The sequence below is a fragment of the Porcipelethomonas ammoniilytica genome (assembly GCF_025567485.1).
In the GTDB taxonomy this organism is placed as follows: Bacteria; Bacillota; Clostridia; order Oscillospirales; family Ruminococcaceae; genus Porcipelethomonas; species Porcipelethomonas ammoniilytica.
In genome coordinates this window covers 1-52,954 of the sequence record NZ_JAOQKH010000012.1, presented here as the reverse complement: position 1 = coordinate 52,954, position 52,954 = coordinate 1, and the positions used below count along the sequence as shown (strand labels likewise).

General features: G+C 40.4%; 49 protein-coding genes and 2 tRNA genes. 21 read left to right on the top strand and 30 right to left on the bottom strand.

All coding sequences use genetic code 11. The features are described 5' to 3' along the window. Positions 1–478 precede the first annotated feature (478 nt). The 29 genes from OCV67_RS09740 to rpsL form a co-directional block, all read right to left on the bottom strand. Positions 479–554: transfer RNA gene (locus OCV67_RS09740), tRNA-Lys, on the bottom strand. Positions 555–688: 134 nt separating this feature from the next. After that, positions 689–2,110: an LCP family protein gene (locus OCV67_RS09735; RefSeq protein WP_147643791.1), complete on the bottom strand. Its 1,422-nt coding sequence runs from the start codon at positions 2,108–2,110 to the stop codon at positions 689–691. Positions 2,111–2,348: 238 nt separating this feature from the next. Continuing rightward, a complete protein-coding gene (gene hpf, locus OCV67_RS09730) occupies positions 2,349–2,876 on the bottom strand; it encodes a ribosome hibernation-promoting factor, HPF/YfiA family (RefSeq protein ID WP_147643790.1) in 528 nt (175 codons plus the stop codon). Positions 2,877–3,047: 171 nt separating this feature from the next. Next, positions 3,048–3,710 (bottom strand): HAD family hydrolase, encoded by a 663-nt coding sequence (locus OCV67_RS09725; protein ID WP_147643789.1) that lies wholly within the window; start codon positions 3,708–3,710, stop codon positions 3,048–3,050. 63 nt (positions 3,711–3,773) lie between these two features. Next, positions 3,774–6,392: a valine--tRNA ligase gene (locus tag OCV67_RS09720; protein WP_147643797.1), complete on the bottom strand. Its 2,619-nt coding sequence runs from the start codon at positions 6,390–6,392 to the stop codon at positions 3,774–3,776. Between the two features lie 218 nt (positions 6,393–6,610). Beyond that, on the bottom strand, positions 6,611–7,120 hold the full coding sequence (locus tag OCV67_RS09715) for a DNA-3-methyladenine glycosylase (RefSeq protein ID WP_147643788.1): 510 nt from the start codon (positions 7,118–7,120) through the stop codon (positions 6,611–6,613). Then, positions 7,117–8,868 carry an Rqc2 family fibronectin-binding protein gene (locus tag OCV67_RS09710; RefSeq protein ID WP_147643787.1) on the bottom strand — a complete coding sequence of 584 codons (1,752 nt, stop codon included), beginning with the start codon at positions 8,866–8,868 and terminating at the stop codon, positions 7,117–7,119. Before OCV67_RS09710 ends, OCV67_RS09715 begins: the two co-directional genes overlap by 4 nt. Beyond that, positions 8,868–9,707: a putative RNA methyltransferase gene (locus OCV67_RS09705; protein WP_147643786.1), complete on the bottom strand. Its 840-nt coding sequence runs from the start codon at positions 9,705–9,707 to the stop codon at positions 8,868–8,870. Before OCV67_RS09705 ends, OCV67_RS09710 begins: the two co-directional genes overlap by 1 nt. Continuing rightward, positions 9,697–11,154, bottom strand: coding sequence for a Nif3-like dinuclear metal center hexameric protein (locus OCV67_RS09700; protein ID WP_147643785.1), 1,458 nt, complete (start codon positions 11,152–11,154; stop codon positions 9,697–9,699). Before OCV67_RS09700 ends, OCV67_RS09705 begins: the two co-directional genes overlap by 11 nt. Positions 11,155–11,205: 51 nt before the next feature. Further along, positions 11,206–11,412, bottom strand: a complete 207-nt coding sequence (locus tag OCV67_RS09695) for a DUF1858 domain-containing protein (protein ID WP_147643784.1) — start codon at positions 11,410–11,412, stop codon at positions 11,206–11,208. Positions 11,413–11,529: 117 nt separating this feature from the next. After that, the gene (locus tag OCV67_RS09690) at positions 11,530–11,808 is read right to left on the bottom strand and encodes a zinc-ribbon domain containing protein (RefSeq protein ID WP_147643783.1); all 279 of its coding nucleotides are present in this window, start codon (positions 11,806–11,808) and stop codon (positions 11,530–11,532) included. A 427-nt stretch (positions 11,809–12,235) separates the two neighbouring features. Next, entirely contained in the window at positions 12,236–12,793 is a 558-nt protein-coding gene (locus OCV67_RS09685) for a FumA C-terminus/TtdB family hydratase beta subunit (protein ID WP_147643782.1), read from the bottom strand. 66 nt (positions 12,794–12,859) lie between these two features. Further along, positions 12,860–13,945, bottom strand: a complete 1,086-nt coding sequence (ftsZ, locus tag OCV67_RS09680) for a cell division protein FtsZ (RefSeq protein ID WP_147643781.1) — start codon at positions 13,943–13,945, stop codon at positions 12,860–12,862. Between the two features lie 150 nt (positions 13,946–14,095). Next, entirely contained in the window at positions 14,096–15,100 is a 1,005-nt protein-coding gene (locus tag OCV67_RS09675; RefSeq protein ID WP_147643780.1) for a cell division protein FtsQ/DivIB, read from the bottom strand. Between the two features lie 13 nt (positions 15,101–15,113). Continuing rightward, a complete protein-coding gene (gene murA, locus OCV67_RS09670) occupies positions 15,114–16,373 on the bottom strand; it encodes a UDP-N-acetylglucosamine 1-carboxyvinyltransferase (protein WP_147643779.1) in 1,260 nt (419 codons plus the stop codon). Between the two features lie 55 nt (positions 16,374–16,428). Further along, on the bottom strand, positions 16,429–17,556 hold the full coding sequence (gene murG / locus OCV67_RS09665; protein WP_147643778.1) for an undecaprenyldiphospho-muramoylpentapeptide beta-N-acetylglucosaminyltransferase: 1,128 nt from the start codon (positions 17,554–17,556) through the stop codon (positions 16,429–16,431). Between the two features lie 39 nt (positions 17,557–17,595). Further along, complete coding sequence (gene ftsW / locus OCV67_RS09660; RefSeq protein WP_262644500.1) at positions 17,596–18,816, bottom strand: putative lipid II flippase FtsW; 1,221 nt, start codon at positions 18,814–18,816, stop codon at positions 17,596–17,598. A 29-nt stretch (positions 18,817–18,845) separates the two neighbouring features. After that, on the bottom strand, positions 18,846–19,889 hold the full coding sequence (gene mraY, locus OCV67_RS09655) for a phospho-N-acetylmuramoyl-pentapeptide-transferase (protein ID WP_147643777.1): 1,044 nt from the start codon (positions 19,887–19,889) through the stop codon (positions 18,846–18,848). 16 nt (positions 19,890–19,905) lie between these two features. Then, entirely contained in the window at positions 19,906–21,261 is a 1,356-nt protein-coding gene (locus OCV67_RS09650; protein ID WP_147643776.1) for a UDP-N-acetylmuramoyl-tripeptide--D-alanyl-D-alanine ligase, read from the bottom strand. After that, positions 21,261–22,697, bottom strand: a complete 1,437-nt coding sequence (locus tag OCV67_RS09645) for a UDP-N-acetylmuramoyl-L-alanyl-D-glutamate--2,6-diaminopimelate ligase (RefSeq protein WP_147643775.1) — start codon at positions 22,695–22,697, stop codon at positions 21,261–21,263. The genes OCV67_RS09650 and OCV67_RS09645 overlap by 1 nt, the downstream gene beginning before the upstream one ends. 65 nt (positions 22,698–22,762) lie before the next feature. Further along, positions 22,763–25,138: a penicillin-binding transpeptidase domain-containing protein gene (locus tag OCV67_RS09640; protein WP_178085082.1), complete on the bottom strand. Its 2,376-nt coding sequence runs from the start codon at positions 25,136–25,138 to the stop codon at positions 22,763–22,765. Positions 25,139–25,488: 350 nt separating this feature from the next. Beyond that, complete coding sequence (locus OCV67_RS09635) at positions 25,489–26,010, bottom strand: hypothetical protein (RefSeq protein WP_147643773.1); 522 nt, start codon at positions 26,008–26,010, stop codon at positions 25,489–25,491. A gap of 10 nt (positions 26,011–26,020) precedes the next feature. Beyond that, positions 26,021–26,944: a 16S rRNA (cytosine(1402)-N(4))-methyltransferase RsmH gene (rsmH, locus tag OCV67_RS09630; RefSeq protein WP_147643772.1), complete on the bottom strand. Its 924-nt coding sequence runs from the start codon at positions 26,942–26,944 to the stop codon at positions 26,021–26,023. A 9-nt stretch (positions 26,945–26,953) separates the two neighbouring features. Next, positions 26,954–27,391 (bottom strand): division/cell wall cluster transcriptional repressor MraZ, encoded by a 438-nt coding sequence (gene mraZ / locus OCV67_RS09625; RefSeq protein WP_262644499.1) that lies wholly within the window; start codon positions 27,389–27,391, stop codon positions 26,954–26,956. A 244-nt stretch (positions 27,392–27,635) separates the two neighbouring features. Then, positions 27,636–28,262 carry an ECF transporter S component gene (locus OCV67_RS09620; RefSeq protein WP_147643771.1) on the bottom strand — a complete coding sequence of 209 codons (627 nt, stop codon included), beginning with the start codon at positions 28,260–28,262 and terminating at the stop codon, positions 27,636–27,638. Positions 28,263–28,374: 112 nt separating this feature from the next. Continuing rightward, on the bottom strand, positions 28,375–29,574 hold the full coding sequence (tuf, locus tag OCV67_RS09615) for an elongation factor Tu (protein ID WP_147643770.1): 1,200 nt from the start codon (positions 29,572–29,574) through the stop codon (positions 28,375–28,377). 106 nt (positions 29,575–29,680) lie between these two features. After that, a complete protein-coding gene (gene fusA / locus OCV67_RS09610) occupies positions 29,681–31,762 on the bottom strand; it encodes an elongation factor G (RefSeq protein ID WP_147643769.1) in 2,082 nt (693 codons plus the stop codon). A gap of 31 nt (positions 31,763–31,793) precedes the next feature. Then, positions 31,794–32,264, bottom strand: coding sequence for a 30S ribosomal protein S7 (gene rpsG, locus OCV67_RS09605; RefSeq protein WP_147643768.1), 471 nt, complete (start codon positions 32,262–32,264; stop codon positions 31,794–31,796). Between the two features lie 130 nt (positions 32,265–32,394). Beyond that, positions 32,395–32,811 (bottom strand): 30S ribosomal protein S12, encoded by a 417-nt coding sequence (gene rpsL, locus OCV67_RS09600; protein ID WP_147643767.1) that lies wholly within the window; start codon positions 32,809–32,811, stop codon positions 32,395–32,397. A 207-nt stretch (positions 32,812–33,018) separates the two neighbouring features. Here rpsL and OCV67_RS09595 point away from each other — a divergent pair. The 13 genes from OCV67_RS09595 to OCV67_RS09535 all read left to right on the top strand — a co-directional run bounded on the left by OCV67_RS09595 (position 33,019) and on the right by OCV67_RS09535 (position 46,131). Continuing rightward, a tRNA-Arg gene (locus OCV67_RS09595) sits at positions 33,019–33,095 on the top strand. A 348-nt stretch (positions 33,096–33,443) separates the two neighbouring features. Further along, positions 33,444–34,541, top strand: a complete 1,098-nt coding sequence (locus OCV67_RS09590; protein ID WP_147643766.1) for a DUF6329 domain-containing protein — start codon at positions 33,444–33,446, stop codon at positions 34,539–34,541. Positions 34,542–34,549: 8 nt separating this feature from the next. After that, entirely contained in the window at positions 34,550–34,843 is a 294-nt protein-coding gene (locus OCV67_RS09585) for a DUF4314 domain-containing protein (protein WP_147643765.1), read from the top strand. Between the two features lie 62 nt (positions 34,844–34,905). Continuing rightward, positions 34,906–36,210, top strand: a complete 1,305-nt coding sequence (dcm, locus tag OCV67_RS09580) for a DNA (cytosine-5-)-methyltransferase (protein ID WP_147643764.1) — start codon at positions 34,906–34,908, stop codon at positions 36,208–36,210. Next, positions 36,194–36,955 carry a phage antirepressor gene (locus tag OCV67_RS09575; RefSeq protein WP_147643763.1) on the top strand — a complete coding sequence of 254 codons (762 nt, stop codon included), beginning with the start codon at positions 36,194–36,196 and terminating at the stop codon, positions 36,953–36,955. Before dcm ends, OCV67_RS09575 begins: the two co-directional genes overlap by 17 nt. Further along, on the top strand, positions 36,945–37,121 hold the full coding sequence (locus OCV67_RS09570; RefSeq protein ID WP_262644496.1) for a DUF3789 domain-containing protein: 177 nt from the start codon (positions 36,945–36,947) through the stop codon (positions 37,119–37,121). Before OCV67_RS09575 ends, OCV67_RS09570 begins: the two co-directional genes overlap by 11 nt. Before the next feature lie 105 nt (positions 37,122–37,226). Further along, positions 37,227–38,051 (top strand): DNA adenine methylase, encoded by an 825-nt coding sequence (locus OCV67_RS09565; RefSeq protein ID WP_147643793.1) that lies wholly within the window; start codon positions 37,227–37,229, stop codon positions 38,049–38,051. Beyond that, positions 38,048–38,290 carry a hypothetical protein gene (locus OCV67_RS09560; RefSeq protein WP_147643762.1) on the top strand — a complete coding sequence of 81 codons (243 nt, stop codon included), beginning with the start codon at positions 38,048–38,050 and terminating at the stop codon, positions 38,288–38,290. The genes OCV67_RS09565 and OCV67_RS09560 overlap by 4 nt, the downstream gene beginning before the upstream one ends. 132 nt (positions 38,291–38,422) lie before the next feature. Further along, the gene (locus OCV67_RS09555) at positions 38,423–39,193 is read left to right on the top strand and encodes a transglutaminase-like domain-containing protein (RefSeq protein ID WP_178085081.1); all 771 of its coding nucleotides are present in this window, start codon (positions 38,423–38,425) and stop codon (positions 39,191–39,193) included. Positions 39,194–39,244: 51 nt separating this feature from the next. After that, positions 39,245–43,579 (top strand): MSCRAMM family protein, encoded by a 4,335-nt coding sequence (locus OCV67_RS09550; protein WP_147643760.1) that lies wholly within the window; start codon positions 39,245–39,247, stop codon positions 43,577–43,579. Continuing rightward, positions 43,569–44,330, top strand: coding sequence for a class B sortase (locus tag OCV67_RS09545; protein WP_147643759.1), 762 nt, complete (start codon positions 43,569–43,571; stop codon positions 44,328–44,330). Before OCV67_RS09550 ends, OCV67_RS09545 begins: the two co-directional genes overlap by 11 nt. An 11-nt stretch (positions 44,331–44,341) precedes the next feature. After that, positions 44,342–44,671 (top strand): DUF3852 domain-containing protein, encoded by a 330-nt coding sequence (locus OCV67_RS09540; protein ID WP_147643758.1) that lies wholly within the window; start codon positions 44,342–44,344, stop codon positions 44,669–44,671. Positions 44,672–44,721: 50 nt separating this feature from the next. After that, on the top strand, positions 44,722–46,131 hold the full coding sequence (locus tag OCV67_RS09535; RefSeq protein WP_147643757.1) for a DUF3991 and toprim domain-containing protein: 1,410 nt from the start codon (positions 44,722–44,724) through the stop codon (positions 46,129–46,131). Here the strand turns inward: OCV67_RS09535 and OCV67_RS09530 are convergent, their stop codons facing one another. Then, complete coding sequence (locus OCV67_RS09530; protein ID WP_147643756.1) at positions 46,132–46,473, bottom strand: phenylpyruvate tautomerase MIF-related protein; 342 nt, start codon at positions 46,471–46,473, stop codon at positions 46,132–46,134. A gap of 73 nt (positions 46,474–46,546) precedes the next feature. Here OCV67_RS09530 and OCV67_RS09525 point away from each other — a divergent pair, with 73 nt between their 5' ends. The 8 genes from OCV67_RS09525 (at position 46,547) to OCV67_RS09490 (ending at position 52,867) form a co-directional block, all read left to right on the top strand. Then, positions 46,547–48,325: a type IV secretory system conjugative DNA transfer family protein gene (locus OCV67_RS09525; protein WP_147643755.1), complete on the top strand. Its 1,779-nt coding sequence runs from the start codon at positions 46,547–46,549 to the stop codon at positions 48,323–48,325. 7 nt (positions 48,326–48,332) lie between these two features. Beyond that, positions 48,333–48,593: a helix-turn-helix domain-containing protein gene (locus OCV67_RS09520; RefSeq protein WP_262644495.1), complete on the top strand. Its 261-nt coding sequence runs from the start codon at positions 48,333–48,335 to the stop codon at positions 48,591–48,593. Between the two features lie 3 nt (positions 48,594–48,596). Continuing rightward, positions 48,597–48,767 (top strand): hypothetical protein, encoded by a 171-nt coding sequence (locus tag OCV67_RS09515; protein WP_178085080.1) that lies wholly within the window; start codon positions 48,597–48,599, stop codon positions 48,765–48,767. After that, positions 48,760–49,665 carry a conjugal transfer protein TrbL family protein gene (locus tag OCV67_RS09510; RefSeq protein WP_147643754.1) on the top strand — a complete coding sequence of 302 codons (906 nt, stop codon included), beginning with the start codon at positions 48,760–48,762 and terminating at the stop codon, positions 49,663–49,665. The genes OCV67_RS09515 and OCV67_RS09510 overlap by 8 nt, the downstream gene beginning before the upstream one ends. Before the next feature lie 11 nt (positions 49,666–49,676). Further along, complete coding sequence (locus OCV67_RS09505; protein WP_147643753.1) at positions 49,677–49,937, top strand: hypothetical protein; 261 nt, start codon at positions 49,677–49,679, stop codon at positions 49,935–49,937. 3 nt (positions 49,938–49,940) lie between these two features. Further along, positions 49,941–50,510: a hypothetical protein gene (locus tag OCV67_RS09500; RefSeq protein WP_147643752.1), complete on the top strand. Its 570-nt coding sequence runs from the start codon at positions 49,941–49,943 to the stop codon at positions 50,508–50,510. Next, positions 50,503–52,329 (top strand): VirB4 family type IV secretion system protein, encoded by a 1,827-nt coding sequence (locus OCV67_RS09495; RefSeq protein ID WP_147643751.1) that lies wholly within the window; start codon positions 50,503–50,505, stop codon positions 52,327–52,329. Before OCV67_RS09500 ends, OCV67_RS09495 begins: the two co-directional genes overlap by 8 nt. A gap of 70 nt (positions 52,330–52,399) precedes the next feature. After that, positions 52,400–52,867, top strand: a complete 468-nt coding sequence (locus tag OCV67_RS09490) for a TspO/MBR family protein (protein WP_147643750.1) — start codon at positions 52,400–52,402, stop codon at positions 52,865–52,867. Positions 52,868–52,954: the final 87 nt, after the last annotated feature.

Here is a 52,954-nt window from a genome sequence, read left to right as displayed (position 1 = left end):
CTGAAAATATGTCCAAAAAAATTTTTTTGACAAGGTAAAAAATAAAGAACCGAGATTAAAAATCCCGATTCTTTCAAATTCCCAAAATTGGCATTAAAAAATTTTTTTAAATAATACTTGACAAAATATTTCCTTTATGTTAAAATACAAAACAGAAAAAGCACCCCCACAGAATATGAACCGTTTGGCGACGGAACATGTTCCTTAATCAAACAGATACTCAAACTATCTGATTGACTTAGTGAGAATGCTATTTTAGCACACGTACATGTGTGCTTGAAATAGATCTTAAGCCTGTCAGATTCGCATGAACTCTGATGGGCTTATTGCTTTTTCAAAGAAAATTAAATAATAAATTACAGGCAATGATTTAACTGTAATTAACAAGTACATCAATCATCAATTGCCTGCGGAGATAAACTCCGTTATCAATGCAATATAAATGCAACGGCAAGTTGATGATTTTAGCACTCTTGTATGGTGAGATATGAGAGATTCGAACTCTCGACCCTACGCTTAAAAGGCGTATGCTCTGCCAACTGAGCTAATATCTCAACAACGATATTAATTATATCACATAAAACTCTACTTGTCAACACTTTTTTGAAATTTTTTTCTAAAAAATATTATTTTTATTATTTAACAATTATACTCTCCGAAAAATATACTTTTCGGAGAGGATAAAATCTTATTCATTATATAATTCTTTTTTTATTATATCAATATTAGCGTCATAATCTATTTCAAGGACCGATTGACCGTCAATATCTGATCCCCAATAAGTATCCTCCGCCGGTATTCTGATCTGCTCTATATCATAACCAACTAATAAAAGCGGTAATCTAAGAGAAAGTAAGTACATGCTTCCTTTACTCATATTAGTTGTCATAGAAGGAAGAGCTTCTCCGGCAAAAGAACTTAATTTCAGCGGATTCAGAGTCGCAGCATTTTTTAAAATACCGCTTAATACTTTTCTTTGCCGTTCTGTTCTTTCAAAATCAGCATTTCCGACTTTTCTAAGTCTTGAATAACACAGAGCCTGTTTACCATTCAATTTATAGGTTCCGCCGCCGTTAAGATAATCATTTTCATCCGGCTGTCCAAACATAGAAACGCCCTCTTTACTGTCCAGCAAAACATTTATAGCATCTGCCTCGCTGTCATTCACTTCAATTTCAACACCGCCTACTGCATCCACAATATTAGCAAACGATATAAAGTTTACCGTTACATAATCGTCAATTTCAATATAAAAATTATCTTCTATTGTATCCATCAAAAGCTCAGGCCCGCCGTAGGAATAAGCAGCATTAAGCTTGCAACCGCCATATCCAGGAACCTGAACATATGTATCCCTCATTAACGAAACCATGTTTATTTTGTTAGTTTTACTGTTAATGGAAAGAAGAATCATTGAATCTGAACGTCCCCTGTCCTCTCCTCTGGAATCAGTGCCAATCAGAAGAATATTTCTAACATTTGAAGAACTCATTAAAGAATTACCGGAACTTATTCTCTCCCCATCATCAACAATATTTACTTTATTAATAAGAGTCATAACAATAATCGAATACAAAATAAATAAAATAAGAAACAAGCCGATAATCGACATCAAGATCTTTGTAAGACATCCTCCCCGTCTTTTTGTTTTTTTAACTTTTACGGCTTTTTGACGCTGGGCATTATTAGCACGAACCTGCTGATTATTTCTGGTTGTATTATTCCGCTTTTGTACAGGTGGTTTTTGTCTGTTGGAATTCACATTACTGTTTTGATGACCTGAATTACGCCGATAATTAGAACGTGGCTGTCCACTGTGCTGCTGAGTATTCTGCCTATTTATCTGATTAGAACGCGGCCCTTGAGATCGTTGTCCCTGCGGACGCTGTCCTTGCGGATACTGTCCCTGTGAATACTGCCCCTGCGGATACTGTCCCTGTGAATACTGTCCCTGTGAATACTGCCCCTGCGGACGCTGTCCCTGTGGATATTGTCTTTGATAATTCGGATTATTGACATTTCTGTTATTTTGCTGTGCCTCCAGTGGCACTCTGAAAGCAAGTGTATCCTTTGCGTAAGAATCCTTGTCCTCTCTGTTTTTTCCGGACATTTTGCTACCTCCAATTTAACTTCAACCAATAAACGGCATTATTATAAAACCAATAATAATTACTGCCGCAAGTATAAGTACTGCTGCTCTGAAAACTATACTTTTATTATTTTTCATTTTATCGCCTCCAGAAATCATAATTATACTTTTTTTATTTTAACATATAAATCGTTAAAAATCAACAAGAATTTTACGGAATTAAAATAAAAAGCGCCGGTTAAAACCGACGCCTTGCTTTTTATTCAGTTGTAGGTTCAAGCACTGCATAATTACCGTCATCACGTTTATACACAACATTTGTACCGCCTGTTTTAGCATTACAAAACATAAAGAAAGAATGCCCCAACATATTCATCTGCAAAATGGCCTCATCTACATCCATAGGACGCATAACAAAAGATTTATGCTTTATTACTTCATAATCAACCTGTTCTTCAACAGTATCAGAATATGCTTCTTTAAAAGCAGTATCCTTAAGACGTTTTTCTATTTTAGTTTTATTTTTTCTGATCTGCCTGATAATAATATCAATAACACTGTCAAGTGCAATATTCTTATCAGCTGCCTGTCTCTCGGAACGGTAAATCATATTATTATATTTAACTGTAAGCTCCAGAATAATCTGGTTCTTATATTCTGACATAGTAATTTTTGCTTCTGCCTCATCTCCAAAAAATTTACTGAGTTTTGAATTTAATTTATTTTCCGCATATTCAGGAAAATTTTGCGGAACCTGCATTTTTTTTGCTGTAATAGTTACTTTCACGATATATTCCTCCTTAGCCAATTTACATTGGTTATTTTGTAAATTTATTATAGCATAAATTTTATACTAATGCAAGTCCTTTTTAAACAAAATGCATAATTTTTTTTATTTTCATTTGTTTTTATTATACATTACTAATACATTTCTTATTTTTATAACATAATTTTCACTTTAATTAATATCTGAATTTTCCAGTAAATCAATTACTGAATCAAGTCTATCCAATTTTTTATATAAAAGCTTTGAGGTTTCATGATCCGGCAGAGTCAAATCAGGAATCATAACAGGTCTGCACCCTGCACGGTAAGCGGACAAAATTCCGTTAGGAGAATCCTCAAGCGCCAGACACTCTGACGGATCAAGGTTCAGCAGTTCAGAAGCTTTAAGATAAATATCCGGTGCTGGCTTACCGTTTTTCACCATCGGTCCACAAACCATAATATCAAAATATCCCAGCACTGCTACAGATCTCAGATAATTTTCCGCACGAAGTTTATCAGTAGCAGTAGCAACTGCAATTTTATATTCATGCTTTTTCAGATACTCCAGAAGCTTATCAAGTCCAGGCTTTTTGTCAACGCCATTTTCTTCTATGTACTTATTCATAAGCTCTATACGGCGTTTACGTACTGCATAGTAATCAAAATTCTCACCGAAAATTCCTTGTAATTTCGGTATAGCGTATTTCGCTGCAAGACTGCGAATGCTCAGTACATGTTCCCTTTTCATATCGAAACCAAACTCATTCGCAGACTTTATCCAGAATTTCAAAAGCAGCTTTTCTGTGTCGAGCATGAGTCCGTCCATATCAAAAATGACACCTTTTATTTTCATTTTAATCATCACTTCTTTTTTTATAATAAATAACCCGAGATAATTCTCTCGGGTTATTATCTTTTATTTTAATCCTGCCATTGATTGCTCAATCTTAGCCATTTTTTCTTCTGCCTTGGCAAGCTTTGCCTTTTCAGCTTCAATCAGCTTTTCCGGAGCTTTTGCGAGAAATCCCTGATTATTCAGCTTACCACTTAAGAAATCTATATCCTTCTGTACTTTCGCCTTTTCTTTTTCAAGACGTGCAATTTCTTTTTCCTTATCAACAAGCTGGTCAAGAGGAATAAACAATCTTGCACAGTCTGTTACAGCGGTTACTGCATCTTCAATTTCATACTTGTCTGCCACTTCAATTTCAGAAGCGGAAGCCAATTTTTCAAAGAATAGCCCACAGCTGCTAAACAATTCTCCATATTGAGTTTCAATAAATATTTTTGCCTTTACTGACGGAGGAACATTCATTTCTGTTCTTCTTGCTCGTACTGCCTTAATAGCGTCAATAACCTTGGAGAAATCTTCTTCTTCCTTTGTAAATGAATATTTTTCTTCATATACAGGGAATGAAGACACCATAATTGAACCGCTTTCATTGGTAAGAACCTGCCATATTTCCTCGGTAATGTATGGCATAAACGGATGCAGAAGCTTCAGCATTCCCTGCATTACCCATACTAGTACTGCCTGAGCAGTTTCCTTAGTTTCTCCGCCCTCAGCAATTCTAGGCTTTGTAAGTTCAATATACCAGTCACAGTAAATGTCCCAGATAAAGTCATAGATTTTGGAAGCCGCAACACCTAATTCAAATTTTTCCAGATTTTCGTTAACTTCTTTTGTAAGAGTATTGAATTTGCTGACGATCCATTTATCCTCAAGAGTCAGATTTTCAGGAAGTCCCTTAATTTCAAAGTCCTCTGGGAGATTCATCATAATAAAACGTGAAGCATTCCAGAGCTTATTAGCAAAATTTCTTGCCGCTTTTACCTTATCATCGGAATAACGCATATCATTACCCGGAGAATTACCGTTTGCCAGCATAAATCTCAGAGCGTCTGCACCGTATTTGTCGATAACCTCCAACGGATCAATACCGTTGCCAAGAGATTTTGACATTTTTCTTCCCTGCTCATCTCTTACAAGACCATGTATCAGAACAGTATTAAACGGTACTTCACCCATATGCTCAATACCGCTGAACATCATTCTAACGACCCAGAAGAAAATAATATCATAACCTGTAACAAGAGTATTTGTAGGATAGAAATATTTCAGATCATCAGTTTTATCAGGCCAGCCAAGAGTTGAGAAAGGCCACAAAGCTGATGAGAACCATGTATCCAGAGTATCCGGATCCTGACGCATTTCTTTACCGCATTTCGGGCATACAGCCTTATTTTCCTTTGTAACGACCATTTCGCCGCATGCATCACAATAGAATGCGGGTATCTGATGACCCCACCAAAGCTGTCTTGAGATACACCAATCTTTGATATTTTCAAGCCAGTGGAAATAAATCTTATCAAAACGTTCCGGAACAAACTTTGTTTCACCGTTTTTAACTGCGTCAATAGCCGGTTTTGCAAGAGATTCCATTTTAACAAACCACTGCTTTGAAACTCTAGGTTCAACAGTTGTTCCGCAGCGATAGCATGTACCTACATTATGACTGTAATCTTCAATTTTTACCAATGCTCCCTCAGATTCAAGATCAGCAACAATTGCTTTCCTTGCCTCATATCTGTCCATTCCGGCATACTTAGGATAATCATCGGTAATTTTTGCGTCATCTGTCATAACATTTATAACAGGAAGGCTATGACGAAGTCCTACTTCAAAGTCGTTAGGGTCATGGGCAGGAGTTATTTTAACAACACCCGTACCAAAATCCATTTCAACATAATCATCAGCCACAATAGGAATTTCCCTGTGAACGATCGGCAGAATAACAGTCTTTCCTACTAAATCCTTGTAACGTTCGTCCTCAGGATTAACTGCAACGGCAGTATCGCCCAGAAGCGTTTCAGGACGTGTTGTAGCAAGCTCCAGATATTCGTCGCTGTCCTTGATCTTATATCTAAGATGCCAGAAATGACCTGCCTGATCCTCGTACTCAACTTCGGCGTCTGAAATTGAAGTAAGGCAGTGAGGACACCAGTTAATGATTCTTTCACCTCTATAAATAAGACCTTTTTCAAAAAGCTTTACAAAAACTTCCTTTACAGCCTTATTACAGCCTTCGTCCATAGTAAAGCGTTCTCTGGACCAGTCGCATGAAGAACCCAGCTTTTTAAGCTGTTCAACGATTCTTCCCCCATACTGTTTTTTCCATTCCCAAGCACGTTCCATAAAACCATCACGGCCAATGTCCTCTTTGGTCACGCCGTCTTTCTTCATTGCCTCTACAATTTTAGCTTCAGTAGCAATTGAAGCGTGGTCAGTACCCGGCAGCCACAGCGCAGAATATCCTGACATTCTTTTATATCTTATAAGTATATCCTGCAATGTTTCATCAAGAGCATGTCCCATATGCAGCTGACCTGTTATATTCGGCGGCGGTATAACAATAGTATACGGCTTTTTGTTTTCATCAATTTCAGCTTTGAAACAGCCGCTGTCATTCCAGTACTTATAAATTCTGTCTTCAAAATCCTTTGGATTATAGGACTTTGCCAGTTCTTTACTCATCATAACATCTCCGTTCATATTTTATAAAAATAGCCAAAGCAGAAAAAACAAAATACTGCTTCGGCTGTTGATCTCATTTAAGGCACAAATCCGCACAACATCAAAAGCCTATGAGAAACTCACGACTTTATAGACTATATATTCATTTTTATAAAAATGAATTCCCATAAATTTACACCTTTCATCATGATTCATTTATAATTATACTTTATTCCGTTCTATTTGTCAAGAATAAATCTCCATGGCTTTGACGCCCATTCCTCACCGGCATAGTCGATACCCACTCTTTTATCTGTTCTTATTTTCGGTTTCAGACCATCGTCCTCAATCCAGATCCTTTCATTATCTGTAAAGGATTCACCGTTAAAGCTTTTATCAACTACCAGTCTTTTAGTAAGTCTTGCCGGACCTTCAAAGCCCTCGCATGCTCTTATAAGAACTCCCTGAGGCTGTTCCTTTTCACCGGTAATAACATTCATAAGCCAGTGGATACCGTAACATAAATACACATAAATTATTCCGCTTTCACGGTAAAGCAGTTCTGTTCTGGGTGTTCTTCCCTTTGACGCATGACACGCCTTATCCTCAATACCCCGATAAGCTTCTGTTTCTGTTATTCTCAGGCGTACTAAATCGCCGTTTTCGAACTTTCTCACAATCACTTTCCCCACTAAATCAGGCGCTACATCAAGACAATCTCTATGGAAAAATTCGGTATTGAGTTTCATTTTTTCAGCCTTTCTTCAAGCTCCTTATCAGGAGTTACATACAGAGTTTTATTATTTGTAAATATCACCATACCCGGCTTTGCGCCAACAGGCTTCTTTACAAATTTCACAAGACAGTAATCAACCGGAACCTGTGAGGAATCCTTTGCCTTACTGTTAACCGCCGCAATTATCGCCGCCTCTTCAATAGTACTGTCCGGAGGAGTTTCGCCGTTTGTTACTATGATCGCATGTGAACCGGGTATATTGTGAGTATGCAGCCATATATCGGTTTTGGCGGCAGTTTTCAAAGTAAGCTTATCATTTTGCTTATTGTTCCTGCCCAAAAGAATAGTATAACCATCACTTGACAAATATTCAGACGGAGGATTGCTTTTAGGAGGTTTACCTTTTAGTCTTACTGCACGTATATATCCCTGCTCTGCAAGCTCCAGACGCAGCTCATTGACTTCATTTTCAGTATTCGCTCTTGTAAGGGAATCAAAAACGCTGTCAATGTATTTAAGCTCTTCTTCACCCAAAGCAATCTGTTCTGCAAGCTTTTTTTCAGCAGTCAATGACTTTCGGTATTCAGAATAATATTTCTGTGCATTCTGTGAAGGAGTAAGCCTCGAATCAAGCTTGATTTCGATCTGCGGACAAGATTCGTCATAAAAGTTTTCTAATACTGCCTTTTTATCACCTTTTTGCAATCTATATATATTAGCGGACAAAAGATCTCCTTTAAGCTTCATGTCCTCCTTTTTCTCACAGTCTTTCAGTTCATTTTTCTGATTTGCAATACGCTTAGTAATTCGTTCTGTAGTATTCATCAAAAGTCTGAAAAGATCGTTGGCACGCTGTTTCAGTCTTGCAGTCCTGTCACGCTGTGCATAAAAATAATCCAGCAGCTCACATGCTGAACTATGTTCCCTTGTAATCATAAGATTGCCGTACTGATTAAGCCTGATAAAAGAAAAATCTTTAAGCAAACCTTCTTTATTGGTTACAGAAGTGAAACAACAATTATTTCCAATCAGTGCTTTTTTTGACATCATTATTAGAAAAACAAGTCTGTCAATTTCATCACTGCTCATTTCAGTGCCATTTAGTTCTCTGCCTTTTCCGGCATAATACGCCCATTCCCTAGCAAGAACCGGAGAAATACCCTCAAACGCACTTATCAGCGCCTTTGACAGCTCCGCATTTTTCAGATTGCTGACAGTACTGCGAATAGTTTTCTCATCCGATTCTACAAATGATATTCTATCATCTCTGGGAGGAAATTCATAAGACATTCCCGGAAGAACTATCCTTTCTCTTGACATATCTCCATCCACACGCTTGATACTGTCAATAATTTTCCCTTGATTATTTATAACAATTAAATTTGAGTACTTACCCATGATTTCACATGCCAGGGTAACAGTTACAATATCTCCAAGTTCATTAATGCATTCAAAATCCAGATAAATAATTCGTTCCAGACCGTCTTGACGTATTGCTGTCAGTTTTCCGCTTCCCAGATGCTTTCTGAGAAGCATGCAGAACATAGGAGGAGTCATTGGATTATCAACGCTCATCTGTGTTATATGGATTCTTGCACTGCTTGCTGACGCAGAGATCAAAAGTTTAAATCCGCCCTGTCTTGTGCGCATAGATATAATAATTTCTTCACGGGAAGGCTGATAAATCTTGTCAATTCTTCCTCCGATCAGAACATTCAATTCCCGTTTTACTGCATATAAAAATGCACCGTCAAGCGCCATTACACATCTCCTTTTCTATAAATAAGTATTTCAAATTCTGTATTAGTCTTTAAAAATTTTAATTCAGAAAGCTTTTTGCGATCTTCTGTTCGTGTATTATAAAAATACGGCGTCATTGCAAACAAGCTTAAAATATCTTCATTGGATTCAAGTTCAATTTCTTTTTGCACATTATATCTTTTCAAGAATTTAAATCCCTCAATATACTCTGACTTAGGATTATTTTCATATGGTTTTTCGTATACAATGCTTTTCAGTTCCCACAAATGTTTTCTTCCGGGAATTATCATTATCATATATCCTACGTCATTGATAACACGAACAAATTCATCACAACAAAATGGTGCAAAAACATTCAGTAAAATATCGCATGATGAATCCGAAACGGGAATGTGAAAAATACTTCCCACAGCATACTCAATATCATGACATCTTTTAGCCGCCTTATCAACTGCATATTTGGAAATATCAATTCCGGCAGTCTTCACAGTTATTCCCTTGCCACGGAGATAATTATATATTCCCGAGGTATAATAGCCCTCGCCGCATCCCGCATCTAATATGACATCATTTTCAGATATAACCTCATTAACCGAATCACACAATTTTTCAAGCAAATGACCATAGTAACCCTTATTCAGAAAATCACTTCTGGATTTAACCATGAGCTTGTTATCACCTGGGTTTTTAGCGTTCATTCTGTCAGATGTCAGCAAATTTACATATCCGCTTTTAGCGGCGTCAAAAGAATGATTATTGATACATTTATAGCTTTTTCCATTGATCATCAAAGCGTTACCGCATACGGGACAAGCAAACAAACTTTTTTTACAACACATATTTTACCGGATCCTTATTAACTTCTGACATAACAAATTCAATATTGGAAAAATCAGCCGCAAGCATCTTACAAAGCCTTATCATACCAATATTTTCAGTATGGAAATGACCGCAATCAAACACAGAAATGCCTCTTTGCTTTGCAAGCAGCCACTGATCATGCTTAACCTCCGAGGTTATATATGCATCTGCACCTTGATTCAAAGCCGCTTCAATCAAATTGCCACCGCTGCCTGTACAGAATGCTGCTTTTTTTATAGGTTTTCCTCCATCGGTATATCTTACTACCGTACAACCAAGGACATTTTTTAACTTCTTAGCAAGCTCATCAACTTGATATTCCTGAGAAGCTACACCTATTGTACCAAAACCGTAAGATTTATTTCTTTGTCCTGTAATTTCAAGAATTCCCTCAGATTTTTCAAATCCTACAAGGTTCATAAGAATATCACTCATTCCGCCCTCTGCTACGTCATAAGGCGTATGAATACAAATTGCGGAAATTCCGCTTTTCAAAAGCTTACATGACGGTTCATTCTCAGAAAGACTGTATAACGGTTTGAAAATAACCGGATGATGAGCAATTATCAGTTCAGCGCCAATTTCAGCTGCTTCGTCAGCTACTTCATTTGTAATATCCAGCGTTACAAGTACTTTGCTTACTTTTTTATTCATACTGCCAGTAAGTAGTCCTGAATTATCCCATTTCTCCTGAGTAGAAAACGGTGCAAAAGAATCTATGTACGTATATATTTCAGAAACCAAGTTCATTTTACCCTCCATCATTATGGTCAGACGCTCCGCAATTCTTTGATATTCTTGACTGTCCTCAGTTTTTCCGGCTTTTGACAATCCCATTGCTATATTATTTATCTTAGATAATTGATTTTGACAATATTTCATTCCGGCGTCAGTTTCGATATTTATCCTACCCGCTATTTCAGTCACTTTTCCAATATTAAATTTATATCCAGAATAAAACGCACGAATAGCAGTGTATATAAAACGATCCTGAATCACTGCTTTTTCTTCAGCAATTTCAAACCCATTATTATAAAGCCATTTTCTCAGGTATCCTGCACGTGTCATAGGCTGAAGTACAAGATTCACTCCACTTTTAAGCCATTGAGTGCCAGATATGATTTCAGCAATTGTCTCGCCGCCCATACCGGCAATTACTACATCACTTACATTTTCACTTGGAATATTTTTCAATCCGTCTGATTTTAATAATCTAATTTTATCTTCAATATGATATTTTATAATAGTTTGCTGTGCAAATTTCAAAGGTCCTTCATTTATATCAGACGCTATTGCATAATCGCATATATTATTTTCAATAAGATATGCAGGAAGATATGCATGATCTGTACCCACATCACATACAATGCCATTTCCGGAAACCATATCTGCGCAAACTTTCAGTCTGTTATCAATCGTAATCATTTTAATTCACCATAGTAAACAACAGCGGACATTAAAAGTCCGCCGCTATTTTTATTTACTTGCAAAATATTCATTAAGCTTTTTAACTAGCTCGTCAGCGTCTGTACCGTGTACCTCGCACGCCTCTGCAATAGTTTCGCCTCTTGATGCCGGACAGCCTAAGCAATGCATTCCCATTTCAAGAAAAAAAGGTGCTGCGTCAAAATCCTGATCAAGAATATCACCGATAATTGTGTTTTTATTTACTTCATAAGCCATTTTATTTCCCTCCGTTTTTCATTTGCTTTAATATTATTATATAATCATTAAAACTTATACATAAAAATTAAAAATAAAAGTGCAACCATACGGCTGCACTCATTTAAGAATCTTAATTTAAGCTTCTTCTTTCATCTTTGCAAAACATTCGCTGCAATAAACCGCACGGTCTTCTCTTGGTCTGAATGGAACCTTTGCTTCACCGCCGCATGATGCGCAAGTAGCAGTAAACATTTCTCTTTCTGACCTGGAAGCATTTTTTCTTGCGTCTCTGCAAGACTTGCATCTCTGAGGTTCATTTACAAAACCTTTTTCCGCATAAAATTCCTGTTCACCAGCTGTAAATACGAATTCTTCTCCGCATTCCTTACAAACCAATGTCTTATCTTCGTACATTTTTTTTACCTCGCTTTAGTATTTTGGACCCCGGACGGACTCACACCGACACCTTTGTTAAACAACGCTCTGGAATTAAGCTACCTGGTCATCTCTTAAATAGAATTAGATACTGCTTGTTTAACAAATTTAAAGTGCGGAATTTCCAACAAATAAACGTCAAAACAATTTGCAATGCAATAAAACAATCCGGAGTTTCACATATAAAGCTAAAGTAAAAGAAATCAGCAGTAAGGTGACACAAACGATTATTTCTTAAAAACAGTTTCATTCTATAATAAATTTCAAGATTAATCAAAATTTATATTACATTAATCATAAACTATATTTATGATTTTGTCAAGTGATTTTTCAAAAAAAATAATTATCTTCTAGAAAACAGCAATACAACCATATTTTACACTTTATTTTTGTTAATTATTACAAATTATTTTTCTTCAAACTGCTTTCTTCCCTGAGAAAAAATATCTCCTCCGCTGCAATCATTTGCAACTATCAGCGGAAAATTCTCAACATAAAGCTTTTTGACAGATTCACAGCCCAAGTCCTCAAAAGCTATTACCTCACATTTTTTTATACAATGTGCCGCCAAAGCGCCTGCGCCGCCAACAGCACATAAATATACAGAACCATTTCTTACAACAGCATCTCTTACTTCTTTGCTGCGCTCACCCTTGCCGATCATTCCACCAAGTCCCAAATCAAGCAGAAGAGGAGCAAATTTATCCATTCTTCCGGACGTTGTAGGACCGCATGAACCGATAGGCTTACCCTTCGGGGCAGGAGTCGGACCGGCATAGTATATTACGGCGTTTTCCAGTTCAAAAGGAAGTTTTTGTCCGTTTTCAATTAACGCTTTAATTCGTTTATGCGCTGCGTCTCTGGAGGTATAAACAGTTCCCGTAAGCAGTATTTTATCTCCGGATTTTAATTCTGAAGCATATTTTTTCAGTTGTGAAGCATTTATTTTTCGTGGCTCTGACATTTTTAATTCTCCCATAATTTTTTAATATTTATGCAAAACAAAGCAGCCTGAAACGGCTGCAATTTTTTATTTTTCAAGCATTCTGAGAATTTCATCAAGATCGTCTTCAGTCGTATCCTTTTTATCGCCCGGATTGTCAATAAGCGGGTTATCAATCGGAATTACTTCTTCATCTTCACTTGCTGTCGCAACATCATCGCCGTATCCAGCTGCGATTACAGTAATTGTCATTTCATCATTCAAATCTTCCTTAAATGCTGTACCAAAAATAAACTCAACATCTTCAGCAGCTGTATCTGTAATCATCTTTGTAGCTGTATCAACATCAGACGCCATAATATCTTCGGACATAGTAATATTAATAAGAAGACGTCTTGCGCCGGAAATAGATGTTTCAAGCAGCGGACTGGAAATAACTGCCTTTGCAGCTTCTGCCGCTTTGTCCTTTCCTGAACCATGACCAATTGCCATATGCGCATATCCTGCGCCCTTCATAATCGTGGATACATCGGCAAAGTCAAGATTTATGTATCCATCCTCAGTAATTAAATCAGAAATACTCTTTACACCAGTTTTAAGAATATCGTCAGCCAAAGAGAAAGATTCCATCATTGTAGGCTGTTTTTCAAGTCCGTCAAGAAGCTTTTCATTAGGAATAACAATAAGAGAATCAACATATTTCTTCAGTTCCTCAATACCTCTTTCAGCCTGAAGCATTTTCTGTTCTCTTTCAAAAGCAAAAGGCTTTGTAACAACAGCAACTGTCAGAAGTCCCATTTCCTGAGCAATTTCCGCAACAACAGGAGCCGCACCAGTACCTGTACCGCCGCCCATTCCAGCAGTAATAAACACCATATCTGCGCCTTTAAGCGACTGCTGAATTTCATCTCTGTTTTCTTCTGCTGAACGTTCACCGACTTCCGGTCTATTGCCGGCGCCTCTGCCCTTTGTAAGTTTTGTACCAATCTGAATTTTTGTAGTTGCCTTAGATCTATTAAGTGCTTTCGCGTCAGTATTTACGGCAATATACTCAATATCTTTAACGCCGGCATCGACCATACAATTCAAAGCGTTTCCGCCGCCGCCTCCTACGCCAATTACCTTAATGCTAACCTGCGGATCAAAAGCGTCCTCAAAATTGAAGTCTGTCATTTACAATTCCTCCTAAATTTATTTCCATCCCTGATATTTCAGTCATAATTTCTAATATTAACAATACATATTATTATATTAACATACTTTATGGGATTTTTCAAGACCTATTTTAAATTTTTTTATTCAAAAATTCATCAATATTTCAATCTATTCGACATAATCTTCCGGTGGATAATAATCCTCGTTATTATCTGCATATCCGCCGTTTTCCTCATATTCGTAATCTTCCTGATAAATATCATTATTTTCGTCATTATATGAGTTTTCATAACCATCTTCATAATCGTCCTGTGAAGATTCTTCAGTACTTTCAGGGGTACTTTCGTCCTCTATCGGAATTTTAGTCATACTGTTTCCGGACGAAGTATTTTTGTCGCTGGCTGTATCGCTTCTGAATGAAATCTGATTACTTCCAATCATTTCCATAGTGCCCTTTTTATCATCACCCAAGTCATTAAATACTGTTTCTGCCAATTTTAATTTATAAGTGACATCGTTAGAATTCCCCAATTCAAAGTTTATCCTGTTATCATAGTTGACTTTTATATCATATTTGTCAGTCATATCAATACTTACAATTTTATTATCATTTTCCGCTATATAATTAAAAATTTCAAAGTAAATTTCTGTTTTCTGTTCATCACTGGATTCAATATATGTTCCAAGAATTTCAGATGACGGCTCAAAACCAGTTACTGTTATAAGATCACTCTGGTTGCTGTCTGCTTTTTCCAGTATTTTACCTTTTTGGGAAACAATAATATACTTATCGCCAAGCTGTATATTTGCAGCTGCAACGCATTTGGTTACATTTATTTCAAGAGTATCGGGATATTTTTTATCAATATTTACGTCTTCAATATAAATCATACTGTTAAGTATATTGTCTGCTGCTTTTTTTGAGTCCAGTCTGACCATATTGTCGCCATTACCGATTCCGGAAATTCTGATTATTTCTTCACTTGAATAATCAACATCTCCTTTTACATCTATTTTATTAATATTAAAAAACAGCGTTACAGAAAGAAGTATTCCTATTCCCAAAACCAGAATAATAACCAAAAAGCAATACAGAGGCACATTTCTCCGTCTTCTTCTGGCTCGCTTGCTGTTTTGATTTCTCTTCACATTAGTTTTAACAACGTCCCTCATTTAACATTCCTTTTCAAGCTCTTGTAATTTTTCCTCCCATAGAGGTCAATACTTTTTCTATATTTTCATATCCTCTGTCAATATGCTCTACATCAGTAATTTCCGTTATACCCTCCGCTCCAAGACCTGCAACCGCCATTGCAGCTCCTCCCCGGAGATCGGTTGCGGAAACCTTTGCACCGTAAATTTTTTTCACACCGGTAATAATTGCCGCTTTCCCAATAACCTTTATATCGGCGCCCATTTTCACAAGGGAATCAACATGACGGTAACGGTTTTCAAAAATTGTTTCCTCAAAAATACTTATGCCGTTTGCTTTACACAATGACGCCATAATAATAGCCTGTGCATCAGTCGGAAATCCAGGATGAGGCAAAGTAATTATTTTTCCCACAGATTTTAACGGCTTTTTAGCATTAACATATATACACCCGTCATATACATAGATATTGCAGCCCATCTGTTCAAATACGCACATAAAGCTGTCGCATAATGCGGGGTCAATACCGTGAATACTAATTTCACCATTAGTTGAAGCCGCAGCGGAAATATATGTAGCCGCCGCTATTCTGTCCGGCATTATATAATGAGTACAGCCAAAAAGTTCGTTTACTCCCTCGATAACAATGGTACTGTTTCCTGCACCTTTTATTTTTCCGCCGCATTTATTAAGAAATGCGGCAAGATCCATAATTTCAGGTTCTCTTGCAGCGTTCATAATAATTGTTTCGCCCTTTGCCATTACAGCCGCCAAAATTATATTTTCAGTTGTACCTACAGAAGGATATTTCAATATAATTTTTGTTCCTTTGAGTCCATGCTCAGCTGTACATTCAATAGTGCCATACTCATCATTTACCTTAGCGCCCATTTTCTTCATAGCGCTCAGGTGCATATCTATAGGACGGGGACCAAGCTCGCAGCCTCCCGGAAATGACAATCCGCATTTGCCGCACCTGCCCAGCAACGCTCCCATATAAATGATCGACGAACGCATTTCACGCATTAATTCGTCAGGAATTTCAGTTTTGTTTATTCCGTCAGGTTTTATTGTCAAGGTATTTCCTTCAAAACGGCATGTGCATCCAAGATGCGTAAGTATTCTGCACGACGCATAAGTATCTGTAAGGCAAGGACAATTTTTAAGAACCGTCTCCCCCTTGCACATAAGCGATGCCGCAATAATAGGAAGAGAACTGTTTTTAGCCCCCTGAACTTTAATTTCACCGCTGAGAGCATTGCCGCCCTCAATAATAAGTCTCTGACTTTTCATTTGCATCACCACCTGAAAGTATTTACTCTATAGTATGCTTTCAGGTGTAAAAATGCTACTTTGTCTTACTTATCAGCTCTTTTATTACTTTATATATCCTGTCGTTTGTATCCTTCACAGCAAGCTTTACGGCATTATCTGACATATCGCTTAGCTTTTCCCTGTGCTCATACAAGTCCTTGACAGTTTTGATCATAAGTTCGTTTGTAACGTCCTTTTGCTCTATTACTATTGCAGCCCCGGCTTTACCCAAAACATTTGCATTATGAAACTGATGATTGCCTGTAACTATCGGCGAAGGAATCAGAATTGAAGCCTTGCCAGCCGCCTCCAGTTCTGCAAGAGTCGACGCTCCCGAACGGCATATTACAAGATCGGCAGCAGCCAGACATGTATCCATATCATTTATATACTCACTGATTCTCAGTCGTTGATTTTTCATGGATATTCCGCTTTCGATCATAATTTTGGGAAATATTTCCCTGCCCATTTTTCCGTACCCATGAATATGATTAATTTTAAGATTATTTGACGTATGCCATTTTATTACTTCTGCCATTGTCTCGTTTATACACCCTGCACCCAGACTGCCTCCGAAAGACAAAATACAAAGTTCATTGTCAAAACCAAGTTCAGCTCTGGCTTCAAGCTTTGATTTAGAAGCAATACCGGCTCTTACCGGCAGTCCGGTAATTGTATAGTCAACATCCTTATCAAGGTAATCAAGCGCTTCCTTTACAGTAAGCATCACCTTGTCAACTTCCTTTGCCAAAAGCTTATTAGTAACGCCCGGAAAGGCGTTTTGCTCATGAATTGCCGTCGAAACGCCCATTCTTGCAGCTTTTTTTATAACAGGTCCGCTTACATATCCTCCCGTACCTATTGCAATATCCGGTTTGAATTCATTTATAATTTTTTTAGCTTTTGACCCTGCTGACGCAAGATAATATAACGCCTGACAGTTGCGTTTAACATTTTTCAAAGTAATTTTTCTCTGAAAGCCTGCAACTTTCATAGATGCAAAATTATAGCCCGCTTCCGGAATAAGTCTTGCTTCCATTCCGTTTGGCGTTCCGACAAATAAAAATTCCGTATCCGGATAATGCTCTTTTATTACAGAAGCAATGGCAAGAGCCGGATTAATATGCCCGGCAGTTCCGCCGCCGGCTAATAATACTCTCATATAGTCATTATACTAAAAGTATAATCTCCTTTCATTTTATTATGTTTCAATTGACGATTGTCTGGAAACATTAAGAATTATCCCCATTTCTGCCAACTGCATTATCAACGCAGTACCGCCATAGCTGAAGAACGGCAAACTGATACCGGTATTAGGGATTAAATTGCTTACAACGGCAATATTCAGAAAAGCTTGTATGCCTATCTGAACAGTTATACCAATTGTAATAAGCATTCCGAATCGGTCTTTTGCCTTTGAAGCAATATAAAATCCTCTGATAATCAGCAGTGCAAAAAGAAGAATTATTGTAACTGCTCCGATAAAGCCAAGTTCCTCGCATACAATTGAAAAAACGAAGTCGTTCTGACTTTCAGGAAGATACATAAATTTCTGTCTTGAGCCTCCCAGTCCCAGACCGAAAAGTCCTCCCGAACCGATAGCTACAAGTGACTGACATGTCTGCCACGTACCGCCCTTTTCATCGGAAAACGGATCAAGCCATGACTGAAAACGAGTCTGAAAATAAGTAAATCCGTCCTCGCCCTGAGTTTTCATATATACTATTAAAGCCAATGCTCCGACGCCCAATAGACAAAGAATAAAAATATGCTTCCATCTTACTCCTCCGACAAACATCAGGCACACTCCGATAGCACATATCAAAATCGTACATGACAGATGCGGCTGAAGCATAAGAAGTACGACAACAATACTAAGTAAAATACCAAAAGGTAAAATACCCACAGAAAATTTCTGCATTTTATTATAATTCTTCACAATAAGATACGAAAACAGAATTATAATTGAAAATTTCATAAGTTCCGACGGCTGAAAATTTATCGGTCCGATAACAATCCATCTGGTTGCGCCGCCTTCTGTAACTCCGTTTACCAATACTGCAATCAAAAGTATGACGCAGCCTACATAGCTTGTTATAGCAATTTTCGGATTGGCAAAATGACGATAATCAAAAAAGGAGAAAAAGAACATGCAGAATATTCCTATAGCTGCCATTGTGATCTGTTTGGTAGCATAGCTAGTTCCGTTTGTACCGCCGGACTCATTAAGCGCTTTCGCATAGCTTGCTGAAAACATCATAATAATCCCTATAACAAGCAGCGTCATTACAATAAGGAAAAATGTAAGATCCATTACCCCTCTTGAAAAAAGAGAATGTACCTGTTTTTTTTGTCTGTTCCTGCCGGAAGCAGACGCATGACGTTCAATTGAGCCGGCGCCGGCACCGTAATTTCCAGCCAATTTTCTTCCTCCTTTGAATTGGTAAAAAACTAAATAACAGTAAGCACACCTAATGCAGAAACAATAATTGCCGCAATTGAAAACATAATTACAATTTTATACTCACTGAAACCGCACATTTCAAAATGATGATGAATAGGAGACATTTTAAATATTCTTTTGCCTTTTCCCTTTTCACCGGTTTTTTTATAATGCTGTCTTGCAGTAATTTTAAAATATGTTACCTGTATAACAACCGATAATGCTTCAAGAATGTATACAAGTCCCACAAGAACCATAAGCAGATGCTTATGGGTTGTCAGACCAATCGCCACAAACGCTCCACCCAGATACATTGAACCTGTATCACCCATAAAGCATTTTGCAGGATGAAGATTCCAGATCAGAAATCCCAGACAGCCTCCTGCAATCGCTATAGCATAAATTGAAATCTCGTAGGATTTCATTATACCACATACAGCTGAAAATGCAAGCATTGTAACAAAAGTTACCGAACCGCACAGTCCGTCTACGCCGTCTGTAAGATTTACTGCATTTGAAACATAGATCATAAACAGTATCATTATTGGATAATAAAAAATTCCTAAATCAAGCTGGAAGAAAATCAGATCCAGTTTAGTAGATTTATCGCCTAACGCATAAAGTACCGCTAGAAATGCTGCGGACAGAATAAACTGAAAAATCATTTTCTGTTTAGGATTAAGTCCAAGATTCTGTTTTTTTACAGCTTTTATATAGTCGTCAAGAAAACCTATACCGGAAAACAAAACCGAAAATAATATGCACGCAAGCAGTCTTATTGCATTATAAGATGCTGTTTTCTCAGTTATATCCACCATATTTCTGGAACGATAAAGCAAATATCCAATTATAACCGCAATTATGCTGCTGATTATGAACATAAATCCGCCCATGATAGGCGTCCCCTGCTTGGATTTATGCCACTTCGGACCAATTTCAAGAATTGTCTGTCCGAAATGAATTTTTTTCAGAAACGGTATAAGCACTATACCCGTCAATGCTGCAATTGCACATGAAATAAGCGCAGTACCGATCGTTATCCAATATGACATATAAACTCTCCTCCGGTTATCCAAATATTTCGTCTATCACTTCTTCAAGCTTCATACCTCTGCTTGCCTTAAACAGGATTATATCGCCGCTTTGTAAATCTTCCTTAATTTTTTCAGCCATTAAATCCTTGGAATCCTTATGGAACGCACAGCTTGCAAGTCCATGCTCCGAAGCTTCCGCAGCAATATACATTGCATTTTCCCCATAGCAGTACAACCTGTCGGGATGACATTGTGCAGCATATTCTCCAACAAGTCTATGTAATTTTTCCGACATATCTCCAAGTTCGAGCATATCTCCCAGTACGGCGATTTTTCTTCCTTTGCATTTCATATCCGCAAGCACATTCAACGTCGCTTTCATAGAATCCGGACTGGCATTGTAACAATCGATTATTACCGTTTTATCTCCCTTTTTAACAATGTTCTGACGCATTCCGTCAGACTTGTATTTTTTCAGTGCAGAAACTATTTCATTTTCATTAAGTCCGCTGAGAATTCCAACACAGAATGCTGCTGAAGCATTTAAAACGTTATGCTTTCCTGCACATGGAATTTCAATTTCAGTATTAACTCCATTATATACAAGGGTAAATCTTGTTATACCATTTTCCTCAATAATATTTTTTGCTCTGAAGTCGCATTTATCACCGATACCGTACAAATAAACAGAACGTGAACTTTTAAGTTCTTCTTTTAAAGGAGCAAGATATCTGTCATCGCCATTAACGATCAGAGGTGCGTCCGACTTCATTCCGCTTAATATTTCAAGCTTTGCCTTTAAAATCCCCTCTTGGGATTTAAGGTTCTCAATATGGGAAAATCCTATATTTGTTATAACTCCTATTGTTGGCACAGCTGTATTTGAAAGTCGTTCAATCTCACCAAAATCTGACATACCCATTTCAATAACAGCAGCCTGATAGGACGAATCAAGATTAAACAACGTTTTAGGTAAACCGATTTCATTATTTAAATTACCTTGTGTCTTTAACGTTTTATATTTTTCCGATAAAACAAGAGCTATCATTTCCTTTGTCGTAGTCTTACCCACACTTCCGGTAATTCCCACAAGTATCGGATTAAATTTACTGCGATAATATTTAGCTAATTTAAGCAATGCAGTTCTTGTATTTTTTACCACAATACAAGGGCAGCCGTCAACAGGATATTCAGACACAGCTGCCGCAGCTCCATTTTCTATTGCCTGCTTAATAAATGCATGACCGTCAAATCTTTCACCCTTTATAGCTATAAACAAGCATCCGGCAGGAAGATTTCTCGTATCGGTAGAAATCTCCGTAATTACCTTTTCTTCAGGACATTCTGCATTCAAACAATGTGCAATTTCAGATAATAATAATTTTTCCATTAGTCTATCAGCTTCAGACCCTCTGAAACTATCTCTCTTTCATCAAAATGTATATGTTCATTTCCGGGAAGCACCTGATAATCTTCGTGTCCCTTACCCGCAAGAACTATAATATCACCTTTTTCAGCTATTTTAAGGGAATGATGAATAGCTTTCGTTCTGTCAACCACCACATCAAAGGGAATTTCACTGTCTTTAAGACCGGCAAGAATATCGTCAATAATGGCTTCCGGAATCTCGTCTCTTGGATTATCAGACGTAATTATAAGTCTGTCTGCAAACTTTGCAGCCGCCTTTGCCATAAGCGGACGCTTTTTGGCGTCTCGGTTTCCTCCGCACCCAAACAGACAGATAAGCCTTCCTTCGGTATATTCCCTTACGCTTTTAAGTATATTTTCAACTGCGTCGGGAGTATGGGCATAATCACAAATCACAGTAAAATCCCTGCCTGTAGGAATAATTTCACATCTTCCCTTTACTCCATTATATTCGGAAACTGCGTTTAAAATATCTTCGATCGGCAAACCGGCTTTCAGACAAACAGAAATTGCCGCCGTTACATTTGATACATTGAACATTCCCGTCATTTTCATATTAACAAGCTGTGATTTTCCGTTATAACAGTACCAGAAGCTTGTTCCGTCCGATTTAATTTTAATTGCATCTGCATAATAATCAGCTTCGGAACTGATTCCGTATCTTTCTTTTTTGCAGCTAATCTCACTGAAAATTCTTCTGCCGTATTCATCGTCTGTATTGATCAGAGCATAATCACATTCATCAAACATCATTCTTTTTGCCTGATAATAATTCTCCATCGTTTTATGATAATCCAAATGATCCTGAGTGAGATTTGTAAAAATTCCCATATCAAAATGTGTAGGTCCTATTCTATGCTGAACCAATCCGAAAGAGGAAACCTCCATAACTGCATATTTACATCCTGCCTTTACCATCTTATCCAAAAGACACATATAATCAAAAGCCATTGGAGTCGTATTATCAGTATGAACAGTTTCATCTCCTATTTCATTGCATATAGTACCGATAAGACCAGTTTTTACGCCGTTTTTCATAAAAATATTTTTAATAACATTTGTAATAGTTGTTTTTCCGTTTGTTCCGGTGACACCGATTATTTTTAATTTTTTTTCCGGATGATCAAACCATGCGGCACACAATTCTCCGTAAAATTTCCTTGAATTATCGGTAATGATCTGTTTGTTTCCCAATCCCAGATCCCTTTCAGCAACAATAACTGCCGCACCTTTTTCCAGCATTTCTGCCGCAGCGTCATGACCGTCAAAAGAACCGCCCTTCACACAGACAAAAATACAATCTTTCCGTACTTTTTTTGTATTATCAGTTACCGAACTGATTTCTCTGTCCGGAATATTTATATCGGCTAAACCCTCAATAAGTTTATAAAGTCTCATTATTTACACCGCCTGTATAAAATCATTAATCATCATTTATTTTTGGCTTTTACTCTCTGCTATATTCAACCTGACTGATCATTAACGCCAAAGGTCAATTCTATAACAGTACCTACCGGAACTTTAGACCCTGCCGGTTCCGACTGAGACTGTACAACAGCAGAGCTTGAATCAGTTGAAGCGCCTCCTGCAATAAAATTCAATCCCATATTCGTAAGAATATAATTCGCATCAGAAAGTCCGTATCCGGAAAGATCCGGCACTTCAACATATTCCGGTTTATAATTATTTTCAGTATAAAGGACAACCGTACAGCCCTGAGCTACAACGCTGCCTGTAATAGGCATCTGACCGCAGACGGTATCTCCCTCACCTACGACCTGACATGTAAGACCCTTTTCTTCTACAGCTTTTTTAGCGTCCTCAAGGGATAAATCTTCAACAAACGGAACTGAAACGTCCAGATTTTCAGCTTCTTCATCAGTATATTCCGGATAATAACCAAGGTAAGGAAGAATTTCTTCCATGACTTTTCTTGAACACGGTACTGCAACCTTACTTCCGTAATATTCCCCGGACATTGGCTCGTCTGCCATAATAAGCATTATAATTTCCGGATCATCTGCCGGAGCAAAACAACAGTATGACGCAACATATCTCATAGGATCTTCGTCAGTACCCGCATATTCGTCAAGCTTTTCAGACGTACCGCTCTTTCCTCCTACATGATATCCTTTTATGTAAGCGCCGTTTTCAATTGCTACGGTTTCAAGTGTTTCACACATAATTTTTGAAGTATCTGCTGAAATGACCTGTCTCTTAACTGTCTTTTCATTTGTCAGAACAACGTTTCCGTCGGTATCGACAATTTTGCTTACAACATAAGGAGTAACCAGTTCTCCTCCGTTAATTACTGCTGCATACGCAGTTATCATTTCTATAGGAGTGACCTTATTAGTCTGTCCGAAAGAACAAGACGCAAGCTCTACAGCACCCATTCCATTAAGTCCCTGATAATAGCTGGTTGCCTCCGCAGGAAGGTCTATTCCTGTTCTTTCAGTAAGTCCGAAAGCCTTAAAATAATTGAAAAAGCTTTCTGCACCCAATCTTCGTCCGATTTCCATAAATGCCGGATTACATGAATGAGTAATAGCTTCTGTAAACGTTTGTAACCCATGTCCTGAAGTTTTCCAGCAGTGAATAGGATCAGTGCCCTCCACGACAACCAAAGCACCGGTACAGTCAAAACTATCGTTTACAGAAATCGCTTTTTCCTCAAGCGCCGCCGAACTCGTAACTACCTTAAATACCGATCCTGGAATATACAGCTCCGTTATCGCTTTATTTTTCCATTGCTGTTCTCTTGCCGCAACATACGCTTCGTCAAGCTGTTCCTCGGTAAGCTGGTCGAGATAAGACTTTGCATTGTCTTTTTTTATAACTTCATTTTTATCAATATCAAGAAGCTCCATATCCTGTGCTGCCTGAGCTATCTGCAAATCCGGAACCTCCGACGGTTCATTCAGATTGAAACCCGGAGCTGTAGCCATAGCAAGAATTGCTCCTGTTTTGGCATTCATAATAATACCGCATGCTCTGTCTTCAATTTCAAACTGGCTTACAGTTTCTTCAAGATTCTTTTCTAAGGAATACTGCAAAGTCCTGTCTATAGTAAGATAAACCGAATTTCCGTCCTGTGCCTCATAGGTTTTTGCATATCTGTAAGGCATTTCGTTTCCGTACGCATCTTTTGCTGATATTACTTTTCCATCCGTACCGGAAAGGTAATCGTCATATTGATATTCTATACCGTACTGACCGTCTCCGTCTCCGTTTGTAAAACCGATTACCGATGCTGCCAATTCATCCTGAGGATAATATCTTTTCGTATCTTCTTCAATTTGTATTGAATTTAATGAGTTTTCGTCCATAAAAGCGATAATTTCATCGGCAACAGGTTTTTCAACCTGAGTTTTCAGAATTTTATACTGAGTATTTTCCTCCATAGCCGATCTTACAGTTTCTTCTTTAATTTCAAGCTTTTCGGCAAGAAATGAAATTATCTCTTCCTGAACCTGATCAGCCGTTTTTACCACGGTTCCGGAAGGCAATTCGCCGTTTGCTATTTGTTTTTGCTGTGCTTCGGCATTTTCTTTTTTCTTTTCCAATTCGCTTCTGAACAAATCAGGATCCATAAATATTTTATAAACCGTAGCGCTCTGCGCTAAAATTACACCGTTTGCATCATATATAGAACCTCTGTTAGCCGATATTGAAATTTCACCAAAATGATATTCGTTTGCTTTTTCTTGATAAAAGCTATTATCAACTATAGATAATTTAAAAAGCTGAGCAATAATGGCTCCGGCAAACGCCATCATACCGATCAATATAAATCTATTGGTACGCTTTTTCATTTGAATAGTGGGCTTATCTGCCATAAAAACCTCCGTAATACCTGTTGTTAATACGATCGCATTCATGTACCGATATTGCTTATAAAAATAGCAGGGATTCCTTAAACTTCTCCCTGCCAGGCAAATGCTTAATCCATTTCTAAAACTTAAATATTTTTAAATCTTAAAAATAAAAATCATTCAAGATTCAATCACATAAACTTTTACCGGTAAACGGCAATAAGAAATTATTTAATGCGGAAGACCAGTACAGTCACTTGCAGACGTGACTGCACCTTTCTTCCTATTTCCGTACACCCGTTTTGATTCTCCAATATAGCCTCGACAGCATGCTTTTTCTTTTTATCAGCCGTCTTTCTAATTAATAATATGCCCTATCCAAAAATATATTCCAGAAAGCTGTTAATTTTCTCTTTTGCTCTCACAAATATGTTTTTATTTTCTTCAGGGATTTCGATTATATCATCAGTCTGCGTCTGCACATATTTTATTTGTGAATTATCAAGCTTTTGCAGACCCAATACATTTACTGCATAATCTTCAACATTTTTCAGAGTCATTTTACTTTCAAGTTCTGATTTTAACCGTACATTCTCACTCTGAACAACTTCAAGCTTCTGATTCTGTGCAGCAATCTGTTGATACATCCTGTTTGTTTCTACTCTTCCGTAAATAACACAGAAAAATACAAGTAAAGCAGACAGTGCAGCAATAAACACTTTTGATGCTGAACCTCTTTTAGGAGGCGTTACTTTCATAGCGATGTTAGGTACACGTACTGTTTCCGGTTCTTCGGCAGGTATTCTTTTTTCTGCATTACTAACAGGTTTATTATTTTCCGGTTTGTGAGGATTGTTTTGTAAAAAATAATCATAAGCTGAATTATCTGCCGCCATAACAAAGCACCTATCTCCTTTCTATGATTCTTAGTTTTGCACTTCTGCTGCGATTGTTATGTTCAAGCTCATAAGGTGAAGCCTCTATAGGTTTTCTGTTTACAAGCTTCCCTCTGGGCTCTCTTCCGCATACACACTGAGGAAAATCCGGAGGACATATACAACCCTTACACAAACCTGCAAAACACTGTTTTACAAGTCTGTCTTCCAATGAATGAAACGTTATAACTGCCAGCCTTCCATGAGGTTTAAGACAGTCAAATGCGGCATTTAAACCGCAGGATAAATGGTCAAATTCACCATTAACAGCAATTCTTATAGCTTGAAAAGTTTTCTTGCAGGGATTCTTTTCCCTCTTCACCGCTGCCGGAACACTTCTTTTTATTATTTCAGCAAGCTCAAGCGTTGTTTCAACAGGCTTTACTTCTCTGCTTAAAACAATATTTCTGGCAATTCTTCTGGAGAACTTTTCTTCACCGAATTCAAATATGATTCTGACCAATTGTTCTTCGGACCAGCCGTTTACAATATCATAAGCGCTGATTCCATCCTGACTCATACGCATGTCTAAAGGAGCGTCATAATGATAAGAAAATCCTCTTTCAGGAGTATCCAGCTGATGAGACGAAACTCCAAGATCCATAAGCACTCCGTCAACAGAATCAATACCCAGTAAATCAAGAACGTTTCTTAGATCTGAATAATTGCTCCTTACGACCTGTGCATTATAGCATTTGAGTCTTTCTCCGGCAGCTTTAACTGCGTCCGGATCACGATCCAGACCAATTAATTTTCCATTTTCTCCAAGCCTTTTGGCAATTTCTATTGAATGGCCGGCGCCTCCGATAGTACAGTCAACATAAATTCCGTCCGGCTTGATATCAAGTCCTTCTATGCATTCATTAAGCAAAACCGAAACATGAGAAAATTCCATAATTACTCCTTAAATACCAAGCTGCTGCATAGCTGCCAGCATTGCCGACATATCCATATTGCTCTGCTGTGCGTCCCATAATTCCTTATCCCAGATTTCAGCTTTATCATCCAGACCGATTACGACAACGTCTTTTTTCAGTCCCGCAAACTCTCTGAGATCAGACGGTATTAAAACACGTCCCTGCTTGTCCGGAACAAGTTCTCCGGCACCGGAAAACAGCCATCTTTTAATATCAAGCCCGCCCATAGAATCAGGAAGCTCTGCAATTTTATTGGCAAGTTTTTCCCATTCTGATTTTGAATAAATAGTCAGACACTTCTGGTTTATGCTTTTCGTAACATAAAATTCTCCGCCTAGCAAATCCCTTAGTTTTGTCGGAAAGCTCATTCTGCCCTTGGCATCAATATTATGATGATATGTACCCATAAGAGCCGTCAAAGCCATTCCAGACACCACCTTTCGGATTTTTTGGACTGATTTCACCAAAAAAATGAATTTTTTACACTACTTTACCACACTTCACCACCGTGTACATATTATTATAACTCAATTATAAGAAAACGTCAAGAAAAATTAAAGATATACTAAAATAAAAGAAGCTGAAAATCATGTCTTATTTTTGTTAATAATGCACAAAGCAGACTAATTTATTTAATCAGTCTGCCTATATAATATAAATTATTTGTTATTATATTTTATCACTTTTTAACGATTTTAAAGGCTTTATCACCATCGCTGCAACGAAACCCGCAGTAATTATTTCAATTATCGAATTTACACCTGCCCATAAAATTACAAAGTTCAAAAAATTTTTTCCCAGTAATTCTGAAACATTTGTATTTTTATGAAAAAATAAATAAATCATACCCAAAACCATAACTGAGTGTAGAAAAGTAGAAAATGCAGCTGAAATACCGGCTGATACACTGATATTTATTTTTCTTTTCAGAAAATCAAATGTCACAGATGTAAAAAATGGTATTAATAATCTTGGAATAAAGCAAATTATTATGCTGTAGAAATTTCCAAATTCAGAAAATGGAGTAAAAGCAAAAGAAGTCGGACTCGCCAAACCAATTGTAGACCACCATATGAACGAGCACAAACCCATAATACCGCCCATAATTAAGCTATATTTTTTTTTAAGTAAAAAAGCAGAAATTATAACCGGAATATGGGCTAATGTAGCAACGATTCCAGGTCCAATAGGAATAGATCCCAAAGGAGTAAAGCAAAAAATAATTTCTATTGATGCAAAAATTGCTAAAATTAATATGTTAAAAATAGATTTTTTTTCAGTTTGTATATATTCCATATTTTTTCTCCAATAAAATATTCTGTTTTATATTATTACTGTAATTATTATTTTTATACAAAACAAAAACAGGAATGACTTCGTCATTCCTGTTTCATATAAAAATTTTTAATTATTCGTTAATAGCTGTAACGACACCTGAACCTACTGTACGTCCGCCTTCACGGATAGCAAAACGCAAACCTTCTTCGATAGCGATTGGTGTAATCAGTTCAACGTTCATTTCAACGTTATCACCAGGAGTACACATTTCAACGCCTTCTGGAAGAGTGATGATACCAGTAACGTCAGTTGTTCTGAAATAGAACTGTGGTCTGTAGTTTGTGAAGAATGGAGTATGACGTCCGCCTTCTTCCTTCTTCAGTACATAAACCTGACCCTTAAACTTTGTATGTGGGTGGATAGAACCTGGCTGGCAAAGAACCTGTCCTCTTTCAACCTGATCTCTTGTAACACCACGGAGAAGAGCACCGATATTATCGCCTGCTTCAGCATAATCAAGAGTCTTTCTGAACATTTCGATACCAGTAACAACTGTCTTGCCCTTTTCAGTAGAAAGACCAACAATTTCAACTTCGTCACCAGTCTTGAGCTGACCTCTTTCAACTCTACCTGTAACAACAGTACCACGACCGGAAATTGTCATAGTATCTTCGATAGGCATAAGGAAAGGAAGGTCTGACTTACGTTCCGGAGTAGGAATGTAGCTGTCAACTGCATCCATAAGTTCAATAATTGGAGCATATGCCGGATCATTGATATCATCAGGAGCATTCAGTGCAGCAAGAGCTGAACCCTTGATAATAGGTGTATCATCGCCTGGGAATTCATATTCGTCCAAAGTAGCTCTGATATCCATTTCAACAAGTTCAAGAAGCTCAGGATCATCAACCTGATCAGCCTTGTTCATGAATACAACAATGTAAGGAACGCCAACCTGACGAGCAAGAAGCAAATGTTCCTTTGTCTGAGCCATAGGACCGTCAGAAGAAGCAACTACGAGGATAGCACCGTCCATCTGAGCAGCACCTGTGATCATGTTCTTTACATAGTCAGCGTGTCCAGGGCAGTCAACGTGTGCATAGTGACGATTGTCTGTTTCGTATTCAACGTGAGCTGTATTAATTGTGATACCACGTTCTCTTTCTTCCGGTGCCTTATCGATCATGTCGTAAGCTTCATACTGAGCCTGACCCTTGAGAGCCAGTGTCTTAGTAATAGCAGCTGTAAGAGTTGTCTTACCATGGTCAACGTGTCCGATTGTACCAATGTTAACATGCGGTTTATTTCTTTCAAATTTAGCCTTTGCCATTGGAAAAGTCCTCCTTAAAAATAATATAGATTACTTATGAATATCATTTTATCATATATTAAAATAAAATTCAAGAGTTTTTAGAAAATATTTCTGATTATTTTAATCAAGCATTTTTATTTCTTGATGTCATAATCTTTTCTGCAATATTCTTAGGAACTTCAAGATAGCTGTGCGGTTCCATTGAATACTGTCCGCGACCTTGTGTATTTGAACGAAGATCATTAGAATATCCGAACATTTCTGAAAGCGGTACAAGAGCGTCAACCTGAACAGCACCAGGTCTTGTTTCCTGACCCTGAATCTGTCCACGGCGTGAACTCAAATCACCGATTACAGTACCTGTATAATCATCAGGAACAATAACCGAAACCTTCATGATAGGTTCCATCAGAACCGGAGTTGCCTTTTTCATAGCTTCCTTAAATGCCATTGAACCAGCAATCTGGAATGCCATTTCCGAAGAGTCAACTTCATGATAAGAACCGTCATACAGTTCAACGCAAACGTCAACAACTTCGTAGCCTGCAAGAATACCGGACTTCATAGCACCCTGAATACCCTTGTCAACTGCTGGAATGTATTCCTTAGGAATAGCACCACCGACAATTGAATTTTTGAATTCATAACCCTTACCGGATTCATTAGGTGAAACTCTGATCTTAACATGACCGTATTGACCCTTACCACCGGACTGTCTTGCATACTTATGGTCAACATCGGCATTACCCTTAATTGTTTCCTTATAAGAAACCTGAGGAGCACCGACATTTGCTTCTACCTTGAATTCACGAAGCAGTCTGTCTACAATGATTTCAAGGTGAAGTTCTCCCATTCCGGCAATAATTGTCTGACCTGTTTCTTCATCAGTATAAGTTCTGAATGTCGGGTCTTCTTCTGCAAGCTTTGCAAGAGCAATACCCATTTTTTCCTGACCAGCCTTTGTCTTTGGCTCGATAGCCAGCTGAATAACCGGTTCAGGGAATTCCATAGATTCAAGAATTACGGGGTGCTTTTCGTCACAAAGCGTATCGCCTGTAGTTGTATTTTTAAGACCAACAGCTGCAGCAATATCACCTGCATATACTGTTTCAATGTCTTTTCTGTGGTTTGAGTGCATTTGAAGGATACGACCAAGTCTTTCTTTGTTATCCTTTGTAGCATTCAGTACTGTTGAACCTGCATTTACTGTACCTGAATAAACTCTGAAGAAGCAGAGCTTACCAACAAATGGGTCAGTAGCGATCTTGAATGCAAGCGCTGAAAACGGTTCATCATCTGAAGAATGTCTTACACATTCTTCATCAGTATCAGGATTAATACCCTTGATTGCAGGAACATCAAGCGGTGACGGCATATAATCTACAATAGCGTCAAGAAGCTTCTGAACACCCTTATTTTTATATGAAGTACCGCATGTTACCGGAACCATTTCATTAGCAATTGTTGCTTTTCTTATAGCAGCCTTGATTTCATCAATTGTAAGTTCTTCACCTGCAAAATATTTTTCCATCAATGCGTCATCCTGTTCAGCAACTGATTCCATAAGTGCATCATGATATTCCTGAGCCTTTTCAGCCATATCAGCAGGAATGTCTTCTACTCTGATATCTTTTCCAAGATCATCATAGTAAACATACGCTTTCATTTCAATAAGGTCAATGATTCCCTTGAATGTTTCCTCTGCACCGATAGGTAGCTGAACTGGAACAGCATTACAATGAAGTCTGGTCTTCATCATATCAACTACATTGTAGAAGTCTGCGCCCATGATATCCATCTTATTGACATAAGCCATTCTCGGTACCTTGTATTCATCAGCCTGTCTCCAAACGGTTTCAGACTGAGGTTCAACACCGCCCTTAGCACATAATACTGTTACTGAGCCGTCAAGAACTCTCAGTGAACGTTCAACCTCAACTGTAAAGTCAACGTGTCCGGGAGTGTCGATAATATTAAGTCTGTGGCCTGCCCAGTATGCAGTAGTAGCAGCAGAAGTAATTGTAATACCTCTTTCCTGCTCCTGCTCCATCCAGTCCATTGTAGCAGCACCTTCATGAGTCTCGCCTATTTTATGGTTAATACCGGTATAAAACAGGATACGCTCTGTTGTTGTGGTTTTACCTGCGTCAATGTGAGCCATTATACCTATATTTCTTGTATGTTCAAGCGAACAATCTCTTGGCATAATTCTCCTCCTTAAATTTTACAATTGCAGATTACCAGCGGTAGTGTGCAAACGCCTTGTTTGCTTCCGCCATCTTGTGTGTATCATCACGCTTCTTGCAGGCGCCGCCTGTACCGTTGATTGCGTCCATGATTTCACCGGCAAGTCTTTCCTTCATTGTCTTTTCGTTTCTTTCTCTTGAGTACTTTGTGATCCATCTCAGACCCAGTGTCTGACGTCTTTCAGGACGTACTTCCATTGGAACCTGATATGTGGCACCGCCCATTCTGCGAGCCTTAACCTCAAGAACCGGCATAACATTTTCCATTGCTTCTTCAAAAGCTTCCAGAGCGTCCTTGCCTGTCTTTTCAGCTACAATATCAAATGCACCGTAAACTATTTTCTGTGCAACACCCTTTTTACCGTCTAACATTATATTATTGATAAGACGTGTAACAAGCTTTGAGTTGTATACTGGGTCCTGCAGTACATCACGTTTTGCGATTTTACCTCTTCTTGGCATTTCGCTTCCCTCCTTCACATTTTTTCATGAATTCATAGGTACTCGTCATTTTTCTGACGTCAAGACCAATGCAGAGGATTTAATATATTAAATCTCCACATATAATCCTGTGGCAGTTATCCTATTTCAATTATTTTGCCTTTGGTCTCTTTGCACCGTACTTTGAACGAGCCTGCATTCTGTTAGCAACGCCCTGTGCATCAAGTGTGCCTCTGATGATATGGTAACGTACACCTGGGAGATCCTTAACACGTCCGCCTCTGATAAGAACAACGCTGTGTTCCTGAAGGTTATGACCGATACCAGGAATATAAGCTGTAACTTCGTGACCATTTGTAAGCTTTACTCTGGCGATCTTTCTCATAGCTGAGTTAGGCTTTTTAGGTGTTGAAGTTCTAACTGCTGTGCAGACACCACGCTTCTGAGGTGAGCTCTGATCAATAGCTGTCTTCTTCTTGGCATTATAACCTTTCTGAAGTGCCGGAGCTGTTGACTTAACATCAAGAACCTGTCTTCCCTTACGAACCAATTGATTAAATGTTGGCATATTCTTCCTCCTTTTCCAAAAAATCTTTAATGCAAGTATAAAATACACTTGCATACCCATTAATTATATTCCTATTTTTTTCATTTGTCAAGAGTTTTATTATTTTTTTCGCCTATTTTTAAAAATATTTATTAGTTTTACATTTTTTTGAAAATTTCTCTTGACATTTTTATTATAACGTGATATAATAATAAAGCTTTAAGTTATGCGCCAGTAGCTCAGCTGGATAGAGTGACTGGCTACGAACCAGTAGGTCGGGGGTTCGAGTCCCTCCTGGCGCACCATATTGTAATCATAAAAAAGATGAATAGTCCGCAAAGCCCGTATCTACGGGCTTTTTTGCTGCTCTGACGGCGAAAAATCAAGGTTAAAAACCATGGATGAATGAACCCAATAAGAAGGATTCGAACCCGCGATTTTTTAATATTTCAGAATTCAGAGACAAATTTGGGAAAAATAATCTTAGATATGCCTTTTTTCATATGTAGAATAGTATATAAACTTTTCAAGACCGTTTTGTCTGGTATCACGAAGCAGTGATACTAAACAAAGCGGTCTTTTTTTGTGCCCAGACGGAGGTGAAACAGAAGAAACAGAAAATACCGCTTAAAAAATATTTACGGAGGAATAAGATGAAGAAACTAAAATTTAACAGCACGCTTAATCATAAGGTGAACAGCTACAAAACATATGAAATCAGTGTGGAGAAAGTAATCACATTGTACGGAAATTCGTTTAATAGGCTCAAAAATGACGCTCTTAATGATAATCCATATATTGCCGAGTATTGTGATTTGATGTACATCGACAGCAATGATGTTGCCCATTGTTTGCTATTTCTTGACTATGACAGCGGCGATGGTATTCTGGTTGAGTCTGAGGGTATGTCATACGCTCGAAAGTCCCAATTCATACCAAATGCAAGAGCATTGGTTGAAAACAGCGAGCTTACGGTTTCTGAACAGAAATTGCATAAAAGCTTGAAAAAAATTGCTGATAAAATTGCAGAGCTTGCCCACTACGGTGAAACAAGCTTCACTTTTGACAAGCTTTTGGAAGAATCCGATTTGGATGTAAAGTCCGTTCTGCGTGATTCGGTAACAGCAATGCTTCGTGAACGAGAGGACATTCAGATGGCGGAAAGTCAGTCCATCGAAGTTCCCTTTCAGCCGGATATCACAGTTGAAGTGAAGCCTACTCAGGAGCTGACGTTTTATTGTCCTCTGCGCCTCGTCAGGGAGTATGACGAATCCGATTATGAGTTTGACGAAGAAGTCATGGATGAGATGGAGGAAATTCCCTCAAAGTATGCAGTAGACTGTGCAGATGAAATCAACGATTTCATTCAGGATTACTCTGAACCGGAAGAAGAAAATCGTGGATTGATGGTGTATTTTGACAATAATCCGGCAGTCAGCGAAAAAGTTTTCTCGGCAATTCCATCTGTCAAGGAAATCAACGGTGAACTCATGGGCGTGTTTGAATGTCAGATTACTGAGAAATTAACAAACAATGAACTGGAAGATCTGCGCAGTCACCTGATCGGTCAATGTTCGGATGGCTTTTTTGAGGGCATGGAGCAGTATCCGATCAAAACCGCCGATTACGGCGAGATCTATGTCAGCTTCTGGAACGACAGCAACGACTGGTCGCTGCAAACAGGAGAAGAAATGGAATTGTCTCAAGTTGAGAAACTCACGGAAGAACCCGGTATGAGCATGACGATGTGAGGTGAATTATGTACAACAGAAGAAAAGTTGAAATGATGAAAGAAAGATACCCCAAAGGCACAAGAATATGCCTTGACAGCATGGAAAACGATCCACAGCCGATTCCATCAGGCACAAAAGGAACGGTAATTGCAGTTGATGACGCCGGTCAGTTATTAATGAAATGGGACAACGGACGTTCCCTTTCTCTCATTCCCGGCGAGGACAAATTTCATGTAATTCAGCAGGAGGAAAATCTGTCTGAGAAAATGGAAAAAACTGAAGGGCTGTCAGAAAATTTTGAAATGAACATGACAATGTAGCGGTTAAGTTTTGAAAAGGACTTAGCCGCTTTTTTATTATCCAAAAAGAAAGGGATGGTCAGATGATACGAGTATTCGACGCATTTTCGGGCATCGGAGGCTTCCGTTCCGCTCTGGAAAGGGTCGGAGGTTTTAAAATTGTGGCATGGTGCGAAATCGACAAGTTCGCACAGAAAGCCTACAGAACGCTGTATGACACGGGAGATGAGCAATTTTATGAAAATATCAGAAATATTAACGCCGGAGAGCTTGCGGACTTTGATCTCCTTACCGGAGGTTTCCCCTGCCAGCCGTTCTCGGTATGCGGGGCAAGAAAAGGCTTTGCAGACGAGCGAGGCGATCTTTTCTTTGAACTTGCCCGAATTCTTGAAAGCAAAAGACCTCGCTATTTTTTGTTTGAGAACGTACCCGGACTCATGGGGATTGATTCGGGGAGAACTTTTGCCAAAATCATTGAAACGCTTTGCAAATTGGGGTATTGCGTGGAATGGCGTGTGTATAACAGCGCCGATTATCTTCCCCAAGTCCGAAAGAGAGTATATATTGCAGGATGTCTTGGAATCAATTGTTCCGGAAAAATACTGGCTTTCGGCAGAAGCGACAGCGAAAATAGCAGGAAAACTGAACAAATAATCGGTGGAAGTCAGGGTTCGAGGGTTTATGCTCCCGATGGACTTGCGGTAACGCAATGCAGCGGTTCGGGAGGTATGGGCGGTAAAACAGGTCTTTACTTTATTGACAGCAACCCTCCTCCGAATTTAACGGATACAGCAAGATGCATAACCGCACGGCAGGACAGCGGAGTGAGTAACCACAAAGGTGAACACTCCGCTGTTTTTTGCGATCTGAACGAAAATCCGCAGATTACGGAAAACGCAAGATGTCTTCATACAAGAATGGACCAGCGTGACGCTGGACCCATTTCGTTTCCACCCTTTACAGAAACTATTCTTTACGGCTCGACCGGAGAAAAAATGCGCGATATTTTGTATGATTCACATGAAAATTATAGCGCGAAAGAGTCCTGTCGGGACACCGACCCGAGAGCAATTCTCAATCCGTTTAAGGAAAAAACTTGGCAGAACGGCAGACGTATCAAAGAACCCAACGAGCCGATGTTTACGCTAACCGTCACGGACAGGCACGGCATAGTTCATAACGGCAGGATAAGACGTCTCATGCCCATTGAGGCTTGGCGATTGCAAGGCTTTACAGATGAGCAGTTTTATAAGGTTCAGACAATCGGAATGTCCGACGCACAGTTATATAAACAGGCAGGAAACGCAGTGAGCGTACCTGTTGTTGAGGACATTGCAAGAAATTTATTGAAATTTGATGAGGAAATAAATAATGGAAAATATGATTAAGATTTTTGAGAGTGAAGAGTTTGGTCAAATCAGGACGGTGATAAAAAACGGCGAACCGTGGTTTGTGCTTGCAGATGTATGCAAAGCGCTTGAAATCAGCAATTCAAGAATGGTTGCCGGTCGTCTGGACAGCGATGAGCTGATGTCAGTTAAACTGACATCAGGTGGACAGTGCCGAGAAATGACGGCAGTTAGCGAAAGCGGACTTTATGATGTAATTCTTAGAAGTGACAAACCACAGGCGAAGCCTTTTCGTAAATGGATCACAACTAAGATACTCCCAACGATAAGGCGCACAGGAGGTTACGTCGCCAACGAGGATATGTTCATAGAAAACTACCTCCCCTTTCTTGAAGAACCATACCGAAATCTTTTCCGTCTGCAGATGACCGCTATCAACAAACTGAATGAGCGAATCCGTCACGATGAACCGTTAGTTGAGTTCGCAAATCAGGTGTCGAATACCGATAATCTTATCGACATGAACGCAATGGCGAAGCTTGCCGTGGAAGAAAATATTCCTATAGGAAGAAACAGACTGTTCCGCTGGCTTCGGGAAAATGAGATTTTGATGTCGGATAATCTGCCGTATCAAAAGTATATTGATCGTAGATATTTTGCGGTCAAGGAGTCCGTTTTTGAAACTAATTCATTTACCAAAACCTATCAGCAGACATTTGTTACAGGAAAGGGGCAGGCGTACATTATCGGCAGACTGAAAAAGGAGTTCGGGAATGAGGATTAAACGAACTGACAATAATATGAATGGTGGTGAGATTATGCTTGGATTTATACTTGGTTTGCTCTTCGGCGGTACGGTCGGTGTATTTACAATGGCGCTGTGCAGTGCTGCAAAAAGAGCAGATGAAGATCTGGAAAAAAATAAAATAGACAACAGTCGAATAAAATAATTGGTATAGGTCGTTTTGCCAACAGCAGAAAATTTCTGTTGCTTGCAAAGCGGCTTTTTCTTTTTGTTGTTGGCAGCGGCAGAAAGGAGTTACATGAACAGCTTTATGTCATGGGTGGGCGGCAAAAAGGCGCTCAGGGACGCCGTGCTTGCGAGGTTTCCAACCTATTACGAGAGGTATATCGAGGTTTTCGGAGGCGCAGGTTGGGTATTATTTCACAAGCCGCCAGGCGGAGAAATGGAGGTGTTCAACGATTACAACAGCAATCTGGTGAATCTGTACTGCTGTGTCAGGGACAAGCCGAATAAGCTGAAATACAAGCTGCGGTATGTCCTGAATTCCCGTGAGGATTTTGACTGGATTGCAGGTTTGCACAAACGAGGGCTGTTCAGCAGATTCAGAGATGTTGACAGAGCGGTGAAGTTTTATCAGCTGATTCGATATAGCTACGCTTCGGGACTGGACAGCTTCGCTTGTCAGCCTCATTCCATCTGGTCGGATTTTCCGCAGATAGATATGGCGGCAAGACGGCTGCAAAAAGTGGTTATTGAAAATCGTGACTTTGAAAAGCTGATACGGCAGTATGACCGCCCGGTGAGCTTTTTCTATTGCGATCCGCCGTATTTTGCAACAGAGAACTACTATAAAGACGTGGGATTTCAGACAAAAGACCACATCAGACTGAGGGACACATTGCTTGGGTGTTCAGGAAAATTTTTAGTGTCCTACAACGACTGTCCGGAAATACGTGATCTATGGGACAATCCGGGAGTTTACATTGAGGAGATCAGCAGACTTAACAACTTGGCACAGCGATATGACGGCGGCTGTCGGTATGCGGAACTGCTGATTTCAAATTACGATACAACACAGAGAGTTGGTGCAATTAACCAACTCTCATTTTTTAATGAAGGAGATTTTTATTTATGAAAAAAGTTATATTTTCACAGATACTTGCCAAAAACGGCGTGACAAATTTCAGAGGACTGTTTGATGAAAACGGTCTTCCTGTCAATGTTGAACTTGAAGTAAACGAGGATGGCGTTGTGTTGACAGCCATCCGCCGTAAGCTTTCGGATGTTGAGCTAATGGAGATATGCAACAGCGTAGACGGCTGTGAAAGCTGCGTTTTTCAGGGCGACTGCGATGGTGAAGGCGGTGAAATTTAATGCTTGATTGGTTCTGCTTAAAAATCCGCCCTCCGCCATATTGAAAAGGTAGAATTTCCGCAAAGAGTCTGGATATTGCGTTGATTTTATGGTATTGTGGTGTCAACAAGAAATATGAAGGAGCTGATCAATATGAAAAAATCAATGCTTATCCTTATTCTGACTGCACTTCTGTCAGCCTGCGGCGAATCTGAAAACACACCGGAAAAAGCGGAAATATTCACATTTCAGACAACGCAGATAACATCAGTTACAACGACTAAAATAGCAGAAATTACAACAGTTTCGGCTGAGATTACAACATTCGCACATCAGTCTGAAACTACCACTCAAACAACTGCTGTAATTAATCAGCAGAAAGAAAAAATCCCGGAAGAACCGCAAATTTCCGAACGGCAGGAGGTTACAGAGACTGCTGAAGCTTACGATGAAAATCATGATGATTTTTCTGAGTTGATTATTGAAAATACAACTGAAAAATCTGATGTTCCCGTTCAAACAGATCCATCGCAAATTCCCGAAATTACGTCGGCTACAGCTACAGAACCGGAGGAATATGAAAAAGAATCTTCAGCCGTCGAATGCGGTTTATCCGACTATGAAAAGGCGCTTGAAGTGTACAATTTTATGACCTCAAGCGGCAGCGGAACTTGCGTACAGTATGCATATCAGACCTATGAAATGTGCCTTGAATACGGTCTGGAATGTTACTTTGCATGGACCGAAAATCAGCTTTACGGACATGTTGCAAATGTGGTTAAAATCGACGGTGTGTGGTATGTTCTGGACACGCAGGCAGGATGTTTCCTGACGGAAAATATGTGCGGTTTCATAGAAATTGTGGATGAAAATGAAAGATATATTGCATCTGCTGACATCATCAGCAGCGTGAGATATGAATAAAATAATTATGAGAGACTCGCAAATGCGAGTCTTTTTCTTTTGGAGGTAAATATGTTTAAAAATAGAATACTGAAAAAAATCAGCGCAGGTCTTATGGCAGGACTCTGCGCCTTTACTTTAATCGGAACAAATCTCGGCGGCCTTAAAACTAATGCCGCTGAAACCGCCAAAGAACCGCTGCTCTCAGGAGACGAGGTTATCAGACAGGCAGCGACGTACCTCGGAGTTCCATACGGCTGGGACTGCAAGGGCTACGACGGCGTGTATTCGTCCTCAAATCCTACAAAACAGTCCATGGAAACTGTTCGCCGAAAGGGTCTCGACTGCTCCGGACTTGTTTATGCGACCCTGACAGATTTAGGCGTAAGCACCGCCGGATTCCCGTCAAATAATCCCGTTCCGCAAAATTACTGGGAGTATGCGGACGGCTCTGCTTACAAGAACTGCACCATGACCTACAAGGGCGTAACTGCTCCGATTGAAGTGATTTATGAGAAGCTTGACGCCGACAGTCATCAGTACTACGAAAATGAAAATCTCATTCCCGGAGCCGTAATTTCAGGCGTTGCCAAGGATAACGGAATCGGTCATATGTGGTTTTACATGGGGCAGTTTGACAGCAGAGACGCTGTTCTTGATTACCTCGTGAAACTTGGATATAACCGTGACGCTGTTTCCCCTTATGTTGGCAGCGGAAACGGCGACGGCGGCAAGCATTGGAGAATCGAGTGCAACGGTTCTCAGGGCTGCGTTATCAACAACAACACCGACGGCAAGGCGAGATTTGCAAGCTTTGTCGCCTACAAAATTACCTCCCGTGACATAACCTTCAGTATCAAAAAATGTATCGACGGAACGTCGCAGATCGTCGGTAAATCGCCTGTTGACGGCAGTACCGCCAAGTACGGAGTTTACTCCGATTCTGCGTGCAAAACAAAGGTCGGCGAGATAACGATTGGCGCTGACGGCACAGGCTCAATAAAGCTTCCCGGCGGAACATATTATGTGAAAGAAATTAAAGCACCGACGGGCTATGCGCTTTCAACAAAGGTTTATGAGCTGAAAGCCAATCAGACTGTGACCGTTTATGAAGATTTTCAAGTTGGAAAAATCAAGGTCAACAAAACCTCCGAGGACGATATCGTTAAGGATATCGAATTCAAGGTTATCGGCTCTGACGGCAGTTCATATACCAGGAAAACCAACAGCAGCGGTGTTGCGGAGTTTTCGGGACTCAAAGTCTATGACATGAAAACCGGTAAGGCTGTGACTTATACAGTTTCCGAAATCAATGTGGCAACACGATATGAAACGCCGAAAGCAAAGAATGTTACACTGACAAGCGGCAATGCCGATTTAACAGTAAATGTGAATTTTGACAATGATCTGAAAAAAGGTTCTATTAAAATCAACAAGCAGTCGGAGGACGGTGAAAATGGTGACCGTACCTTTGAAATTAAGGGCGGCGGTAAAACCTACACCATAAAAACAGGCTCTGACGGCATTGCTATTCTCAGCGATATTCCTGTTTATGACAGCAGCAACAAGAAAATCGTTTACACTATCAGCGAGAAAAATGTTCCCGTAAAGTACGTTGTTCCTGCGGATCAGACAGCAACTCTGACAGCGGACGCAACAGTAAATATATCCTTCAAAAACGTTCTGAAAAAGTTCACCGTTGAGGTGACAAAGCAGGACGCAGAAATGGTCTCCGCACAGGGCAATGCTACCCTTGCCGGAGCAGTTTATGGACTGTATCTTGACGGCAAATTGGCAGACACCTACACAACTGATTCTGACGGATATTTCAAAACAAAGGAGTACGTCTGCGGTAATTATACGCTTCAGGAAATCTCACCGTCAGAGGGATATCTCCTTGATGAAACTGTGTACCCGGTTGGAGCAGAAGCTAAGAATTATACGATCGAACACAATCCCATTTCTATGATCGTCACCGAGGACGTTATCAAGGGAAAAATCAGCATAATCAAGCATACGGATGACGGTACGACTCAGATCGAAACTCCTGAGGCAGGGGCTGAGTTTCAGGTTTATCTGAAATCATCAGGTTCTTATGAAAACGCAAAGTCTTCCGAAAAAGACTATCTTATCTGTGATGAAAACGGCTTTGCGGAAACAAAACTTCTTCCTTACGGCGTTTACACTGTGCATCAGACCAAGGGCTGGGAAGGAACTGAGTTTATGTCAGACTTCGATGTCAACATCAGCGACAACGGACAGACCTACAGATACCTCATCAACAATGCAGAGTTTGAAAGCTATGTTAAGGTGGTAAAGGTCGACTCCGAAACAGGAAAAACAATTCCATACGAGGGCGCAGGCTTTGAGATTTATGATTCAAACGGTCAGAAAATATCAATGACTTTCAGCTATCCTACTCCCACAACTATCGATGTGTTTTACACAAACAACGAGGGCTATCTGATCACTCCCGAGGTTCTTTCTTACGGAGAATATTCTCTTGTCGAGGTGCAGGCTCCCTACGGATATGTTCTTGACAGCACGCCTGTTGCGTTCTCGATTTCCGCTGATAACTCAGAGGAAGAAAATGCTCTGATCATCGTTAAAGTTGAGAAGAAAAATACCCCTCAGAAGGGTAAAATCAGCATTCAGAAAACAGGCGATATATTCAGTTCAGTAACTGCACTTGGCAGTGCAATTTATATTGATGAGAACGGCGAGATCCACGAAAGCGGACAAACAACATATACTCCTGTTTTTGAGGAAAGCGGACTTGCAAATGCGGTGTATCAGGTCATAGCAAGTGAGGATATTGTAACGGCTGACGGTACGATAAGAGCCAATGCAGGCAATGTTGTCGCAGAGCTTGCAACCAATGAAAACGGCTATGCAGAAACCGATTTGCTGTACCTTGGAAAGTATGAAGTTAAAGAAATTACAGCGCCTTACGGTTACGTTTTAAACGGCGAACCGCAGCTTGTTGAGCTAACCTACGCAGGACAGGAGGTAACAGTGAGAGATACAGTAAATACGGCGTTTGTCAATGACTATCAGAAGCTTGAAATTTCACTTTCCAAGGTTATGGAACAGGACGAAACCTTTGGAATTGGTATGAATTCCGAGTACAAAAATGTACGTTTCGGACTGTTTGCGGCGGAAGAAATTACAGCCGCAGACGGCAATGCGATCCCCGAAAACGGATTTATCGCAGAGGTTTCTCTGGACGAAAATATGAAGGCCGTTATTGCTGAAAAAGTACCGTTTGCGAAGTACTATGTTCAGGAAATAGCAACGGACGAACACTATGTTTTAAACGGCGAAAAGTACCTTGTAAGCTTCGAATATCAAGGTCAGGAGATGACTACTGTGTACGTGGACTGCGGACAGTTCGAGAATAATCTCAAGCGTGGAAAGATCAAGGGACTCAAGGTAAATGAAAGCGAAGAACCTCTTGAAAATGCTTTGTTTGGACTGTTTGCAATGGACTGCAAAGAATTTACAGCAGATAATGCCATTGTAACTTCCGAGTCAGATTCAAAGGGTGAATTTGAGTTTTCAGAGATTCCGGTCGGCAGCTATATCGTTCATGAAATCGAAGCACCCACAGGATATATTCTGAGTGATGAAAGCTATCCCGTAACTGTTTGCGAGGACGGCGAAATCATTGAAATCACAGCGGAAAATGTGAAGATCAGAGGCAACGTTACCATTACAAAAATCGATGAGGAATACCTGGATAACAAGCTTTCCGGCGCTGAGTTTACAGTCTATTCCGATGAAAAATACGAGAACAAAATCGGCGTTTTGACTGAAACCGAAAAGGGTGTTTATGTCCTTGAAAATCTGGAATACGGACAGTACTTCTTAAAGGAAACAATCGCTCCCGATGGCTTTATTCTTGATGAAAATGTGTATCCGTTCAGTATTGAAAAAGACAGTGAAACCGTTGAAATTTCAAATGCTGAAAATGGAAAAGGTTTTATAAATAAGCCGAAAAGGGGTTCTGTGGAAATTACAAAAACTGACATTTCTACAGGTCAGCTGATACCGAATTGCGGTATTGAAATTCTCGACAAGGACGGCAATGTTGTTATTCAGGGAAGGACAGATGACAAGGGTATCATGACATTCGATATGCTTCGTGTGGGCGATTATTTCTACCGTGAATTTGACGCTCCCGATGGATATATTCTCGATGAAAATTCTTATCCGTTTACCATCAAGGAAAACGGCGAGATCGTTAAGTGCAGTATGACAAATACCAAGATTCCACATCAGCCTACTCCGTATACAGGCGACAACGGCAGCGATCTTTTAGCGTGGATCATGATAGGTTTTTCCCTTGCCATAGGCTCGGTTTTGTTTATCATCAGAAAGAAAAAAGGCGGTAAACATGAGGAATAAAATAATCAAAATTTCGGCGGTCGTTTTAGCGATCGCCCTCCTTTTTGGAGGATTATTTTTGCTGCTTCGTGACGATGTTCAGGTGAAAATTCAGGAAGAAAAAATCAATCCGTATGTGCCCGATTTTACACTTCTGGAAGTGCAGGAAAAAAGTGATCCGGAAGAAGAAAGTATCGCTGAAATTCCGTCTGAAGCGGAAGAAAAGCTAAAGGAACAGACTCAGGAATTGTGCAATAGTATTGACAATTCTATCGGCTGGATCAACGTCCCCGAAACGAAAATCAACTATCCTGTAATGTATTCCGGCGACAATGAATTTTATCTTCACAGAGCCGTTGACGGCAGCTATCTGAGGGTGGGTTCAATCTTTTTGGATTTCCGCTGTAATGCAGATTTCACGGGCAAAATCAACATTCTGTACGGTCACAACATGAGCGACGGGAGTATGTTTGCGGACGTGATGAAATTTATCGACAGTGGATATTTTGACAGTCACAATTACGGCTGGCTGACTACGGAAAATGCTGTGTACAAAATTGACTTTTTCTCAGTATCGCAGCTGGAAAACTACGACAGCTTTTATGATGTGACAGGTGATGTAAATGTGTGGCTTGACAACCTGAGATCGGACTCATTTATCTGGAGAAATTTAGAATTTTCCAATGAAGATAAGTTTATTTCACTGTCCACCTGTACCGGTTCCGAGGGCAGCTCAAGGACTGTTCTCACCGGAAAATTAACTGAAATATAGGAGTTTTTTGCATGAAAAAGAAAATATTTATTGTATTAATCACTATTGCTGTTATGACCTCGATTTGCAGTCTGACAGCATTTGCCGACGGAGATGTTGCGGGAGCAGTGGAAAGTACTTGGAACTCCGCACAAAGCCAGATCAAAACCATCGTCAACAATGTTGTATTCCCCGTAATTGACGTAATACTGGCGATTCTGCTGTTTGCAAAATTGGGTATGCTTTACTCCGATTACCGCAAGCATGGACAGATCGAATGGACTGCGCCGGCGATTTTATTCGGTTGTCTGATTTTTACGTTGACAGCGCCGTTGTACCTCTGGTCGATCGTCGGTATGTGATCCGCACTTTTGAAAAGAAAAAATATTTCGTGTGACAGGAGGTTTTTCGGTTGCCCTACATTCCATACACAGAGGAAGAAAAGCGGCTTGCAAACGGCGTAGATCTGGCTGAATTTCTCCGCATGAGAGGCGAGAAATTAGAGAAAGCCGGACGGGAGTACAAACTGATTTATCATGACGGCAGCGGTAAACACGACAGCATAACGCTCCGTGGCTCGACATGGTTTGATCACAAGAATCAGGTTGGAGGCGGTGCAATCCAATTCATGCGGTATTTTTACGGCATGGATTTTCAGACCGCAATGAACGAGCTGCTGGGAAGAAGCGTTACCCCGATTGCCCACAGTCCGCCGAAAGCGGCTGTGCCGGATAAAAAGTCAAAGGAATTCCGTTTGCCAAAAGCGAATTCGGACATGCACAGAGTATATGCCTACCTCATCAAACAGCGTTTTATTTCGCCGGAAATCATCACGCATTTTGCGAAAAAGCGGCTGATTTACGAGGATGCGAAACACCACAACGCAGTGTTTGTGGGCGTGGATGAAAACGGCGTTCCCCGTCAGGCGCATAAGCGGTCGACAAATTCTTTCGGGAAACCGTTCCGCATCACATGCGAGGGTTCGGATACAAAGTACAGCTTTGCTCACTTTGGCGAGTCGGAAAAGCTGTTTGTGTTTGAAGCTCCGATTGATATGCTTAGTTACCTGACATTGCATCCTGAAAGCTGGCAGAAGCACAGCTACATTGCCATGAACGGCGTGTATGAAAACGCTGTTTTAACAGCATTAAAAGGACATTCAAATCTGTCTGAAATTGTAATCTGCACCGACAATGATGTGGGCGGAATCGACGCTGCGGACAGGCTTAGTGACATTTTGAAAGAAAGCGGATATGCCGATATTAAGCGGATTCTGCCCACTAATAAAGATTGGAATGAAGATTTAAAACAGCTTAACGGCGCAGACTTTCTGCCGTCTGTTCCTCACAAAAGAAAAGAAATGTATTATGAAACTGTTTCGGATTTACAGCATTTTAAATGCAATCCCGACCGATTAATAGACAGACTTTCGAAAACATTCAGAAATGGACAATACATGTATCTGGCGGAATATTCATTAGCCGCTTCTGCATTTTTTATTGGCAGAAGCTCTGAAAATGTGATGTTTGAAAAGCTGAAATCAAAGCTGTCGGACGAGTACAGAGCGTATACGGATAAGGGAAAACTGTGTGCAAAACAGGACGATTTAAAATCCGCTTATCAGTCTGTAATGCGTGATTTGCGGCATACGCAGTCACGTACAAAGGAACAGATTATTCATACGGCAAAGCAGCTGTATCAGCTTGCGGACTGCGCTGTGAAATGTGAGGTGGAACAGCAATTGTCTGCACCGCAGTTGGCGCAGGAGGAAACGCCTCAGTTGGATGAACCATCTGAGGCGCTCCGTTTGGATTACGGATAATCAGAAATTTGAGCCGTTCCATCCCCAATTCGGGGTTTCGGAGTATTTGACATATATTCTGGACGGGTCGATTGAAAGCTGTTTATTTAAAATTGTGCAGACGCTGTCTGTTAGTTTTTCATAGGCTGAAGAATCGGCATGACCGAAAACGCTTACCTCAACCATAGCGGCAGGAGCGTTGTCTCCTTTGAAGTAAAGAATGTGTTCAGGTTCAATGCCTACCATGAGCCAGCTTTCGGATTTTCCTGGGATCGCAGTGATTGCCTGTCCCAAAGCGGATTTGATTGCAGTTTCCTTTTCATCAGGGACTGCGGCGTTAGTCTTTACATTAATAAACGGCATAGTAATACCTCCTGTAATTTGATATATTCAGTATATCACAGACAGGGATAAAATTCAATATGGAGGGTGAAAAATGACACAAACCCAGCTGATCGGCATCATTGCGATGTCGGTCATTTTTCTTTTACTTATGATACTGGCATACTGCTCCAATAATTATTCGCTCAATGGAATCAAGCGGAAAACTGTGGGACAGGGCCAGCACGGCGTTGCCAGATTTGCCACAAAAGCGGAGGTGAAACACACATATACCCAAGTACCTTTTGACGTGGAAAACTGGCGGCAAGGCAGGAATCTTCCCTCCGTTCAAGGTACGATAGTCGGCTGTAAAACCCACGGAAAACGGACGGTTGCGCTTGTGGACGAGGGTGATGTACACACGCTGATGGTAGGCGCAGCCGGAATAGGCAAAACCGCATACTTCTTGTATCCGAATATCGAACTGGCTCTTGCAAGCGGCATGAGCTTTCTCAATACAGACTGCAAAGGAGATGTTTTTCGGAACTACGGCAGGATTGCTCAAAAATACTACGGCTACAACGTTTCCGTATTGGATTTAAGAAATCCAACTCGCTCAGACGAAAACAATATCCTGCATCTTGTTAATAAATATATGGACATTTATCTGTCCGACAAAACCAATCTTTCCGCAAAAGCAAAAGCGGAGAAATACGCCAAAATCACGGCAAAAACCATCATCAGCATCGGCGGTGGAGATGCGGCGGCTTACGGCGCAAACGCTTTTTTCTACGATGCGGCGGAGGGTCTGCTGGCTTCATTGATTCTGCTGTTGGCGGAGTTCGGAGAGAAAAACGAACGGCATATTGTGTCGGTTTTCAAACTGATTCAGGATTTGCTGGAACCGGAAAAGGCCAAAAAGTCCGGCAAAACTGTGCAGCAGAAAAGCGGCTTCAAATCCCTGATGGAACGGTTGCCAGATGAGCATAAAGCGAAGTGGCTTGCCGGGTCTGCGCTGTACTCTGCGGATCAGGCGATGATGTCGGTTATGTCGACGGCGTTGTCACGTCTGAACAGCTTTATCGACTCAGAAATGGAGCAGATTCTGTGCTTCGGAACGGCGCTGGACGCAGAAAAATTCTGCAGAGAAAAGTCGGCAATCTTTATTGTGTTGCCCGAAGAAGATCAGTCAAAATATTTCATGGTATCGCTGATTATTCAGCAGCTGTACAGAGAAATTCTTGTCATCGCTGATGAGAACGGCGGTAAACTGGATAATCGTGTCATGTTCTATGCCGATGAGTTTGGAACTTTTCCAAAAATCGAGGGCGCAGAAGCGATGTTTTCCGCAAGCCGTTCCAGAAGAATCAGCATTGTAGCGATCATTCAATCTTTTGCGCAGCTGAACAAAAACTACGGCAAAGAAGGTCAGGAGATAATCACGGATAACACGCAATTGACCATATTCGGCGGTTTTGCGCCAAATAGTCAGAGTGCGGAAGTGTTGTCCAAAGCGCTGGGAGAGCAGACGGTTCTGTCGGGCAGTGTGTCCCATGGCAAGGATAAGTCCCAGTCGCTCCAGATGATCGGCAGACCGCTTCTCACAGTGGACGAACTGAAATCTATGCCCAAGGGACAATTTATTGTCATGAAAACAGGCGCGCATCCCATGATTTCGCCTTTAAAGCTGTATTTTAAGTGGGGCATTTCCTTTGAAGAACCGTACATTTTGGAGGACAAAGGCGCAAGGGCGGTTTCCTACACAGGCAAGGATGCCCTGATGCGTGAGGTGGAAATCCAGTATCCGCAGCAGAAAAAAGAGATTCCGGAAGATGATGAGGATTCTGAGGAAGAACCTCATAAAAGAAGAAAAATTCCAAGGACGGGAGGATGATATTGCTTTGCGTTTTTCAAGAGAAATTTACGAGTACGGACTGCCCCACAGGGCGGTGGCAGTCTATATGTATCTGTCCAATCGTGCCAACAAAAACAAGGAGTGTTTTCCGTCAGTCAGAATGATTGCAGAGGATCTGCATCTGTCGAAATCCACGGTATTCCGGGCGTTAAACGATCTGGAAACCGCCGGATTGATTACCCGTGAAAAGCGTTTCCGGACAAGCGGCGGACGAAGCTCCACGCTGTATAAATTAAAGGAGAAGTGAGTAATGAGTAAAGAAAATAAATGCAGCCGATATCGTATAACTAAGCGGTATTTCCTCAGAATGAAGCGGAAATGCCGCTGTTTTTACTGCCGTTCCAACCGGCAGTATGCGAATCTGAAACGGTTATTGTCGGCAGAAGAAAAAATGAGAGAATGGAGTGATGGAGATGTTTGACTGGATCGGCGACGCTCTGGATTGGGTCGGCGACAAGCTTTCAAGCGCCGGCGAAGCGATTTCCGAAGCGGTCTGGGATATCATGCTGGAATGGATTTTTAACACGGTATACGGCGCAATCGCGGAGTTTTTCGCCATGATAAACGGCATGGGATCGGATATTTTTGACCTTGCATGGGTGGATGCATTTTTGCAGCTATTCTCGCTGTTCGGCTGGACACTGTTTGCCGCAGGATTGGCGGTTGCGGTGTTCGACACGGCAATCGAGTACCAGACCGGACGGGCAAACATTCAGAGTACCTGTCTGAACGTGCTGAAAGGCTTCATGGCGGTCAGTTTGTTCACGAAGATTCCAGTGGCATTGTACAAGTTCTGCATTACTTTGCAGACCACATTTTCAGGAGATCTGATAGGTTCATTTGTCGGGGCAAACCGCAGCGATCTGGGAGCGACTGCTGAAATTGTGCTGAAAGGTATGGGCGGATATTCCGGACTATTAGGGCTGCTGACCATTATTATGCTTGCGTACTGCGTTGTGAAATTGTTCTTTGCAAACATCAAACGAGGAGGTATTTTATTGTGTCAGATCGCCGTGGGAAGTCTGTATATGTTCTCCATTCCGAGAGGATTTTCAGACGGTTTCAACGGCTGGTGCAAGCAAATTTTTGCCCTATGTCTGACGGCGTTTTTGCAAACCTCGCTGATGTTTCTGGGACTGCTGACATGGCAGACCAATATGCTGCTGGGACTTGGAATTATGCTTGCGGCGAATGAAGTGCCGAGAATTGCTCAGCAGTTCGGGCTGGATACCAGCGTGAGAGTAAACATGATGAGTGTGACAAGCACAGTAAATACGGCTGTTCGTGCAGGACAGTTTGTGGCGAAAAAGCTGGCGTAAAGGAGTGTTTTATGAAAACATATATTTATCCGCAAAATTTAAAAGCTGCCTCCAGACTGTGGTTCTGGAGCATCCGTGACTTTCTGCTCATCTGCCTCGGACTGATTTTGTCGGTGGTGATTTTAACGCAGCTATGGACGTTTCTGCCCTTTGCCATCACGGCGGTGTTTGCGTTTTTGAGCATTCGGTTTGAGGAAACGACGGTAGTCGATTACATTGTCTGTGCGTTCCGGTTTTTCGTGACCGCACAGCAAACATATTTTTGGAGGTAACTCATGAAGAACAAAAAATCAGCGCAGAACCTATTTGGACTGCGGACATTCGGCAAATACGGCTTGCAGACGGACAAAGTTGGACTTGCTTTTTTCAGCGTACTGCCCACCAACATTTCGGTGCTGTCAGCGGAAAATATCGATGTAAAAATTCATCACCTGATGATGCTGTTAAGTATGATTCCGGAACTGGAAATCATTTGTCTGGACAGCTGTGAATGCTTCGATGGCAACAAGGTTCATATCAAGAATCGCTTGAAATCTGAGGAAAATCCGCATATTCGGAAACTGCTGAAACAGGATGCGGCGTTTCTGGATGATATCCAAGTGGAGATGTCTACGGCAAGGCAGTTTCTGTTCTGTATTCGTTTCAAGGACAAAAAGGATGAACAGATTTTTCAGCAGATCAATCGTGTTTCCAAAGCGATTTCGGAGCATGGATTTGATGTGCGTCGCATGGAAAAAGCGGACGTCAAGCGGATGCTGGCAATTTATTTTGAAGCGTCCATGCACGGAGAAGAACTCCCCGATGTGGAGGGAGAAAATTACTTGGAGGTTATTGAAAATGTTTAAGAGAAAACAAAAAATCCTTACGCCCCAACAGGCGGAAGAAATCCGGGTTCAGGAATTTTTCGACCGTATTGTGCCAAGCACAGTGCGGTTTTTTACGGATCATTTTATTTGCAGTAACAGTTACAAATGCGTGTGGGCAGTTCGGGAATGGTCAACCACAACCGAGGAACAAGCGATTCTGGCGCACCTTGCGGACAGGAATTCTGTGACGCTCCGTATTTACAACCGCTTTGTGGACAGCGCCGAGCAGCGGCAGATTATTCAGCACGCCACGCGCCGGAACAAGCTGATGTCCACAACAAACGATGTGACGGAATCTCTGGCTGCGGAGAGCAATTTGCAGGACGTGGTGCAGCTGATCGCAGACCTGAGACGAAACAAAGAACCGCTGCTGCACACGGCTGTGTTTATTGAATTGAAAGCCTCCGACGAGGACAAATTAAAGGAGTTACAATCGGATATACTCATGGAGTTAACGCGCTCTAAAATCACGGTGGATAGGCTGATTCTGCGACAGAAAGAGGGCATGATCTCGGCGCTGCCCTTTGGATACAATGCGTTTGGAAGTCTGTATGAACGAGTCTTACCGGCGTCCAGTGTGGCGAATCTCTATCCGCTGAATTATTCCGGCAAGACCGATGAAAAAGGCTTTTACATCGGTCGGGACAAGTTTGGCACGAATATTCTGGTGGATTTCGATAAGCGGAGTGATGACAAAACCAACGCTAATGTGCTGATTTTAGGCAACAGCGGTCAGGGCAAAAGCTATCTTATGAAGCTTCTGCTGACGAATCTGCGTGAATCCGGAAAGAGCGTGATTGTTCTGGACGCAGAACAGGAATATGCTGATCTGACGAACAATCTTGGCGGCACTTATCTGGATTTCATGTCCGGTGAATATATGATCAATCCACTGGAACCGAAAAGTTTTGGCGAAGCAGAAAAGGATGATACCTCACCGGAGCCGTTTCGGAAAGTTACAAGGCTGTCGCAGCATATCTCCTATTTAAAGGATTTTTTCCGCGCCTACAAGGACTTTTCCGACATCGAAATCGACACCATTGAAATTATGTTGATGAAGCTGTACGCTCGATTTGACATCGATGATCTGACGGATTTTGACAAGCTGAAACCGACGGATTATCCGGTGATGCAGGATTTGTACGACCTGATTGAAAAGGAATTTATGATCTTCGACCACGAAAAAAAGCATCTGTACACGGAGGAAACCTTGCAGAATATCTGTCTTGGACTGCACTCCATGTGCAAGGGCGCGGAGTCAAAATATTTTAACGGGCATACCAATATTAAGGATTCACAGTTTCTGTGCTTCGGCGTGAAAGGCCTGATGGATACCAACAAGCGGCTAAAAGATACGCTGCTGTTCAATATTTTGTCCTACATGAGCAATCAGCTTCTGGGCGTTGGAAATACCGTTGCGGCAATTGACGAAACCTATTTATTTCTGACCAATCTCACCGCAATCGAGTACATCCGCAACGCCATGAAGCGCGTCCGCAAAAAGGAGTCGGCGATGGTGATCGCCAGTCAGAATGTGGACGACTTCCTGATTCCGGAGGTACGGGAATTTACCAAACCGCTGTTTGCGATTCCAACCCACCAATTCCTGTTCAATGCCGGAAACATCGAGCCAAAGGCGTACACCGATACTTTGCAATTGGAGATGTCGGAGTTCTCGCTGATTAAATATCCGGAGCGCGGTTCCTGCTTGTATCGCTGCGGAAATGAGCGATATCTGTTAGAGGTTCATGCGCCGGTTTACAAGGAAAAATTATTTGGAAAGGCGGGCGGAAGATAAAGCACAGTAAATCATAAACAGAAAAATACTGCATAAAATATACCATTATTGAAAAGAAACGAGGCAAATCATGAAAAAGAAAAATGTAACTGAATTGCTGATTTTTATTGTAGCAACAGAATTGGTCGGCGCCTTATCCGGACTTCTGGCAGGAAATTCATTTTCATTTTACAAGGAACTGATAAAACCTCCGCTATCGCCTCCGGGCTGGCTGTTTCCCGTAATGTGGGCAATTTTGTACGCATTAATGGGAATTTCTGCATTTATGATTTATACCTCGGATGCCAAAGAAAGATGTAAGGCTCTTGTTATTTATGGAACGCAGCTCTTTGTGAATTTTATGTGGAGCATTGTGTTTTTCAGATTCAGAATGTTCGGACTTTCCGTTGCGGTGATTCTGACTTTGCTGGCGTTGATTATTGCAATGATTATTATTTTCCGCAGAATTCGTCCGGCAGCCGCTTACCTGAATATTCCTTATTTACTGTGGATAGTATTTGCTTCGTATCTTAATATCGGTATATTATTATTGAATTGAGTCGCTTCGGCGGCTCTTTTTTATGGGAGGAAAAAATTTGCAGAAGAAAAAAATACAGAATTCGGAGTCAATTGCGAGAAGCAGTTG

Coding starts and splice junctions, on each gene's coding strand:
- OCV67_RS09735 (WP_147643791.1), bottom strand. CDS start 2,110: ATGTCCGGAAAAAACAGAGAGGACAAGGATTCTTACGCAAAGGATACA.
- OCV67_RS09725 (WP_147643789.1), bottom strand. CDS start 3,710: ATGAAAATAAAAGGTGTCATTTTTGATATGGACGGACTCATGCTCGAC.
- OCV67_RS09720 (WP_147643797.1), bottom strand. CDS start 6,392: ATGAGTAAAGAACTGGCAAAGTCCTATAATCCAAAGGATTTTGAAGAC.
- OCV67_RS09715 (WP_147643788.1), bottom strand. CDS start 7,120: ATGAAACTCAATACCGAATTTTTCCATAGAGATTGTCTTGATGTAGCG.
- OCV67_RS09710 (WP_147643787.1), bottom strand. CDS start 8,868: ATGGCGCTTGACGGTGCATTTTTATATGCAGTAAAACGGGAATTGAAT.
- OCV67_RS09705 (WP_147643786.1), bottom strand. CDS start 9,707: ATGTGTTGTAAAAAAAGTTTGTTTGCTTGTCCCGTATGCGGTAACGCT.
- OCV67_RS09700 (WP_147643785.1), bottom strand. CDS start 11,154: ATGATTACGATTGATAACAGACTGAAAGTTTGCGCAGATATGGTTTCC.
- OCV67_RS09695 (WP_147643784.1), bottom strand. CDS start 11,412: ATGGCTTATGAAGTAAATAAAAACACAATTATCGGTGATATTCTTGAT.
- OCV67_RS09690 (WP_147643783.1), bottom strand. CDS start 11,808: ATGTACGAAGATAAGACATTGGTTTGTAAGGAATGCGGAGAAGAATTC.
- OCV67_RS09685 (WP_147643782.1), bottom strand. CDS start 12,793: ATGTCAGAGCCACGAAAAATAAATGCTTCACAACTGAAAAAATATGCT.
- ftsZ (WP_147643781.1), bottom strand. CDS start 13,945: ATGACAGACTTCAATTTTGAGGACGCTTTTGATCCGCAGGTTAGCATT.
- OCV67_RS09675 (WP_147643780.1), bottom strand. CDS start 15,100: ATGAGGGACGTTGTTAAAACTAATGTGAAGAGAAATCAAAACAGCAAG.
- murA (WP_147643779.1), bottom strand. CDS start 16,373: ATGAAAAGTCAGAGACTTATTATTGAGGGCGGCAATGCTCTCAGCGGT.
- murG (WP_147643778.1), bottom strand. CDS start 17,556: ATGAGAGTATTATTAGCCGGCGGCGGAACTGCCGGGCATATTAATCCG.
- mraY (WP_147643777.1), bottom strand. CDS start 19,889: ATGTCATATTGGATAACGATCGGTACTGCGCTTATTTCATGTGCAATT.
- OCV67_RS09650 (WP_147643776.1), bottom strand. CDS start 21,261: ATGGAAAAATTATTATTATCTGAAATTGCACATTGTTTGAATGCAGAA.
- OCV67_RS09645 (WP_147643775.1), bottom strand. CDS start 22,697: ATGAGACTTTATAAACTTATTGAGGGTTTAGCCGATATAAATATTCCG.
- OCV67_RS09640 (WP_178085082.1), bottom strand. CDS start 25,138: ATGGCAGATAAGCCCACTATTCAAATGAAAAAGCGTACCAATAGATTT.
- OCV67_RS09635 (WP_147643773.1), bottom strand. CDS start 26,010: ATGGCGGCAGATAATTCAGCTTATGATTATTTTTTACAAAACAATCCT.
- rsmH (WP_147643772.1), bottom strand. CDS start 26,944: ATGGAATTTTCTCATGTTTCGGTTTTGCTTAATGAATGCATAGAAGGA.
- mraZ (WP_262644499.1), bottom strand. CDS start 27,391: ATGGCTTTGACGGCTCTTATGGGTACATATCATCATAATATTGATGCC.
- OCV67_RS09620 (WP_147643771.1), bottom strand. CDS start 28,262: ATGGAATATATACAAACTGAAAAAAAATCTATTTTTAACATATTAATT.
- tuf (WP_147643770.1), bottom strand. CDS start 29,574: ATGGCAAAGGCTAAATTTGAAAGAAATAAACCGCATGTTAACATTGGT.
- fusA (WP_147643769.1), bottom strand. CDS start 31,762: ATGCCAAGAGATTGTTCGCTTGAACATACAAGAAATATAGGTATAATG.
- rpsG (WP_147643768.1), bottom strand. CDS start 32,264: ATGCCAAGAAGAGGTAAAATCGCAAAACGTGATGTACTGCAGGACCCA.
- rpsL (WP_147643767.1), bottom strand. CDS start 32,811: ATGCCAACATTTAATCAATTGGTTCGTAAGGGAAGACAGGTTCTTGAT.
- OCV67_RS09590 (WP_147643766.1), top strand. CDS start 33,444: ATGAAGAAACTAAAATTTAACAGCACGCTTAATCATAAGGTGAACAGC.
- OCV67_RS09585 (WP_147643765.1), top strand. CDS start 34,550: ATGTACAACAGAAGAAAAGTTGAAATGATGAAAGAAAGATACCCCAAA.
- dcm (WP_147643764.1), top strand. CDS start 34,906: ATGATACGAGTATTCGACGCATTTTCGGGCATCGGAGGCTTCCGTTCC.
- OCV67_RS09575 (WP_147643763.1), top strand. CDS start 36,194: ATGGAAAATATGATTAAGATTTTTGAGAGTGAAGAGTTTGGTCAAATC.
- OCV67_RS09570 (WP_262644496.1), top strand. CDS start 36,945: ATGAGGATTAAACGAACTGACAATAATATGAATGGTGGTGAGATTATG.
- OCV67_RS09565 (WP_147643793.1), top strand. CDS start 37,227: ATGTCATGGGTGGGCGGCAAAAAGGCGCTCAGGGACGCCGTGCTTGCG.
- OCV67_RS09560 (WP_147643762.1), top strand. CDS start 38,048: ATGAAAAAAGTTATATTTTCACAGATACTTGCCAAAAACGGCGTGACA.
- OCV67_RS09555 (WP_178085081.1), top strand. CDS start 38,423: ATGAAAAAATCAATGCTTATCCTTATTCTGACTGCACTTCTGTCAGCC.
- OCV67_RS09550 (WP_147643760.1), top strand. CDS start 39,245: ATGTTTAAAAATAGAATACTGAAAAAAATCAGCGCAGGTCTTATGGCA.
- OCV67_RS09545 (WP_147643759.1), top strand. CDS start 43,569: ATGAGGAATAAAATAATCAAAATTTCGGCGGTCGTTTTAGCGATCGCC.
- OCV67_RS09540 (WP_147643758.1), top strand. CDS start 44,342: ATGAAAAAGAAAATATTTATTGTATTAATCACTATTGCTGTTATGACC.
- OCV67_RS09530 (WP_147643756.1), bottom strand. CDS start 46,473: ATGCCGTTTATTAATGTAAAGACTAACGCCGCAGTCCCTGATGAAAAG.
- OCV67_RS09525 (WP_147643755.1), top strand. CDS start 46,547: ATGACACAAACCCAGCTGATCGGCATCATTGCGATGTCGGTCATTTTT.
- OCV67_RS09515 (WP_178085080.1), top strand. CDS start 48,597: ATGAGTAAAGAAAATAAATGCAGCCGATATCGTATAACTAAGCGGTAT.
- OCV67_RS09510 (WP_147643754.1), top strand. CDS start 48,760: ATGTTTGACTGGATCGGCGACGCTCTGGATTGGGTCGGCGACAAGCTT.
- OCV67_RS09505 (WP_147643753.1), top strand. CDS start 49,677: ATGAAAACATATATTTATCCGCAAAATTTAAAAGCTGCCTCCAGACTG.
- OCV67_RS09500 (WP_147643752.1), top strand. CDS start 49,941: ATGAAGAACAAAAAATCAGCGCAGAACCTATTTGGACTGCGGACATTC.
- OCV67_RS09495 (WP_147643751.1), top strand. CDS start 50,503: ATGTTTAAGAGAAAACAAAAAATCCTTACGCCCCAACAGGCGGAAGAA.
- OCV67_RS09490 (WP_147643750.1), top strand. CDS start 52,400: ATGAAAAAGAAAAATGTAACTGAATTGCTGATTTTTATTGTAGCAACA.